General features: G+C 59.1%; 54 protein-coding genes and 2 pseudogenes (2 of these 56 only partly in view). 34 read left to right on the top strand and 22 right to left on the bottom strand.

Features of this window, described 5'->3' with window-relative positions:
* Together BMZ32_RS15545 and BMZ32_RS15540 are read right to left on the bottom strand one after the other, a co-directional pair.
* Positions 1–1,018, bottom strand: the 5' portion of a protein-coding gene (locus BMZ32_RS15545) for an NADP-dependent oxidoreductase (protein WP_090243591.1). 17 nt of this gene lie to the left of the window's left edge; 1,018 of the gene's 1,035 nt are visible here — the first part of the coding sequence; its start codon is at positions 1,016–1,018; its stop codon lies off the left edge, out of view.
* Positions 1,019–1,130: 112 nt separating this feature from the next.
* Positions 1,131–1,724: a TetR/AcrR family transcriptional regulator gene (locus BMZ32_RS15540; RefSeq protein ID WP_090243589.1), complete on the bottom strand. Its 594-nt coding sequence runs from the start codon at positions 1,722–1,724 to the stop codon at positions 1,131–1,133.
* Between the two features lie 272 nt (positions 1,725–1,996).
* Here BMZ32_RS15540 and BMZ32_RS15535 point away from each other — a divergent pair, with 272 nt between their 5' ends.
* Positions 1,997–2,617: a glutathione S-transferase family protein gene (locus tag BMZ32_RS15535; RefSeq protein ID WP_090243587.1), complete on the top strand. Its 621-nt coding sequence runs from the start codon at positions 1,997–1,999 to the stop codon at positions 2,615–2,617.
* 145 nt (positions 2,618–2,762) lie between these two features.
* Here BMZ32_RS15535 and mnmH read toward each other — a convergent pair whose 3' ends face one another.
* Together mnmH and selD are read right to left on the bottom strand one after the other, a co-directional pair.
* Positions 2,763–3,863 (bottom strand): tRNA 2-selenouridine(34) synthase MnmH, encoded by a 1,101-nt coding sequence (mnmH, locus tag BMZ32_RS15530; protein WP_090243585.1) that lies wholly within the window; start codon positions 3,861–3,863, stop codon positions 2,763–2,765.
* Positions 3,863–4,897 carry a selenide, water dikinase SelD gene (gene selD, locus BMZ32_RS15525; protein ID WP_090243583.1) on the bottom strand — a complete coding sequence of 345 codons (1,035 nt, stop codon included), beginning with the start codon at positions 4,895–4,897 and terminating at the stop codon, positions 3,863–3,865. The genes mnmH and selD overlap by 1 nt, the downstream gene beginning before the upstream one ends.
* A gap of 225 nt (positions 4,898–5,122) precedes the next feature.
* Here selD and BMZ32_RS15520 point away from each other — a divergent pair, with 225 nt between their 5' ends.
* The 5 genes from BMZ32_RS15520 (at position 5,123) to BMZ32_RS15500 (ending at position 9,100) form a co-directional block, all read left to right on the top strand.
* Positions 5,123–5,965: a putative selenate ABC transporter substrate-binding protein gene (locus BMZ32_RS15520; RefSeq protein WP_090243581.1), complete on the top strand. Its 843-nt coding sequence runs from the start codon at positions 5,123–5,125 to the stop codon at positions 5,963–5,965.
* Entirely contained in the window at positions 5,962–6,759 is a 798-nt protein-coding gene (locus BMZ32_RS15515) for a phosphonate ABC transporter ATP-binding protein (RefSeq protein ID WP_090243580.1), read from the top strand. The genes BMZ32_RS15520 and BMZ32_RS15515 overlap by 4 nt, the downstream gene beginning before the upstream one ends.
* On the top strand, positions 6,753–7,580 hold the full coding sequence (locus tag BMZ32_RS15510) for a PhnE/PtxC family ABC transporter permease (protein WP_090243578.1): 828 nt from the start codon (positions 6,753–6,755) through the stop codon (positions 7,578–7,580). Before BMZ32_RS15515 ends, BMZ32_RS15510 begins: the two co-directional genes overlap by 7 nt.
* Complete coding sequence (gene phnE, locus BMZ32_RS15505) at positions 7,577–8,344, top strand: phosphonate ABC transporter, permease protein PhnE (RefSeq protein WP_090243577.1); 768 nt, start codon at positions 7,577–7,579, stop codon at positions 8,342–8,344. The genes BMZ32_RS15510 and phnE overlap by 4 nt, the downstream gene beginning before the upstream one ends.
* A gap of 159 nt (positions 8,345–8,503) precedes the next feature.
* Positions 8,504–9,100: an eCIS core domain-containing protein gene (locus BMZ32_RS15500; protein WP_090243907.1), complete on the top strand. Its 597-nt coding sequence runs from the start codon at positions 8,504–8,506 to the stop codon at positions 9,098–9,100.
* Positions 9,101–9,157: 57 nt separating this feature from the next.
* Here the strand turns inward: BMZ32_RS15500 and BMZ32_RS15495 are convergent, their stop codons facing one another.
* Positions 9,158–10,105 (bottom strand): LysR family transcriptional regulator, encoded by a 948-nt coding sequence (locus BMZ32_RS15495; RefSeq protein WP_090243575.1) that lies wholly within the window; start codon positions 10,103–10,105, stop codon positions 9,158–9,160.
* 92 nt (positions 10,106–10,197) lie between these two features.
* On the opposite strand from BMZ32_RS15495, the gene BMZ32_RS15490 reads away from it, so the two are divergent.
* Positions 10,198–12,165: an alkyl/aryl-sulfatase gene (locus BMZ32_RS15490; RefSeq protein ID WP_090243573.1), complete on the top strand. Its 1,968-nt coding sequence runs from the start codon at positions 10,198–10,200 to the stop codon at positions 12,163–12,165.
* 454 nt (positions 12,166–12,619) lie between these two features.
* Here BMZ32_RS15490 and putA read toward each other — a convergent pair whose 3' ends face one another.
* Positions 12,620–16,561, bottom strand: a complete 3,942-nt coding sequence (gene putA, locus BMZ32_RS15485) for a trifunctional transcriptional regulator/proline dehydrogenase/L-glutamate gamma-semialdehyde dehydrogenase (RefSeq protein WP_090243571.1) — start codon at positions 16,559–16,561, stop codon at positions 12,620–12,622.
* A 488-nt stretch (positions 16,562–17,049) separates the two neighbouring features.
* On the opposite strand from putA, the gene BMZ32_RS15480 reads away from it, so the two are divergent.
* The 6 genes from BMZ32_RS15480 to BMZ32_RS15455 all read left to right on the top strand — a co-directional run bounded on the left by BMZ32_RS15480 (position 17,050) and on the right by BMZ32_RS15455 (position 20,555).
* Positions 17,050–17,331 (top strand): hypothetical protein, encoded by a 282-nt coding sequence (locus tag BMZ32_RS15480; RefSeq protein WP_090243569.1) that lies wholly within the window; start codon positions 17,050–17,052, stop codon positions 17,329–17,331.
* A 277-nt stretch (positions 17,332–17,608) separates the two neighbouring features.
* Positions 17,609–18,403 carry an outer membrane protein OmpK gene (locus tag BMZ32_RS15475; protein WP_090243905.1) on the top strand — a complete coding sequence of 265 codons (795 nt, stop codon included), beginning with the start codon at positions 17,609–17,611 and terminating at the stop codon, positions 18,401–18,403.
* Between the two features lie 150 nt (positions 18,404–18,553).
* Positions 18,554–19,048 carry an LEA/WHy family protein gene (locus tag BMZ32_RS15470; protein WP_090243568.1) on the top strand — a complete coding sequence of 165 codons (495 nt, stop codon included), beginning with the start codon at positions 18,554–18,556 and terminating at the stop codon, positions 19,046–19,048.
* A 68-nt stretch (positions 19,049–19,116) separates the two neighbouring features.
* Entirely contained in the window at positions 19,117–19,458 is a 342-nt protein-coding gene (locus tag BMZ32_RS15465) for a zinc ribbon domain-containing protein YjdM (RefSeq protein ID WP_090243566.1), read from the top strand.
* A gap of 152 nt (positions 19,459–19,610) precedes the next feature.
* On the top strand, positions 19,611–20,333 hold the full coding sequence (locus BMZ32_RS15460) for a substrate-binding periplasmic protein (RefSeq protein ID WP_090243564.1): 723 nt from the start codon (positions 19,611–19,613) through the stop codon (positions 20,331–20,333).
* A gap of 30 nt (positions 20,334–20,363) precedes the next feature.
* Positions 20,364–20,555: a hypothetical protein gene (locus tag BMZ32_RS15455; protein ID WP_090243563.1), complete on the top strand. Its 192-nt coding sequence runs from the start codon at positions 20,364–20,366 to the stop codon at positions 20,553–20,555.
* A gap of 33 nt (positions 20,556–20,588) precedes the next feature.
* On the opposite strand, the gene BMZ32_RS15450 is transcribed toward BMZ32_RS15455, so the two are convergent.
* Positions 20,589–21,332 carry a hypothetical protein gene (locus tag BMZ32_RS15450; protein WP_090243561.1) on the bottom strand — a complete coding sequence of 248 codons (744 nt, stop codon included), beginning with the start codon at positions 21,330–21,332 and terminating at the stop codon, positions 20,589–20,591.
* 296 nt (positions 21,333–21,628) lie between these two features.
* Here BMZ32_RS15450 and BMZ32_RS15445 point away from each other — a divergent pair, with 296 nt between their 5' ends.
* The 4 genes from BMZ32_RS15445 to BMZ32_RS15430 all read left to right on the top strand — a co-directional run bounded on the left by BMZ32_RS15445 (position 21,629) and on the right by BMZ32_RS15430 (position 24,291).
* Positions 21,629–22,354: an endonuclease gene (locus BMZ32_RS15445; RefSeq protein WP_090243903.1), complete on the top strand. Its 726-nt coding sequence runs from the start codon at positions 21,629–21,631 to the stop codon at positions 22,352–22,354.
* Positions 22,355–22,437: 83 nt separating this feature from the next.
* The gene (locus BMZ32_RS15440) at positions 22,438–23,019 is read left to right on the top strand and encodes a DUF1415 domain-containing protein (protein WP_090243559.1); all 582 of its coding nucleotides are present in this window, start codon (positions 22,438–22,440) and stop codon (positions 23,017–23,019) included.
* Between the two features lie 151 nt (positions 23,020–23,170).
* The gene (locus BMZ32_RS15435; RefSeq protein ID WP_208598731.1) at positions 23,171–23,527 is read left to right on the top strand and encodes a hypothetical protein; all 357 of its coding nucleotides are present in this window, start codon (positions 23,171–23,173) and stop codon (positions 23,525–23,527) included.
* A 185-nt stretch (positions 23,528–23,712) separates the two neighbouring features.
* Positions 23,713–24,291: an HD domain-containing protein gene (locus tag BMZ32_RS15430; RefSeq protein WP_090243557.1), complete on the top strand. Its 579-nt coding sequence runs from the start codon at positions 23,713–23,715 to the stop codon at positions 24,289–24,291.
* A gap of 145 nt (positions 24,292–24,436) precedes the next feature.
* Here the strand turns inward: BMZ32_RS15430 and BMZ32_RS15425 are convergent, their stop codons facing one another.
* Both BMZ32_RS15425 and BMZ32_RS15420 read right to left on the bottom strand, forming a co-directional pair.
* Complete coding sequence (locus BMZ32_RS15425) at positions 24,437–24,823, bottom strand: DUF6632 domain-containing protein (protein ID WP_090243555.1); 387 nt, start codon at positions 24,821–24,823, stop codon at positions 24,437–24,439.
* A gap of 276 nt (positions 24,824–25,099) precedes the next feature.
* A complete protein-coding gene (locus tag BMZ32_RS15420; protein ID WP_090243553.1) occupies positions 25,100–26,068 on the bottom strand; it encodes a mechanosensitive ion channel family protein in 969 nt (322 codons plus the stop codon).
* An 851-nt stretch (positions 26,069–26,919) separates the two neighbouring features.
* Between BMZ32_RS15420 and BMZ32_RS19870 the strand changes: the two are divergent.
* The 3 genes and pseudogenes from BMZ32_RS19870 to BMZ32_RS15410 form a co-directional block, all read left to right on the top strand.
* Positions 26,920–27,055 (top strand): annotated as a pseudogene (locus tag BMZ32_RS19870) (NYN domain-containing protein); the annotation flags it as partial.
* A 35-nt stretch (positions 27,056–27,090) separates the two neighbouring features.
* Positions 27,091–27,441: an REP-associated tyrosine transposase gene (locus tag BMZ32_RS15415; RefSeq protein ID WP_339904787.1), complete on the top strand. Its 351-nt coding sequence runs from the start codon at positions 27,091–27,093 to the stop codon at positions 27,439–27,441.
* Positions 27,442–27,522: 81 nt separating this feature from the next.
* Positions 27,523–28,605 carry a type I restriction endonuclease gene (locus BMZ32_RS15410; protein ID WP_090243551.1) on the top strand — a complete coding sequence of 361 codons (1,083 nt, stop codon included), beginning with the start codon at positions 27,523–27,525 and terminating at the stop codon, positions 28,603–28,605.
* A gap of 111 nt (positions 28,606–28,716) precedes the next feature.
* Here BMZ32_RS15410 and BMZ32_RS15405 read toward each other — a convergent pair whose 3' ends face one another.
* The 4 genes from BMZ32_RS15405 to aptA all read right to left on the bottom strand — a co-directional run bounded on the left by BMZ32_RS15405 (position 28,717) and on the right by aptA (position 33,114).
* Entirely contained in the window at positions 28,717–29,499 is a 783-nt protein-coding gene (locus tag BMZ32_RS15405; RefSeq protein WP_090243548.1) for a gamma-glutamyl-gamma-aminobutyrate hydrolase family protein, read from the bottom strand.
* A gap of 429 nt (positions 29,500–29,928) precedes the next feature.
* Positions 29,929–31,425, bottom strand: coding sequence for a CoA-acylating methylmalonate-semialdehyde dehydrogenase (locus tag BMZ32_RS15400; RefSeq protein ID WP_090243546.1), 1,497 nt, complete (start codon positions 31,423–31,425; stop codon positions 29,929–29,931).
* 55 nt (positions 31,426–31,480) lie between these two features.
* Positions 31,481–31,768 (bottom strand): cupin domain-containing protein, encoded by a 288-nt coding sequence (locus BMZ32_RS15395; protein WP_090243544.1) that lies wholly within the window; start codon positions 31,766–31,768, stop codon positions 31,481–31,483.
* Positions 31,768–33,114: an omega-aminotransferase AptA gene (gene aptA / locus BMZ32_RS15390; RefSeq protein ID WP_090243542.1), complete on the bottom strand. Its 1,347-nt coding sequence runs from the start codon at positions 33,112–33,114 to the stop codon at positions 31,768–31,770. Before aptA ends, BMZ32_RS15395 begins: the two co-directional genes overlap by 1 nt.
* 146 nt (positions 33,115–33,260) lie before the next feature.
* On the opposite strand from aptA, the gene BMZ32_RS15385 reads away from it, so the two are divergent.
* The 10 genes and pseudogenes from BMZ32_RS15385 (at position 33,261) to BMZ32_RS15340 (ending at position 43,768) form a co-directional block, all read left to right on the top strand.
* Positions 33,261–34,178 (top strand): LysR family transcriptional regulator, encoded by a 918-nt coding sequence (locus BMZ32_RS15385; RefSeq protein WP_090243540.1) that lies wholly within the window; start codon positions 33,261–33,263, stop codon positions 34,176–34,178.
* Between the two features lie 169 nt (positions 34,179–34,347).
* Positions 34,348–35,019 carry a TetR/AcrR family transcriptional regulator gene (locus BMZ32_RS15380; RefSeq protein WP_090243538.1) on the top strand — a complete coding sequence of 224 codons (672 nt, stop codon included), beginning with the start codon at positions 34,348–34,350 and terminating at the stop codon, positions 35,017–35,019.
* Positions 35,019–35,603: an IMPACT family protein gene (locus tag BMZ32_RS15375; RefSeq protein ID WP_090243536.1), complete on the top strand. Its 585-nt coding sequence runs from the start codon at positions 35,019–35,021 to the stop codon at positions 35,601–35,603. The genes BMZ32_RS15380 and BMZ32_RS15375 overlap by 1 nt, the downstream gene beginning before the upstream one ends.
* Before the next feature lie 177 nt (positions 35,604–35,780).
* A pseudogene (locus BMZ32_RS15370) lies at positions 35,781–36,238 on the top strand (REP-associated tyrosine transposase).
* A 271-nt stretch (positions 36,239–36,509) separates the two neighbouring features.
* Positions 36,510–38,084 carry an ABC transporter ATP-binding protein gene (locus BMZ32_RS15365; RefSeq protein WP_090243534.1) on the top strand — a complete coding sequence of 525 codons (1,575 nt, stop codon included), beginning with the start codon at positions 36,510–36,512 and terminating at the stop codon, positions 38,082–38,084.
* Between the two features lie 11 nt (positions 38,085–38,095).
* The gene (locus tag BMZ32_RS15360) at positions 38,096–39,199 is read left to right on the top strand and encodes an ABC transporter permease (protein WP_090243532.1); all 1,104 of its coding nucleotides are present in this window, start codon (positions 38,096–38,098) and stop codon (positions 39,197–39,199) included.
* A 61-nt stretch (positions 39,200–39,260) separates the two neighbouring features.
* On the top strand, positions 39,261–40,187 hold the full coding sequence (locus BMZ32_RS15355) for an ABC transporter permease (protein WP_090243530.1): 927 nt from the start codon (positions 39,261–39,263) through the stop codon (positions 40,185–40,187).
* A 196-nt stretch (positions 40,188–40,383) separates the two neighbouring features.
* On the top strand, positions 40,384–41,466 hold the full coding sequence (locus BMZ32_RS15350) for a BMP family ABC transporter substrate-binding protein (protein WP_090243528.1): 1,083 nt from the start codon (positions 40,384–40,386) through the stop codon (positions 41,464–41,466).
* Between the two features lie 208 nt (positions 41,467–41,674).
* Positions 41,675–42,640: a 2-oxoglutarate and iron-dependent oxygenase domain-containing protein gene (locus tag BMZ32_RS15345; RefSeq protein ID WP_090243526.1), complete on the top strand. Its 966-nt coding sequence runs from the start codon at positions 41,675–41,677 to the stop codon at positions 42,638–42,640.
* Positions 42,641–42,820: 180 nt separating this feature from the next.
* Complete coding sequence (locus tag BMZ32_RS15340) at positions 42,821–43,768, top strand: adenosine deaminase (RefSeq protein ID WP_090243524.1); 948 nt, start codon at positions 42,821–42,823, stop codon at positions 43,766–43,768.
* A 76-nt stretch (positions 43,769–43,844) separates the two neighbouring features.
* Here BMZ32_RS15340 and BMZ32_RS15335 read toward each other — a convergent pair whose 3' ends face one another.
* The 7 genes from BMZ32_RS15335 to BMZ32_RS15305 form a co-directional block, all read right to left on the bottom strand.
* Positions 43,845–44,378 (bottom strand): cytochrome b/b6 domain-containing protein, encoded by a 534-nt coding sequence (locus BMZ32_RS15335; protein WP_090243522.1) that lies wholly within the window; start codon positions 44,376–44,378, stop codon positions 43,845–43,847.
* A complete protein-coding gene (locus tag BMZ32_RS15330; RefSeq protein ID WP_090243520.1) occupies positions 44,378–44,644 on the bottom strand; it encodes a PepSY domain-containing protein in 267 nt (88 codons plus the stop codon). Before BMZ32_RS15330 ends, BMZ32_RS15335 begins: the two co-directional genes overlap by 1 nt.
* Before the next feature lie 200 nt (positions 44,645–44,844).
* Positions 44,845–46,941, bottom strand: a complete 2,097-nt coding sequence (locus tag BMZ32_RS15325; RefSeq protein ID WP_090243519.1) for a TonB-dependent copper receptor — start codon at positions 46,939–46,941, stop codon at positions 44,845–44,847.
* Between the two features lie 80 nt (positions 46,942–47,021).
* Positions 47,022–47,387: a DUF2946 domain-containing protein gene (locus tag BMZ32_RS15320; RefSeq protein WP_090243516.1), complete on the bottom strand. Its 366-nt coding sequence runs from the start codon at positions 47,385–47,387 to the stop codon at positions 47,022–47,024.
* 125 nt (positions 47,388–47,512) lie between these two features.
* Positions 47,513–47,995, bottom strand: coding sequence for a copper chaperone PCu(A)C (locus BMZ32_RS15315; protein ID WP_090243514.1), 483 nt, complete (start codon positions 47,993–47,995; stop codon positions 47,513–47,515).
* Between the two features lie 261 nt (positions 47,996–48,256).
* The gene (locus tag BMZ32_RS15310; protein ID WP_090243901.1) at positions 48,257–48,643 is read right to left on the bottom strand and encodes a DUF2946 domain-containing protein; all 387 of its coding nucleotides are present in this window, start codon (positions 48,641–48,643) and stop codon (positions 48,257–48,259) included.
* An 82-nt stretch (positions 48,644–48,725) separates the two neighbouring features.
* Positions 48,726–49,643, bottom strand: a complete 918-nt coding sequence (locus BMZ32_RS15305) for a LysR family transcriptional regulator (protein WP_090243512.1) — start codon at positions 49,641–49,643, stop codon at positions 48,726–48,728.
* Positions 49,644–49,748: 105 nt separating this feature from the next.
* On the opposite strand from BMZ32_RS15305, the gene BMZ32_RS15300 reads away from it, so the two are divergent.
* From BMZ32_RS15300 to BMZ32_RS15285, 4 genes are all read left to right on the top strand, one after another.
* A complete protein-coding gene (locus BMZ32_RS15300) occupies positions 49,749–50,042 on the top strand; it encodes a putative quinol monooxygenase (protein WP_090243510.1) in 294 nt (97 codons plus the stop codon).
* Between the two features lie 12 nt (positions 50,043–50,054).
* Positions 50,055–51,071 carry a zinc-binding alcohol dehydrogenase family protein gene (locus BMZ32_RS15295; RefSeq protein WP_090243508.1) on the top strand — a complete coding sequence of 339 codons (1,017 nt, stop codon included), beginning with the start codon at positions 50,055–50,057 and terminating at the stop codon, positions 51,069–51,071.
* 154 nt (positions 51,072–51,225) lie between these two features.
* Positions 51,226–53,067 carry a PAS domain S-box protein gene (locus BMZ32_RS15290; RefSeq protein WP_090243506.1) on the top strand — a complete coding sequence of 614 codons (1,842 nt, stop codon included), beginning with the start codon at positions 51,226–51,228 and terminating at the stop codon, positions 53,065–53,067.
* Between the two features lie 100 nt (positions 53,068–53,167).
* Positions 53,168–53,347 carry a hypothetical protein gene (locus BMZ32_RS15285; protein WP_090243504.1) on the top strand — a complete coding sequence of 60 codons (180 nt, stop codon included), beginning with the start codon at positions 53,168–53,170 and terminating at the stop codon, positions 53,345–53,347.
* Here the strand turns inward: BMZ32_RS15285 and BMZ32_RS15280 are convergent.
* Together BMZ32_RS15280 and BMZ32_RS15275 are read right to left on the bottom strand one after the other, a co-directional pair.
* A complete protein-coding gene (locus BMZ32_RS15280) occupies positions 53,344–54,534 on the bottom strand; it encodes a multidrug effflux MFS transporter (protein WP_090243502.1) in 1,191 nt (396 codons plus the stop codon). The two genes, BMZ32_RS15285 and BMZ32_RS15280, sit on opposite strands and share 4 nt — an antisense overlap.
* A 136-nt stretch (positions 54,535–54,670) precedes the next feature.
* On the bottom strand, positions 54,671–55,380 hold the 3' portion of the coding sequence (locus tag BMZ32_RS15275; RefSeq protein WP_090243500.1) for an efflux RND transporter permease subunit. 2,419 nt of this gene lie beyond the right edge of the window; only the last 710 of its 3,129 coding nucleotides appear in the window; its start codon lies off the right edge, out of view; it ends in the stop codon at positions 54,671–54,673.

Here is a 55,380-nt window from a genome sequence, read left to right as displayed (position 1 = left end):
GGACCACTAACTTGCCAAAATTACGCCCCTCTAACAGTCCGATAAAGGCATTAGGCGCCTCCTCCAAACCACTCACCAATTCCTCGCGATACTTGATCCGCCCCTCAGCAAACCAGCTCGACATTTCGTTAAAGAACTCGTCGTAGCGGTGTGCGTAATCATCAAAAATAATAAAGCCCTGCACAGTAAGGCGCTTACGCAGAATGGCGCCCATCAAAGACGGCAAGCGATCTGGCCCGCTGGGTAAGGCGGTGTCGTTGTAGTGCGCGACGATACCGCAGACAGGCACGCGGGCCTTGGTATTGAGCAGCGGCAGAACAGCATCGAAGACCTTGCCGCCGACATTCTCAAAGTAGACATCGATACCCGCCGGGCAGGCCTTGGCCAATTGCTCGGCGAAGTCCGCGGCACGGTGATCGAGGCAGGTATCAAAACCCAGCACCTCAACGGCATGCCGGCACTTTTGCGCCCCGCCGGCCACACCGACCACATGACAACCCTTGATCTTACCGATCTGCCCCACGGTCGCGCCGACTGGCCCGGTAGCGGCAGCAACCACTAGCGTTTCACCCGCCTGCGGTCGACCAATATCCAGCAAGCCCATGTAGGCGGTGAAGCCCGGCATGCCAAAGATACCCAAGGCATAAGAGGGCTGTGTCGGCGAATCACCCAGCGCAGTCAGATCACTGCCATCGGAAAGTGCATAGTCCTGCCAGCCATTAAAGGACAACACCCAGTCATCGACCTTGTAGGCCGGATTTTTCGAGGCCACCACACGGCATACCGTGCCACCCACCATCACCCCGCCGACTTCCACCGGCGGCGCATAGGACGGCGCATCACCCATGCGACCACGCATGTAGGGGTCGAGTGACAGGTAGACGGTGCGCAGTAGAACCTGCCCCTCTGCGGGCTGAGGAATTGGGCTTTGCTCAATACGGAAATTCGCGTCAACAGGTGCACCATGTGGGCGCGATGCCAGAACAACACGTCGATTGATTTGCTTTGACTGGGGCATGTTCAAACTCCTGAGTGGGTGTGAAAAGGCAGTTGTATCAAGGCTAATAATTAGACCAGTCGGCTATTAGGCAAGTAAAAATAGCCACCTGCTAGGGTGGGCAATCTCGCCATCAGGCTTTATCAGAGGCCAGCATGGTCTGGGTCGTGGCCATGGCGTTTTCCAACGACCGACTATTACGGTGCAGCTTGCTCAGCAGGCTGGCCCCGAGCCACAGTTGATAAAGGGCTGTGGCCGTGCGGTAAGCATCACCCTGCGGTAAGGACATGTCACGCTGCCCCTGCTCGATACAGGCTGCGATACGGTCAATAATTTGATCTGCGCCGTCGCGCAGCGTAAGGCGCATGGACTCGGAAAGATCCGCCACTTCAGCGCTCAACTTCACCACCAAGCACTTCTGCTCATCGCAGGGCTCACAATAGCTATCCAGCCACTTCTGCCAATAGCCCATGAGTCGTTCGCGGGCCGTATTGCCGGTCACCGCGAAACGCTCGTCCATGTTCGCCAAGTAATTGCGGAAGTAATCCTCGAGCAAGGACTGGCCGAATTGTTCTTTGGACTTGAAGTAATGGTAGAACGAGCCCTTAGGCACGCTGGCGGCCTGCAAAATCTCGTTAAGGCCCACGCCCGTAAAGCCCTTCACGACCATCATCCGATGGCCGGTGTCGAGTAAATGCTGGCGTGTATTATCGTAGTTTTGCTTCATGGGGGGCAGGTTACCAGTAAATTAGACCAGTCGTCTACAGAATATCTCAACGCTCTACTATATCAATACTCCCTCCACACCACCCACCTCAGACCTCAATTGAAGGCCCTACCCGGCAACAAAAGCATGACACATTGAGCCTGCCTCGGGCTGAGCCAGCCTATAGTAGACCGGTTGACTATTGTGCGCGTAGCATACGCGCTACGACAACCAAATTACCTGGCCAGCATCACCGCACATAAGTGTTCGGTACATCCCACGGAGCTAAACCGATGATAAAACTTCACCACCTCAATGCATCACGCTCCATTCGCATCCTTTGGCTACTGGAGGAAATAGGTGAGCCCTATGAGCTCATCAAATACACGCGCGATGAAAAAACTCATTTAGCCCCTGCCTCACTGAAAGCCATCCACCCCCTCGGCAAATCGCCTGTCATTGAGCTAGACGGACAGATAATTGCCGAGTCTGGCGCGATGGTGGAAGTGCTGATTAAGCGCTTTGCGCCTCACTTGGCGCCGGCTGAAGGTTCAGCTGAATACATTGATTACCTGACGTGGATTCATTTTTCAGAAAGCTCAGCCATGCTGCCTTTTCTACTGAAAATATTTAATCAGTTTGAAACCCAGTCAGGTACCGACCTGAAGTTTCTAAACAGCTACGCGGAGACTGAATTCAACAAGGTGTTTGCCCATATAAACAACCACCTTGAAGGTAGGAACTTCCTGGTGGAAGAGCGCCTGACCGGTGCAGACTTTATGCTGGGCTTCGTCGTACAGGGGGCACTGAACAGCCTAAAAGATGGACATGAATTCCCACACATCGAACGCTATATCCGCAACCTTGAAAAGGTCAGCAGCTACCAACGCGCCCTTGAAAAAGACAAGAGCTGAATCGCCTCCCCTGTAAGGCCGGCCGCAAGTCGACATCAGCCCATGCTTATTTTGCAGACAGCAACTCAGGCGTAACGAGCAAAACCGCGCTAACTTCGGTGTTTTAACCCCTGAGCCCACAACCTGGGCTCAGGTACTCATTTGTCTAGGCGTTAGCTTGTCGCTCTTTCAGGTAAGCGATGACCGCGGCCTGCTCGCCAGCAAACTCAATACGCGGGCTTTTACTTTCGCGCTGGAAGTCATACATAGGGTCGTAGTACTCACGCAACAGCCCTTCGATCCAGTCACGGTGAAGGTCAACATTGCCACTGCGCTGCTGCTCGTCCAGCGCCGCCTGCATTGTCGTCAGCAGCTGCTGATAGCGCTCGCCGCCCAGGCGCCGCTGGATATTGCTCAGGCTTTGCAGCAACCGTTCGGCGAACAGATGGAAGCCATCATCGACGCCATGCACCTCGACAAACTCGGCGCACAGCTGGGTCACGTAATCACCAAGAATGCGCTCGACGCGGCCAGCGAAGCTGTCTTCCAGCCACACCAGTGGATAATTTTGCATGCCCTGGTACAGCTCCAGCGGCAGCGAACAGGTGCCGACCAAGCGGCTCTCGTCCTCCAGCACAAATTGCTTGGTGCCGGCGGCGCGCTGCTTAAGGATATCGATGGCCAGGCGGTTCTCGAAATCGATCTGCCCCGGCTGGCCGGTGGCCCGCTTGCCGAAACTGGAACCGCGATGGTTGGCGTGGCCTTCCAGGTCCAGGCTGTTGCTCAGCGCGCTGATCACTTCGGTTTTGCCGGTGCCGGTCATGCCGCCGACGATGACGAACTTACATTCGGCCACCGCCTGCAGGGTGGTCTCCAGCAAGAAACTGCGCATGGCCTTGTAGCCGCCGATCACCCGCGGATATTCGATACCCGCCTCCTTGAGCCACTGCTGGGTGATCTGCGAGCGCAGGCCACCGCGAAAACAGTACAGGTAACCGTCTGGATTAGCCTTGGCGAAGGCACTCCAGGCCGCGACACGCTCCTCCTTGACCGCGCCACTGACCAGCTGATGGCCCAGCTCGATGGCCGCGTCCTGACCTTTTTGCTTGTAGCAGGTGCCAACCTTCTGCCGCTCGCTATCGTCCATCAGCGGCAGGTTGAGCACGCCAGGGAAGGCGCCCTTGAGGAATTCCACCGGAGCACGAGCATCCATCATCGGTCGGTCATTGAGAAAGATGTCGCGGTAGTCGCTGCTGTTGTCGCGCATCAGAGCACCTCTACCGCGTAAGTCTGTCGCGCAACCAGCTGACCAATGGATGCTAGGTTCAAGCCCAACTCGCTGGCCAACGCGAGGAACTCGGTCTCACCCTCTGCGGTGACGGCCACCAGCAGGCCGCCACTGGTCTGCGGGTCACAGAGTAGATTGCGTTGCGCCTCGCTGATGGGCGCGATTTTCTCGCCGTAACTCTCGAAATTACGCAGCGTGCCGCCGGGCACGCAGCCCTCGGCCAGGTAGTAGTCAACGCCTGGCAGACGCGGCACGGCAGCGTAATCAAGCTGCGCGGTGAGGCCGGCGCCATCAGCCATTTCCACCAAGTGGCCGAGCAGACCGAAGCCAGTGACATCCGTCATTGCGGTCACCCCGGCGAGCTTGCCAAAACGACTGCCGGGCTTGTTCAGCGTGCACATCCACTTGCATGCCAGACCGACATCTTCGGGCCGCAGCTTGGCTTTCTTCTCGGCGGTGGTGAGAATGCCGATACCCAGCGGCTTGCTCAGGTACAGCCGGCAACCGATCGTGGCAGTGTCGTTACGCTTCATGTGGCGCTTGCTCACCACACCCGTCACAGCCAGACCGAAGATCGGCTCCGGCGCGTCGATGGAGTGGCCACCAGCCAGCGGAATACCCGCTTCATCACAGACCGCGCGGCCACCACGAATCACTTCGCGGGCCACTTCCGGCGCCAGCACATTGACCGGCCAGCCGAGGATGGCAATAGCCATCAAGGGATCGCCGCCCATGGCATAAATGTCGCTGATCGCATTGGTGGCGGCGATGCGGCCGAAGTCGTAAGGGTCATCGACGATCGGCATAAAGAAGTCAGTAGTCGAGACCACGCCGCGCTCGTCGTCAATGGCATACACCGCCGCATCGTCACGCGAGGCGTTGCCAACCCATAGCTTGGGGTCGAGGTTCTGCGCACCGCTACCGGCGAGGATCACGTCCAGCACCTTGGGGGAAATCTTGCAGCCACAACCGGCTCCATGGCTGTACTGGGTCAGGCGGATCGGCTCGCTCATCGGTCAGGCTCTCGGCAAATCAGAAAACAGGTCGCGGATTCTAACAGGCCGGTGGAAACGCAGGATTGCCAACGCCGCTTGTTTTCCAACGGCCTGCTGGCAACGCTGGTCTTTAGCGCAGCGCTCCCTATAATCGCGCCACGTCGATTACCTGACGAAACGCGGCCAGCTGATCTGCTGAGCTGTCACTTAGAACCTTTTCCGCTATTGAACCGGAGAATCTTCATGCTTAAACGCTCCTTGGCGCTCGCCGCCCTGTGCCTGTCCGCCAGCCTGACCCACGCTGCCGAAACCCTACGCGTCAGCGCCATCCCGGACGAAGCGCCGACCGAACTGCTGCGTAAATTCAAACCGCTGGGCGCCTACCTGGAACAACAGCTGGGCATGAAAGTCGAGTTCACCCCAGTTGCCGACTACCCCGCCGTGGTCGAAGCGCTGGCCACCGACCGCCTGGACTTGGCCTGGCTTGGCGGTTTCACCTTCGTCCAAGTACGCCTAAAAACCGGCAACGCGATCCCGCTGGTACAGCGCGAGCAAGACGCCCAGTTCACCAGCAAGTTCATCACCGCTGACGCCAATGTGAATTCCTTGGCCGACCTCAAGGGTAAGACTTTCGCCTTTGGTTCGGTGTCGTCGACCTCCGGCAGCCTGATGCCTCGCTATTTCATGCTGCAGGACGGCATCAAGCCAGAAAGCTACTTCAGCCGTATTGGTTACTCCGGCGCACATGACGCCACCGCCGCCTGGGTGCAGGCCGGCAAGGTCGATGGCGGCGTGCTCAACGCCAGCGTCTGGGACAAGCTGGTTGCCAGCGGCAAGGTCGACACCAACAAGGTCAAAGTCTTCGCCACCACCCCGAGCTACTTCGACTACAACTGGACCGTGCGCGGCAGCCTCGATCCGGCACTGGTGGCCAAAATCAAAGCCGCCTTCCTCGCCCTCGACCCGGCTAACCCCGCGCACAAGGCGATCCTCGACCTGCAGGCCGCCAGCCGCTTTATCGAAACCAAGCCTGAGAACTACACAGGCATCGAGGAAGCCGCTCGCGCCGCCGACCTGCTGAAATGAGCCTACGCCTGACTCAGGCGGCGCTGCAGCACGGTAATGGCGTTCACGCCCTGCGCAATGTCGATCTGCACATTGCGCCCGGCGAGCGGGTAGCGATCATCGGCCCCTCCGGGGCCGGTAAATCGAGCCTGCTCAACCTACTGGCCACCGCCCTGCAACCGAGCAGCGGCGAATTGCACGTGCTCGGCGAACAGCCTTGGCAGCTCTCTGGCCGCCAACGTCAACGCCTGCGCGCACGTATCGGCCTGGTCCATCAGGCACCGCCGCTGCCCGCGCGCCAACGCGTGGTAACAGCGGTGCTGGCCGGCAAACTCGGCCAGTGGGGTTTGGCCAAGAGTCTGCTGAGCCTGCTGCACCCGTTGGATATACCCGGCGCACAGCGTGAGTTGGCCAAGCTGGACCTGGCTGACAAGCTGTTCGCCCAGTGCCAGCAACTCTCCGGCGGCCAGTTACAGCGCGTTGGCATTGCCCGCGCGCTGTACCAGGCGCCCGAGGTGCTGCTGGCCGACGAGCCGGTATCGGCCATGGACCCGGTGCTCGCCGCGCATACCCTGAGTGTGCTGTGTCGGCATGCCGAAGCCAGCGGCGTTACCCTGATCGCCAGCCTGCATGCGGTGGAGCTGGCCCTGGCGCACTTCCCGCGCGTGATCGGTTTGCGTGATGGGCAGATACTGTTCGACCGCCCGGCCGCTGAAGTCGACCAAGCACAGCTCGATGCGCTGTATGCCAACGAACAACTGCTCTCACCGCCCCTATCCGCCGTTAGTCTGAGCCTGCAGATTCCCCGATGCTAAGCCGCACCCAGCGCGACCCGGCTGCCCTGCCGCGACTGCTGCTCAGCCTGCTGGCACTGGCCCTGCTGTGGCCGGGCATTCAGCTCAGCGAGCTGGATCTGGGCGTGCTGCTGCAAGCCGATAGCCAAAGCGAGATGGGCCGCTTTGTCGCGGCGTTCTGGCCACCGGCGCATGACACGGCGTTTCTCGAGCTGTTGCTGCAGGCCACCTTGCAAACGCTGGCGATCGCCACTGCGGGGATGGCCCTGGCGCTGCTATTAGCAATCCCCGCGAGCCTATTGGCCAGCCGCGCCTTGTCGCTCTCCGCCGCCGCCCGTGGTGGCCGGCCTAAAGCCTTGGCGCAGTTGCTGCGTTGGCCGGTACGCGGGCTGCTGATCTTCTTGCGTAGCGTGCCGGAAATCGTCTGGGCGCTATTGTTCGTGCGCGCCGTCGGTCTTGGCCCCACCGCCGGGGTACTGGCTATCGCCATCACCTACAGCGGCATGCTCGGCAAGGTCTACGCAGAAATTTACGAGTCAGTCGACCAGCGCCCCATGCACGCCTTGCTGCAATCCGGCAGCGGCCGATTGACGGCATTTTTCTACGGCATCCTGCCGAATGCGGCGGCGGAGTTGACCTCTTACACGGTGTATCGCTGGGAATGCGCGATTCGCGCCTCGGTGGTGATGGGCTTCGTCGGCGCCGGCGGCCTCGGCCAGCAGATCGATCTGTCGCTGCGCATGTTTGCCGGCGGCGAGGTGGCCAGCATGCTGCTGACCTTCCTGCTATTGGTGCTACTGGCCGATCAGCTCAGCCGCCTGCTGCGCCGGAGGTTGGCATGAACCGGCTGATCAATCTGTTGCTGCTCTTGGCTATCGGCGTGGCGGTGTATGCCTCGTTCGTCTATCTAGGCATCGACCTCGCCGTGCTGGTCGGCGGCGACAGCCTGGCGCAGATGCTTGGCTATGTACGGCGCTTCCTTGCGCCCGACCTGAGCACCGAGCACCTCGCGGCCATCAGCCGGGGGGCGCTGGAAACTCTGGCCATGTCGGCCATCGGCACCTTGCTGGCGGCGGTGTTTGGCTTGCTCCTGGCGTTGCCCGCCGCCGGGCGTTTCGGCTGGCCGCTGCAGAGCGCAGCACGTTTGCTGCTGAATGCCCTACGGGCCATTCCCGAGCTGGTTTGGGCGGCGCTAATGGTGCTGGCTGCTGGCCTCGGCCCGAATGCCGGCACTCTGGCTCTGGCCCTGCACACCGCTGGCGTACTCGGTCGATTATTTGCCGAAGCCCTGGAAAACACCCCGACCGCACCGGCCGAGGCGATCCGCTTGCAAGGCGGCGGCCAGATCGCCGCGTTCTGCTACGGCACCCTGCCCAACCTCTGGCCACAGCTGTTGGCTTACTGCCTGTACCGCTGGGAAAACAATATCCGCATGGCCAGCGTGCTTGGCTTCGTTGGGGCCGGCGGTCTGGGGCAGATGCTCTACGTCAGCCTTAGCCTGTTCCAGGAAGCACAGGCCAGCACGGTGATCCTGGCGATGCTGCTGCTGGTGTTCGGCGTCGATGCCCTAAGCGGTTGGACCCGACAGCGCTGGGTGCGGGTATAGCCGCATACGTCGGGCAGATAACACGTCGTTGACGCGACGTTGCACCGCTGCAACCAAGCTCAATGGCCACTGTCCAACCCGACGCGGAATGCCCCATCCATCTGCGGTCGCTATTGTTTTAGGGAGACGTCCTTGCCTGCTGTGTTTTTGCGCCATCCTTTGCGCTGGGCCGCCTTATTGGTTGGTGGGCTCGGCCTTACTGCCTCGGTTCTCGCCTGCCCCAGCGGGCAGCAGCAGGTCTGTGCCGTGGTGTGCTTCTGCGCGCCGATCAGCCAAGCCGACATCGATGGGCTCTACGAAAACGCCACCCTGATAGCCGCCTCCGGTCTTGAACAAGGGTTACTGCAAGCGCGTGAGCACGCCGCGGCCGGCGGTACTGAGCCTGTTCCCTTGCATATCCGCGCGCAGCTGGAGGCCTATTTCGATATAGCGGTGCTCGACTCAGCGCGTTTCACGGTTGGGGCAGGCGAAACGCTGAACGCCGGCAATGCCTTGCTGCAAAATCCAGACGTGCAGGCGGTGACGCTGATCGACATCATCGTCTTCCGTAATGCCGAAGACGCGCAGCAGAATGTCGCGCTCTGGGCCCATGAGCTGTTGCATGTGCAGCAGTACCAGCAATGGGGCGTAGGCGAATTTACCCGACGCTATACCCGCGACCACGACGCCATCGAAGCGCCTGCTTACAAGCTACAGATTAAGGTCGACCGGGCGCTGCGCAATCAGCTGACGCAGAACGCAACGCCCCCTAACTGACGGTTGAGCATCTGTACCTGCCGTCGATAAAACCTCCGAGGTACGGCTACACGCAGCCTAGTGAGCCAGCCACGCAGCCTGCCGTTGACGCACGGCGACGTCATGCGCCAGCAACGTCTCGATAAAGCACTGCGCCGCCAGCGATAAGCGCCGGCCGTGCAGACGAGCAACCCCGAAGCGCCCACTCAGGCCAGGGGCGAGGCTGCGCAATGCCTGCAAGTCACCGCGTTGCAGTTCGTCTTCCACCATAAACCACGGCAACATCGCCAGTGCCTCACAGCCCAGTAAAAGCTGCTTGAGCATGGCTGAGCTGTCGCAGGTGATCGCCAATTTCCACTGCGCCCGCCAGGTGTTCTGTAACGCACTGGGCAGGCGTTTGAGCAGCTCCTCGCGAATAGCCTCAGGCAGGTTTGGCCCAGCCAGTGGGTACTGCAACAGCGCTTCAAAACCAGGCGCGGCCTGTTCTAGCAATGGATGGCCGGCGCGGCACACCGGCAACGTGTGGTGTTCACCAAGAGCTTGCACGGCATAGCAGGGGTCGTCTTCAATCTCGTGTAAGTCGACCACCATCAGGTCGATTTCGCGGCGTTGCAAGCGCGCTGGCAGTTCTTGCCAGGGCGCCAGTATCACCTCCAAATGCACGCCAGGATGGGCACGGCTCAAGATGGCCAGCACCGGGGCGACCAGGGCTGCGCCGGCAAACGGGCCCACCCCTATGCGTAACTCCCCTTGCTCCAAACCACGCGCTAATTGCAGGTCATGCTTGAGGTCTTGGGCGTGCAGCAGCAGTTTGCGGGCATGCTGCAACAGCAGTTCGCCCATCGCCGTGGGGGTCACTTCACGGTGACTACGATCAAACAGTTGCTCGCCAACTTGCGCTTCGAGTGCTTGTAAGCTGCGTGATAGCGCCGGCGGGGAGAGATGAAGCGCCTCTGCAGCGCGGGCAAAATTGCCATGTTCGGCGAGGGCAAGGGCATGACGCAAGTGACGGAGTTCTATATTCATGTCTTATACGCATTGAAAAGATGTTTTAGCTGCATTGGACGCATGGTAGGCCGCACCCCATGCTCTGACCAGTCATCCTGTGGAGAACGCCAATGAATCTGCCCTTGCGCTGGTTATTACCCAGCACCCTATTGTTACTCAGCGCCTGCAGCGACAGCCCCGCGCCCAGCACCAGCGCCGCTACACCCAGCACACAAGCAGCCCAGGCCAAGGTGGCTGAGCAATACGACCTGAACCAGACCAAGGGCCTGGCCCAGGCGCGCCGGGGATTAATTGCCGCACCAAAGGGCCAGGTGCGCGATGCCGACGGCCAGCTAATCTGGGACTTCGACAGCTTCGCCTTTATCCAGGACGAAGCGCCGGCGACCGTCAACCCGAGCCTATGGCGGCAGGCACTGCTAAATAACCAGATTGGCCTGTTCAAAGTCAGCGAAAAAATCTACCAACTGCGCGGCTTCGACCTGGCCAATATGACCCTGATTGAGGGCGACAGCGGCTGGATTGTTATCGACCCGCTGACCAGTCGAGAAACCGCCGCCTTCGCCATGGACTTTGTTGCTCAACATCTGGGCAAGCGTCCGATCAGCGCGATGATCTTCAGCCACAGCCATGTCGATCACTTTGGCGGCGCCCTCGGCGTGCTCAGCGCCGAAGAAGCCAAGGCTCGGCAAGTGCCGGTGATTGCCCCGCTCGGGTTTATGCAGGAAGCCACCAGCGAAAACCTGATGATGGGCGTTGCCATGGCTCGCCGCGCCACCTTTATGTACGGCAAGCGTCTGCCACGCACTGCCGAGGGCATGGTGGATAACGGCCTGGGCAAGGCGGTGGCGTTCGGTCATATGGGCATTCTGCCGCCGACCCAACTGATCAGCGCCAGCGAACAGACACTGAACGTCGATGGTGTGCGCTTTGTCTTCTACAACACACCCGGAGCCGAAGCGCCGGCAGAGATGACCTTCAGCCTGCCAGAACTGAAAGCCTTTGGCGGCGCAGAGCTGCTCTCGCAAACCCTGCACAACCTTTACACCCTGCGCGGGGCCAAGGTGCGCGATGCCCTGCAATGGGCCAACTACATCGACGCCAGCCGTGCGCACGCCGCCGAGGCGCAGATGCTCTTCAACCAGCACCACTGGCCGGTGTGGGGGCAGGACAACATTCAGGCATTCCTCACTGCGCAGCGTGATGTCTACCGTTACTTGCACGACCAAACCGTGCGCTTGATGAATGCTGGGCTCACCGCGCCAGAGATCGCTGAGCAGTTAAAGCTGCCGCCAAGCCTCGACCAACACCTGCACGTGCATGGCTACTACGGCACGCTTAAGCACAACGTGCGCGGCATCTATCAGTTCTACTTGGGCTGGTATGACGCCAACCCAGCCAACCTCGACCCGATACCACCGGTGGCTGCGGCAGCCAAGTACGTAGCACTGGCCGGGGGCAGCGAGCAGTTGCTGGCGAGCGCCGAACAGGCCTATGCAGAGGGTGACTACCGCTGGGCTGCCGAACTGGGTAAGCACCTGCTGTATGCCAACCCTGAGCATGCGGCTACCCGCGACCTGCAAGCCCGTAGCTTTGAGCAACTGGGTTATCAGGCCGAGTCAGCGTCCTGGCGTAACGTTTACCTGAGCGGAGCCTATGAGCTGCGCCACGGCCTGCCGGAAGACGGTTTCACCCCCGTGATGATGCTCGACATGCTCAAGCACACGGCGCCCGAGCGGTTCCTCGAGGTCATGGCGACCAAACTGGATGGCACGGCGGCAGCCGACAGTGCGCTGCGCATCAACCTCAACTTCACCGACAGCGGCGCGCGTTTTCACCTGTGGATCGAGAACGCCGTGCTGCATCACCGCCGCCTGGCGGACCAAGAGGTGGCCGAGGCCGATGTCAGCCTGAACCTGAGCCAGGATTTTTTCTTGCAGATGGTCAGCGGGCAGGCCGGTGCCGGTGCCTTACTCAGCTCCGATCAGGTGTCGATCGACGGCAGTACACTGGCACTGGGACGCTTCTTCAGTCTGCTGGATAAGCCAGACGGACGCTTCCCTATCGTCACCCGTCAGTAAGCAATCAGCGGCTTGCCCGCCAAATAGGCCGGCAGCGTAGCCAATACCGCTGCGCTGCTTAGTCTTTGTAGCCGATATGAGCCAGGCACAGCTGCAGACACTCACGCTTGCTATCACCGGAAATTAGCCAACAGGTATTTAAGAGACAGCGGCAGGCGATCGACTGGAACGGCGCGGGTAGCGCCGCTCCAGCACCAGCCGGGTAGGCCGGTGCATCGCATCGAAATGCCAGAGAGGAAGAAACACATCGTACGGGCGGGTAGCCCCCGTTACCGGGTGTACGAAGGGCGCTGCGTTACGGTAGGTGCCGCGTGCAGCATCAGGTGCTTGGGCAAAGTACCTGGGGGTGGCGGTAAGCCGGTGCTGCGTACTACCCCGGCAGGCGAACCTGCCGGGTGTCATGCTCGGTGCTGTGAGTAGCGGACAGCAGCCCGGTACTCACAGCGGCAACGGATTAACCGATGGTCATCAGGCTGGCGTTACCGCCGGCCGCTGCGGTGTTGATGCTCAAAGCGTGCTCGATCAACAGGCGCTCCAGTGGGATGTCAGTCTCACCTTTGTTCAAGCCATGCACACCGATGATCGCGCCAGGACGCTTAGCCGCCAACTGGCTGACTTCACGCAACTGGTCGGAGTCACCGTGGTGCAAGATGGCATCAAAACTGGTCTCACTGCTGCTCCACTGGCTGAGCAGGGTAATGCGTTGCTGCACCAGCTTGGGCAATGCCGCAAACATCGCCTGGGTCAGCTCGCTTTCCTGCCACAGCACCTGGCAACCCACGGCCAACGCCGCCGCCAGCTGTACCAGCAAATCGCTGCGCTCATCAGCCAAGCACAGCACATGCTCACGTGGTAGCAGGCTGTAACTGTTGCGCTCACCGGTCGGGCCAGCCAACAGCTGCACAGTGCCGCTTTGCGCCAGCTCGACATACTGTGCACTCAAGGCAGACAGACTCGGCTCATGCTCAACCGCCCACTCCTGCAGCGCCTGAATAACCTTAGCCTGCGCAGCCGGACGCTGAATCTCGCCCTCTTCCTGCTGCAGCTGCTTAGCCACTGCATCCTGCGGGCGGGTGGCCAGCAAGCGGTACATGTACAACGGGCCACCGGCTTTCGGGCCAGTACCCGACAGGCCTTCACCACCGAACGGCTGCACGCCAACGACTGCACCGACCATATTGCGGTTGACGTAGAGGTTGCCAACCTTGGCGCTGTTGACCACCTGGGCGATGGTTTCATCGATGCGCGTGTGCACACCCAGCGTCAAGCCATAGCCGCTGTCGTTGATCTGCTGCAGCAGCTTGGCAAGATCGGCACGGGCATAGCGCACCACGTGCAGTACCGGGCCGAAGATTTCACGCTGCAGTTCATCGTAGCTGTCCAGCTCGATCAGCGTCGGCGTGACAAAGGTACCGCGGCTCAGGTCATCGCCATTGCTGCGCGCCGCCTGGAAAATCGTGCGACCCTTCTCGCGCATTTTCGCGATGTGCTGATCGATATTGCCCTTGGCTTCGGCGTCGATCACCGGGCCGATATCCGTGCTCAAGCGCTCCGGGTTACCCAGGCTGTATTCAGCCATAGCGCCCTTAAGCATGTTGATCACCCGATCGGCCACATCTGCCTGCACGCAGAGTACGCGCAAGGCCGAGCAACGCTGACCCGCGCTGTCGAAGGCCGAGGCGACGACATCAACCACCACCTGCTCGGTGAGTGCCGAGGAGTCAACGATCATGCTGTTAAGGCCGCCGGTTTCAGCGATCAGGGGGATGGTGCGACCGTGGGCATCCAGGCGACCGGCGAGGTTGCGCTGGATAATCCCGGCCACTTCGGTGGAGCCGGTGAACATCACACCACGCACCCGCTCGTTGCCGATCAAGCCAGCACCGACGGTTTCACCGGTGCCCGGCAGCAGCTGCACGGCACCGGCTGGTACGCCGGCTTCGAGCAAGATGCGCACGGCCTGCGCGGCGATCAGCGGCGTTTGCTCTGCTGGTTTGGCTAGCACGGTGTTACCGGCGGCCAACGCGGCGGCCACTTGACCGCTGAAGATGGCCAGCGGGAAGTTCCACGGACTGATGCATACCACCGGACCCAGTGGGCGGTGACTGTCATTGCTGAAGTGGTTACGTGCCTGCGCTGCGTAGTAACGCAGGAAGTCCACGGCCTCACGTACTTCGGCAATCGCGTTGGCAAAGGTCTTGCCCGACTCACGCACCAGCAAGCCCATCAGCTGCTGGGTTTCTGCTTCCATCTGATCCGCGGCGCGGTCGAGCACGGCAGCGCGCTCGCCCGGCAGGGTCGACTGCCAGATTTGCCCACTGGACACCGCGCAGAGCACTGCATTTTGTACATCCTGCGCACTGGCTTCATGCACATGGCCGACGATATCGCGGTGATCCGCCGGGTTGCGCACCGGCTGCGCCTCGCCCAACTCTGGCGTGTCACAACCGAGCAGCGGCATGGCCTTATAGGCATTGTTGGTGCTGCTCAGCAGGGCCGAAGACAGCGAACCCAGGCGATGCTCGTTGGCCAGGTCGATGCCTTCGGAGTTTTTCCGGGTAGTGCCATACAAAGCGCACGGCAGCGCAATGCGCGGGTGCGGCAGACCGAGGCCACCTTCCTGCGCAGCCATCTGCTCGATTTGCTGCACCGGATCGAGCACCAGCTCTTTGATTGAGATGCTGTGGTCAGCAATACGGTTGACGAATGAGGTGTTCGCGCCGTTTTCCAACAGACGACGCACCAAGTAAGCCAGTAAGGTTTCATGGCTGCCCACTGGCGCATAGATGCGGCACGGACGATTCAGCTTGCCGTCGGCAATTTTGCCTACAACCTGCTCGTACAGCGGCTCACCCATGCCGTGCAGGCATTGAAACTCGTACTGGCCCGGGTAGTAGTTCTGCCCAGCCAGCTGGTAAATCGCCGACAACGAGTGAGCGTTGTGAGTGGCGAACTGTGGGTAGATGGCTTCCGGCACGCCCAGCAGCTTGCGTGCACAAGCGATGTAGGAAATATCGGTGTACGGCTTGCGGGTGAATACCGGATAGCCTTCCAGGCCTTCGACCTGGGCGCGTTTGATTTCACTGTCCCAGTACGCGCCTTTTACCAGGCGGATCATCAAGCGGTGACGGCTGCGCTTGGCCAGGTCGATGACGTAGTCGATCACGTACGGGCAGCGCTTCTGGTAAGCCTGAATCACAAAGCCGATGCCGTTCCAGCCGGCAAGGGCCGGATCGAAGCACAGACGCTCAAGCAGGTCGAGGGAGATTTCCAGGCGGTCTGCTTCTTCGGCGTCGATGTTCAGGCCGATGTCGTACTGCTTGGCCAGCTTGGTCAGGCTCAGCAAAATCGGGTACAGCTCGTCCATCACCCGCTCGTGCTGCGCGCGGCTGTAACGCGGGTGCAGCGCCGACAGCTTGATCGAGATGCCCGGGCCTTCGTAAATACCACGGCCATGGGACGCCTTACCGATGGCATGAATGGCCTGCTCATAGGACGCCAGGTAGCACTTGGCGTCTTCATCGGTCAGCGCCGCTTCGCCGAGCATGTCGTAGGAATAACGGAAACCCTTGGTTTCCATAGTGGTGGCATTAGCCAGGGCTTCGGCGATGGTTTCACCGGTAACAAACTGCTCGCCCATCAGGCGCATGGACATGTCCACGCCCTTACGGATCAGCGGCTCGCCGCCTTTGCCTATGATGCGATTGAGCGAGGTAATCATGCCCGCTTCGTTGTGCGTCGACACCAACTTACCGGTGATCAACAGCCCCCAGGAGGCGGCGTTGACGAACATAGACGGGCTGTTGCCCAGGTGCTGGCTCCAGTTGCCGTTGCTGATCTTGTCGCGGATCAGCGCGTCGCGCGTGGCCTTATCCGGGATACGCAGCAGCGCTTCGGCCAGGCACATCAGCGCGACACCTTCCTGCGAGGACAGCGAGAACTCCTGCAGCAAACCCTGCACCAGCCCTTGACGGCCGCTGGCATTCTTCTGGCTACGCAGCTTCTCGGCAATGCGCATGGCCAGTTTGTTGCTGGCCTCGGCCATGTCCTTGGGTAGACGCGCTTGCTCCAGCAGCATCGGTACCGCTTCGGTTTCCGGGCGACGATAAGCTCCGGTAATGGCCGCACGCAGTACCGACTGCGGGAGGATGCTTTCGGCGAAATCGAGGAACACCTGCAGACCTTGCTCGGTCAGAGTCTCAACCGACTCTTCACCAGCAACTGCGGCCAGGCCGGAATGCTCGGCCGGGGTCAAACCACCCTCGACCTGCTCCAAGTAATTGAAAATTGCCTGCTTGATCAACCAATGCGGCGTGCGGTCAATTGACTGCGCAGCCTGCTTGAGGCGATCACGGGTTGCATCATCGAGCTTTACGCCAAGGGTAGTGGTGGCCATTGGTTTGTCCTGTATGGGCTGGAGCACGGCAAAAAAACTGGCGCGAGATTAAACCTCTCAAGGCCAAAGGTGCAACTAGGCGCAACCTAATAAAAGCACACTATTTACAGCCCACCAGTCACCTTAAACACCGCCATAGCAAGGGCAAGCCTCAAACCTGCGGTTGCCTGCGGGAGAAACCCGCGCTGGCGAGGTAAAACGGCTGTTTTAAAAAAGCAGCAAGCTTCCGACGACAGGTACAACCTTAACACCGCGAAAGGTTGCACCTTTCTATCTAATCCAACTTATTTGAGCAAAGCACAGTTGCCCCACTCGCGCAGGTCAGCCGACGGAGTGCTTGCACTGATCAGCGTAACCACCCATAGAGGATAGACACTCAAAGTGCAGGGCCTCTATGAAGCCCTGCACTGCAATCTAGTTAATAGGGTGAATAGCCGGAGTCGCGGCTATCAGGCTAAGCTCAGGCAGCGATTAACAAGGAGATGTTTATGACTGCCAAGGAAGCGCAATTGACCGAGTTGCTCAGCCTGTCGACGCGCACCCTCACTCACCTGACGGCCGCCACCACCGCGATGTCGTTTGAGTTACTCAATGCAAAGGACAACGCCGTACGTGCCAGCGCACGCAAGATGATTGAGCGCATGCTGGCGATCAGCAGCGAGCTTGACCAGCAATGGCTATTGATCGGCCAGCTGGCGGGCACCCCAGTCGAATCCAGCAACAGCCCGGAGCAGGTCGAACTGCAAAGCCTGGAAACCCCCGAAAGCTAGACACCCTCCTATATACGCAGGCACCTGCAAAAGCTTCGCCAGTAGATGCACCAACATAAGGCCGAAACTGTCCACCTAGTCAGTTAATAGTGCATCTACGGCCTTTACATCCCCCGCAAACTCACTAAAGTGCGCGCCCGAGCTGCCGTCGACGGCTCAGGATAGCGAACATGCGAGCAAAAATAGTATTTGGCCTTGTTCTTGCTCTATGACCAGCTAGCCTGACCATTCAGACAGGTTTAAAACGATAATTCAGCACGTTGGGGAGCACCACATGATCAACCGTACTCTTTCCTCTTTGGTCCTGGCTGGCGGGCTGCTGGCGGGCGGCCAGGCCATAGCGGGTGACCTGCTGCAGTGGCAGAACAATAGCCTCAGCTATCTGTATGGTCAGGATTACAAGGTCGACCCGGAAATCCAGCAGACCATCACCTTCGAGCACGCCAGCGGCTGGAGCGCGGGTGATCTGTTCTTCTTTCTCGACACCATCAAGTACAACACCGACGCCACCAATGGCGCGGGCGATGGCCACACCTTTTACGGTGAATTCTCGCCGCGCCTGTCGTTCGGCAAGTTGTTCAATACCAAGCTGGAATTTGGCCCGATCAAGGATGTGCTGCTGGCCACTACCTATGAATTCGGTGAAGACGACGTCGAGTCCTACCTGATCGGCACAGGTTTTGATCTGGCGATCCCTGGCTTCGATTACTTCTCGCTGAACTTCTACCACCGTGAAACCGACGGTGGCCGCGATGGTAGCGGCGTGTGGCAAATCACCCCGGTGTGGAGCTACACCATCCCAGTGGGTAAATCCGACATCGTGATCGATGGCTTTATGGACTGGGTGGTGGATAACGACAAGAGCTATCACGCCAACCTGCACTTTAACCCGCAGATCAAATACGACCTGGGCAAGGCCATGAGCTGGGGCGAGAAGCAGCTGTACGTCGGTATCGAGTACGACTACTGGAAAGACAAGTACGGCATCCAAGACAGCGGTTTCGTCAGCGACAACTTCGTCGGCTCAACCGATCAGAACACCGCCAGCCTGCTGGTAAAAGCGCACTTCTGATACTCAGCCGCTACCCGCCAGCCTCTGCTGTTGCAGACTGGCGGGCATGGTTCGTAGAACACGGCATCACGCTTATTTCTACCACTGCGGCGTAATCGCCTCCGAATCAGGGTCTTCTACTCTGTGATTACTCAGCAGTGGAACCCCAGCATGCCAATCGCCCTTCCCCGCACCCTCATACGCACCCTGCTCGTTAGCCTGCTGGTCACGCTGAGCGCTTGCAGCACCCTGGCCCCTCGCGATCCACTGCAGATCCAGCTGGTTGGCATCGAACCCTTACCGGGTGAAGGCTTGGAAGTACGTTTTGCGATCAAGCTGCGTGTGCAAAACCCCAACAACAGCCCTATTGATTTTGACGGCGTCGCCCTGCAACTGAAAGTTAACCAACAACCGTTACTCAGCGGCGTCAGCGCCCAAAGCGGTCAGGTGCCACGTTTTGGCGAGCGCATTCTGCACATTCCGGTCAGTCTCTCCGCCTACGCTGCACTGCGCCAAGCCTGGGGCGTGGCCGGCTATCAAGACGGCAAAGGCCTGCCCTACGAGTTAAGCGGCAAGCTCGCCGGCGGCTTGTTCGGCAGTAGGCGCTTCAATGACCGCGGCATCCTTAATTGGCCACAGCTGCCAGCACCCGGCGGAGCCCTGTAAAACCAAGGCTGACAAAAACCCTATACACTATGCGGCCTTTTCTTATTGACCACGCAAGGACCCCCGCCGTGAGCACGTTGCCGCCCTGCCCAAAATGCAATTCCGAATACACCTACGAAGATGGCGTTCAGCTAATCTGCCCCGAGTGCGCTCACGAATGGTCGGCCAATGCCACGACCGACGCGGCAGATGACGCCAAGGTGGTCAAGGATTCGGTCGGCAACGTGCTGCAAGATGGCGACACCGTCAGCGTAATCAAGGACCTGAAAGTCAAAGGCTCTTCCTTGGTGGTCAAAGTCGGCACCAAGGTCAAAGGCATCCGCCTGTGCGACGGTGACCACGACATCGACTGCAAAATCGATGGCATTGGCGCGATGAAGCTGAAGTCCGAGTTCGTGCGCAAAGTCTGAGTCGCGCACTTGCTGCCTCGCCAAGCCCCGGCCTGCGTACCGGGGCTTTTTTATGCCACGATTACGCCCTGCCAACCGTGCAGCTCAGCACGCGATTAGCTAGCATCACTAGCGAGCACATCGCTCGATAAGGCCCAAGCCCGGAGGACGTCATGCGTAATGCGGCGCTGTGTCTGTTGCTGTTAATACCCTGCGCGTTACAGGCCGCCGACTGGAAGGTGGCCGGGGATGAGCAGTTCGCCCCTTACAGTTACGTCACCCTCGAAGATGACCAACCACGCGGGCTGGATGTTGAGTTGGTTAAAGCGGTGATGCAGGCCGCCAATATCACCTACAACCTGCGCCTGTATCCCTGGGAGCGGGTCAAGCGCATGCTCGACCGCAACGACGTGGCGATGGCTTTTCAATTCGCCGGCACCCCCGAGCGCATGCAGCAATACGAGCTAGTCGGACCGATCCGCACCGGCTCCACCGTGTTTATGACCTCGTACAAAACTAACCTTACCGACTGGGCCGATCTCGATGACCTCTCTCCCTACATCATTGGTCAGGTGCGCGGTTACGCCTACCAGTCGAACTTCGATAAGGCTGATCTGCGCCGCGATAGCAGCGCGCAGAACCCACGGCAATTGGTGTCGATGCTGCTGGCAGGGCGCATTGATGTGATAGTTGGGGATCGAGTGCAGCTGATGTACTTCGTGCGCGAACAGCGCGCCGAGCAAAGCGTACATATCCTAGCCAAACCACTGGTAGAAATGCCGCGTTATGTGGCTTTTGCCAAGGGTGATCGCGACCGTGCAGACCGGTTCGCAGCAGCGCTAGAGCGTTTAAGAGACGCTGGCACACTGGATGCCATTTACCAACGCTGGCAATAAACTGCCCGCCAATCAAACCCCGGAGTCTTTATGCGCTGCCTTACCGTCACCCTGCTATCGAGCACACTCCTGCTGAGCGCCTGCGGCCTCGGTGAAACAGCCGCCACCGCCAGCCTGCAAGCCAAACAGGCCGCGCAACTGCAACAGCAAACAGAACAACTTAAGCAGCAGATTGAAGCAGCCAACGCGCAGGGCCAGAAGCGCCTTGAAGAAAGCTATTAAAGAGGACGGTTATTAAAAGCGGGAAGGTGCGGCTTACTGGACCGGCAGGAAGTTCATAAACAGCAACCCCTGGGCGTAACTCACGCCCATGCGCCGGTAGCGCTCATCCAGCACATCGGTGAGCAGATCCAGACGCGCGACTATCTTGCCGAACTCCACCGCGTAACTGAGATTACGCCCTTCGGCAGAAATCTCGTTGGACAGCAGCCACGGCGTGCCGCCGGCATCCGTACGTTGCGCGAGCATCCAGCTAGCCTTCTCAACATTACGCGCAGCGTTGTGGATGAACTGCGGGTCCAGCGTATCGCTCATGTAGTACTCAGTGCGCCCGCCATGGGCAGTAATCAGCATGCTCGCCAGTGAGTAGATAAACGCCCCAACGCGATCACCCTGATACTCGGCGCTAAGGGCATAACCCAGCGCGGCGACATCGGTGCGTCCAGCCAACTGCGGCAGCGGCTGATCCAGCTCAATTGCGCGATGCACAGCACGCTTCACGGCTTGCACATCGGCCAAGCCGGTTTTGCGCCATTCGCGCGGGTTGCGCAGGTACAGCTTGTCCATCAAACGGTAAAGACTATTGAGGTTATTGCGCATGCCCAGGGTTGCCATGCGGTCAGCATGACTCTGGAAAAACTCGGAGGGTTTGATCGGGCTTTGGTTGCTGATGATGGTCTGATGGTCCTGCCGTGTGGAGCAACCACTCAGGACTAGTACGATGAAAAGCAGTAGCCCGGACACCCAGCTCCCCCGCCGCGACAGGCCCAGAAAGGGCATAGCATGGGCGCGTTTTTCCAGCCTTGGTAAACGCTGCACGTTACTCATCAGTGGAGGTCATCCGCTGCGGTGTGATGGAGTAACGCTAGCAACAAAATCCAGATTGATCAGCTTTTCTGCCCAAAGGCATGACTTACAGCACAATCAAACACCTAGCCTCACAAGTTCAGGTTACGTGCTAACAGACCCTAGCAGGCACTAAAGGTTGCTGACCGCTATGCGGTAAAGCGCCAAAAGCACCGTCGCAGAGCGTTTTAACCGGTATGATCCGCAGCTTTTTTGCTGCCGAGTCCCCCATGCCGCACCTGCTTGCCCTGCTCTGCCTATTAATTGCCCTGCCCACCTTCGCCGATGCGCCCAAAACCTTCAGCGCCGCCAAGAAAATTGCCTGGAAGCTCTACGCTGAGCGGCCCAACACTTTCTATTGCAACTGCGCGTACAACGGCAACCGCGTCGACCTCGACAGCTGCGGCTACAGCCCACGCAAACAGCTGCGCCGTGCCCTGCGACTGGAGTGGGAACACGTGGTGCCGGCCTGGGTGATTGGCCATCAGCGCCAATGCTGGCAGAACGGCGGGCGTAAAAACTGCGCACGTAACGACGCCACCTTCAAAGCCGCCGAGGCCGACCTGCACAACCTGGTACCGAGCATCGGTGAGGTCAATGGCGACCGCTCCAACTACGCCCTCGGCATGCTCAGCGACAAACCGCAGCAATACGGCGCCTGCCCCATGGTGGTCAATTTCAAAGCCAAAACCGCCATGCCGCCGGCCCATGCCCGTGGCGCATCGGCGCGCATCTACCTGTATATGGCTGACCACTACAAACTGCGCCTGTCGAAACTCGACCGACGCACCTACGAAGCCTGGAACCGCCAATACCCGATCAGCGAATGGGAGCGCTGGCGCAACCAGCAAGTGGGCTGCGTGATGGGCTATGGCAACCCCTATGTCGGTGCTATTGACCCGCGTAGCTGCAGCCCGCTGCGCCGCGCCGGTAACCCACAACGCAACAGCGGCTAAGCCGCAACGCACGCGCGCCGAAAACCCTCGGCGCGCTATTGCCGCTAAACTTAATGCCACCCTGCCAGCCCGAGTCGTCTTCTATGCCTAACCCCGTCACCCCGAGCGCCGCCCACGCCATCGCCGAAACCCGCGCCTGGGTCGACCGCGCTGTGATTGGTCTAAACCTCTGCCCCTTTGCCAAAGCGGTGCAAGTCAAAGGGCAAGTGCGCTATGTGGTGTGCGCCAGCGCCGAGCCGGCAGACCTGCTCAGCGCCTTGATTGACGAACTGCACGCTCTGGCGAATGTCGAGCCGAGCGAAACCGACACCACCCTGCTGATCCACCCGGCTGCGCTCAACGACTTTCTCGACTTCAACGACTTTCTCGCTGTGGTCGATGACACCGTAGAAGACCTCGGCTACAGCGGTATTCTGCAAGTGGCCAGCTTCCACCCGCAGTTCCAGTTTGCCGACACCCACGTCAACGATGTCAGCAACGCCACCAACCGCGCGCCCTACCCGACCCTGCACATCCTCCGCGAAGCCAGCATCGACCGGGCCGTCGCGGCCTTCCCCGAGCCCGAGGCGATCTTCGACGCCAACATCGACACCCTGGAACAACTCGGCAGCGACGGCTGGGCCGCCCTGCAGGCGCAGTGCCGCAAAGATGCGCAAGACAGCTAAGCCATAAGCGCCCGGGCAAACCTAAAGCCAATCCGCCAACGTCTGCCGTTGGCTCTTTTACACAAGCTTTACACTGCCGACTGCAATGCCAGCCACTCAGCAGTGTCGAAACAACATGCCGGGAAATCCGGTTTGCAGAGGAGTTTCGATCATGCTGTCACGTATCCCCTTGATCACAGGCCTGCTGGCCTGCCTGGCGCTCGTTGGCCAAGCACCCGCAAAGGCGTCCAACCGCGACGCCGCCATTGCGGGCGCAGTCGTCGGCGCCGTGATTGGCGGCGTTATCGTCAGCCAGAGCCGTCCAGTGCAGGCTTATAGCCCGCCGCCACCCGCCTACTACCCACCCCAACCGGCTTACTACCCGCCGCAACAGGTTTACTACGAGCGCCGCCCGGTCTACTACCAACCAGCGCCGGTGTATTACGTGCAGGAACGGCCGCACCACAAGCGTTGGCATCAGCCGCGCCGGGAGCACAGGAACGACCATCTCCACGGCTATCGCCGGTAAGCAAAAAGCCCCGCCAATGCGGGGCTTTTTTATACTCAGCGGCCAACAAACCTGGCCACCAAGGACAGCAAGCTGGCACTGCACGCCACTGCGTGTGAGCCGCGAGGCGCATAGAGTAGGAACGGCTGATTGCCGTCCACCAGGCCGGAGGTGATCGCGAAATCCCCCGCAGAGGAGACAACCTGATGAATGCTCACGCCCAGTTCGCCCATATGGAAGACGGCACCGCCGAAGACTGGCAAGTCATCGCCCAGGACTTTCTGGCCCATGCGGCCAAGCTACCCGAGCGCATCCTCACTCACCTCAAGCTGCTCGATGGTGATTTTGGCGGTTTCCCGATTGACCGCCTCAGCCACTCGCTGCAGACCGCCACCCTCGCCTACCGCGACGGCCGCGATGAGGAATACGTGGTCTGCGCCCTGCTCCACGACATCGGCGACACCCTCGGCAGCTATAACCACCCGGACATCGCCGCCGCCATGCTCAAGCCCTTCGTCAGTCCGGAGAACCACTGGATAGTGGAGAAACATGGCGTGTTCCAGGGCTACTACTTCTTCCATCATCTGGGCATGGATCGCCACCTGCGTGAGCAATTCAAAGACCACCCGCAATACCAAGCCACCATCGAATTCTGCGCCCGCTACGACGCCGCCGCATTCGACCCGCAAGGTGAAACTCTGCCGCTGGAGTTTTTTGCGCCGATGCTGAGAAGGGTGTTCGCCCAGCCGAAGCAGTCGCTTTATAAGGCCGTGGCGCTGGATTAAGCGGATTGATCGTTCCCGCGCGGCGCGCGGGAACGAGGCAAGAAGCGCGCAGGTACCTGGCCATATTTATCAAAGAATGCCTGTATGGGCCGCCTGCTAAAAAACCTCTGCGGCATTGCGCCGAGCATATCGGGTCGGATTATCCTTACTTAATAATGTTGCTCTTGGGCATTAAATACCACAGCACAAACGCAACTAAGAACAGGGCCGGTATATCACCAATTAAATTGGCATGCTCAGTGCTATCGACAAGCGCCTGTACAAGCATGATCGCCGCATGAACGATACTTGAGCAAATGGTGAACCAAATCAGGCTGGCATGGGCCATTGGGTCTTTTGCAGCGCGGAGCAAAAACACACCCAGGGTGATGTAAATACCCATAATCATCTGCTCATACTCAGGCTGCGCTGGGGACCAACTCCAGCCAGAGGGCCAGATAACCATCATCATCGCGGGTACGCCGACAATAAAAACCACCCCAAACACATACAACGCCACACTTAAATACTTGAGTTTATTCTGATTATTCATGACATATTCCTTATAGCTATCATCCCTATAGCACATTCAAATTAATAGAATAACTTTCAGAGTCACACCTATCAGCGTAGTGGTAATTTCAAGGTTGCGAATTTGCATGCTTAACTACATATGCATTCGATATAGCGCAGTATTATCAACAGTACATTCAGCCGAACGATTATTTACATTGATTAATCGCTGCGTCTACCGATGCTTACCACGCAGAGCCAAACTCGCCTGGCGATTTTCCGGCAGCACTTTCAAGTCTCCCGCCAGCCCTTCCCACTATTCATCGCCGCGCTCCTGCTGACGCGCCCGAGCGTCCAGCAGCCGCACAATCGCCGCGTCATCCAACTCTAAGCGCAAGCTGCCAGAGCGCAGATGCAGATCGCGCTGCGGGAAGGGAATGTCGATCTGCGCCGCACGCAACTGGTCATCAATTGCCCACAAAAACTTCGCCTGCGTGGCGCCGGGGGAGACCATCAGCGCATGTTCCACCCAAAGCACCAATTCAAAACTCAGGCTGCTATCCGCAAACCCGGTCAGCCACACATCCGGCGTGCGCCGAGGGTCATTGGTGATGCAGCCCGGCACTGCATCTACGGCTTTTAATACCGCCTGCTTGACCTTGTCTTTGTCACTGCCGTAAGCCACACAGAACGGCACATGAATACGCCGGTACTTTTCATTGAAACTCCAGTTGGTGACGCGGCCATTAATAAACTCCGAGTTCGGCACAATGATGTCGAGCAAATCATTGGTGGTGACGCGGGTATAACGCATCCCAATTTCAGTCACTCGGCCCATGACCCCGGACTGCAAATCGACGAAGTCACCGACCTTCAAGGTCTTCTCCAGCAACAAAATCAAGCCGGAGACAAAATTGCCAAAAATGCCCTGCAAGCCAAAGCCAATACCCACACCAATGGCACCACCGATCAAGGCAAAGTTACTGATATCGAGGCCCAAATAACGCAAGCCCACCAGCGTGCCGACTATCCACACGGTGTAACGAATGATCCGGTTGAAGGCGTAAACGCCGGCCGAATTCATGTGCGCATCTTTGCCGCGCGCCGCCAGATTGCGTAAACCACGCTCAAGCTGAATTGAAAACCACCAGGCAAAAAACAGGATGAATATCAAGCCCAGAACACGCGCCATGTGCACGTCCGTGGTGCCGATTTGGAACCACGGCGCCGTTGCCCATTGCAACAAGGTTTGCTGAATATTCTCGCTGAGGGTCTCTGCCGGCATGCGTGATGGCCTGATATACCACGTGGTAGGAAAGGCGCTGACCGCCTCCCCTAAGCCTAGCTCAGCGCTGCCATGGCGATTAAATCGACCGTCATGCACGCCATCCCTGGCACCTGGGCATCCATTCGCAGTAATAGTCGAGCCAGACCATTCAAGGACGAGTCAAGACCCCCGCCCCTCGCCAGCAAAAACACCTCGCCGTGCTGGCCGACGGTCAGCATGGTGGTCACAGCCAATACAGGAACGTAAACCGTAGCTGCTCTATTGACCGGAATTACGCTTTTCGCCCTTACGGCGAGTTACTTTCTCTTTGCTCGCGCGAAAGAGAAAGTAACCAAAGAGAAAGCGCGCCCGGCATCCGGGTTTCGCTGCGCTCAACTCCCCTCGCTCCGGCGCTGTTCCGAGGGTAGGCAAGACGGGCCATCCATGGCCCGGCATGCCTCGTTTGGCATCCATGCCAAACGCCCCTCTCCACAGCACTTACGCTCAGCCTTCTGACGGGACCTGAGGACCACGTTGTTTGGACGAGTTGTGGAGCGCTACTTCCAAGCACACAGCCCAGATAAACACCGCCCAAATGGTGGATGAAAAAAGCGTCATCCACCCTACGCAGAGTTGAGGTTTCGTAGGGTGGACAACGCGAAGCTTGTCCACCTTGATGGCCAAAACCATCAACAGCAGACAACCCGCAATACGCCTTTTGCTTTCGACCCGCAATCTCGCAGACGACACAAAGCGGCGGATACCCACAAACCCAAGAACAGACCCAAGACCACAAGCCAATGCACAAACTATGGCGCAGTGCCACCTATTCGCAGTAATGTCGAGCCAACCCCATTCAAGGAAGAAGCATGGCCGCCAAATCCAGCCCACCTCGGCAGCACAAGCACCTCGCCGTGCTGATCGACGCCGACAACGCCTCCGCTGCAATCGTTGAAGGCCTGTTCGAGGAAATGCGTCGCCAGCATTAAACGCATCTACGGCGAATCCAAAGCACACAGCCCAGATGAATACCGCACCAAATGGTGGATGAAAAAAGCGCCATCCACCCTACTCGCTTGATCAAAACCGGCTTTTCCCGCGCTCTGCCGCATGGCGAACACATATCCACCAGCCGACAACGCAAAGACGAACGCGGCATTTGGCAGCGTCGTTATTGGGATCACCGCATCCGCGACCAAACAGATTTCAACCGCCATGTCGATTACATCCACCACAACCCTCGCAAACACGGTCATGTGCAGCGAGTGGTCGATTGGCCGTGGTCGTCGTTTCACCGGTATGTGCGGGCGGGGTTATTGCCGGAGAATTGGGCGGGAGGCAAGGAAATCGATGAAGCCGTTGGCGAACGCAGCAGTGATGATTTGAGATAGCCATTATTGATGGGTATCGCTACGCTCAACCCATCCTACGGAATCAGGTAACAAGAACGCGTCAATAGCAAGGAGCTAAAAATGGAATTTCTCGAAAAACTGAATAGCCTTTCTGCAAAAATTCGCCAGCAAGCAAGTGCAATTAAAACTGAAGAAGCAACAAAAAACGCATTTGTCATGCCATTTATAAACACTATTCTTGGCTATGACGTATTTGACCCAAGGGAAGTAACTCCTGAATTTGTCTGCGACATCGGAACAAAGAAAGGTGAGAAAATTGACTACGCCATATTAAAAGATGGCGAAATTCAAATATTAATAGAATGTAAGAAAATTGGCGAACCATTGAACGTCAACCATGCATCACAACTATTCCGCTACTTCCACGTAACAAATGCTCGAATATCAATATTGACCAATGGTCAAATTTATAAATTCTTTACGGACCTTGACGCTCCAAATAAGATGGACCAGAAGCCCTTTCTTGAACTCGACCTATTGGATATAGATGAACACGCTGTGCCCGAGCTTGTAAAACTCACAAAATCGGCTTTCGATGTTGAGTCGATAGTAAGCGCAGCTGGCGAGCTGAAATATGTAAGTCAAATTAAGAAAGAAATTGCACTCCAATTCACCAAACCAGATGATGATTTCGTTAAATTTTTCGCATCTCGCGTTTATGAAGGGATGATCACGCAAAAAGTACGCGAGCAGTTTTCTGAACTAACCAGAAAGGCAGTCGCGCAGTTTTTGAATGATCAAATCAATGATCGACTTAAATCTGCGATGAGCGGAGCAATTCAACCGAGTTACGCTACTATAGCGACGAGTCTCACGGATGTGGACAACGAAAAGCCTGACGAGTCCGCAGAAGATAAAATCATAACGACTTTAGAAGAGCTGGAGGGGTATCACATAGTTAAAGCAATTGTGCGATCCGTTGTAGATGCGAAACGAATCATTCAGCGTGACACTCAGAGTTATTTCGGAGTTTTACTGGACGACAACAATCGCAAGCCAATTTGCCGCTTACATTTCAATCGACTGCAAAAATATATTGGTATATTCGATCAAGAAAAGAATGAGACTCGCCACCCAATCAGTACGCTTGACGAAATTTATGATTTTGCTGATCAGTTAAAGACAACAGTCAGTTTCTATTAACGATACGCAGGATGGGTTGAGCGCAGCGATACCCATCAACACCAAACACAATAAGGCCCGTCACTCGACGGGCCTTATTGTTTCAATCAACCATTCTGTACATCACCTGGATCAGGCCACCGCCGCCTCGCGGCAGTTTTCAACCTTCTTAGCCTGATACTCCCGCGCCGCCTGATGAAACGCCGCCAACAGCGCGTTGTAATCCGCCTTCTCCCAATAGCGATACTCGGGATGCCACTGCACGCCAACCGCAAACGCTTTGGCGCCAATCACGCTGACGGCCTCGATCTGCCCATCTTCGGCCACCGCCTCGACTTGCAAGCCCTCACCCAATCGATCAATCCCCTGACCATGCAGCGAGTTGACCTTGATCTGCCGCTCGCCGAGCAATGTGTGCAGCACGCCGCCTTCGCTCAGGGTGACGTTGTGCATCGGGCCGTAGGCCACGTCGTCCGGTACATCCTTCACCTCGCGGTGATCGAGACGGCCTTCGACGGCATGCACTTCACGGTGCAAGGTGCCGCCGTAGAGCACGTTCATTTCCTGCACGCCCCGGCAGATGCCGAGAAAGGGAATGCCGCGCTCAATGCAGGCGCGCATCAGCCGCAGCACGGTGGCGTCGCGCGGTTTGTCGGCAAGGCCCAAACCTGGGTGAGCGTCGCCGTAGGTGCTGGGGTGCACGTTGGAGAGTGAGCCGCCGAACATGATGCCGCTGACGCTATCGAGCACGGTGTCCATGTCCAGTTCATCACCAAAGGCCGGGATCATCAGCGGGAAGGCACCGTAGCCGGTGACGGCGCTGATGTACTTCTCGCCCACCAGATGAAACCAGCCGATATCACGGTCGGTCAGCTGCCAGCGGCACAGGGGTAGGCCAATAAAGGGTTTGTTCATAGGTAGTCCTCTTCATAGATAGTTGAAGTGGGCTGCCCTTGGGAGAGCGGGCTTACGGGTCACGCTAATCGTGAACCCGCTCACCCAAGGGGTGCCGTAACCGGCCAGGCCGGGCACTGCACCAACGCCGCGCCCGCGCGGCTGGTTTGTTGCGTAAAGCAGTTGTTGATGGGTATCGCGATGCTCAACCCATCCTACGGTGTGGCTTTTGTAGGAGCGGGCTTGCCCGCGATTCAGTGGTGGCTTTGATCGCGGCCAAGGCCGCTCCTACGGAATAATGCGCCTGTGGGTAAGGCCTTATTCAGGCCAATTTGCGGGGCATTGGTCGCGAAAAGCTCGCGGCTGAAACGGAACGCCGCCCGGCCCTCCCACAATGGATACAGATCAAAAAAAAGGGGCTGATCATCCGATCAACCCCTGGGGTGTTACTTAGTTATTACTCGGGAAGGCAAACTGCGCCGCCTCATGCGAGGCGCGCTGCGGCCAGCGCTGGGTCACGGCTTTTTTGCGGGTGTAGAAGCGCACACCGTCTGGGCCGTAGGCATGCAGGTCGCCGAACAGCGAGCGCTTCCAGCCGCCGAAGCTGTGGTAGCTAACCGGTACGGGCAGCGGCACGTTGACGCCGACCATGCCGACTTCGATTTCGTCGCAGAACAGGTGGGCCGCTTCGCCGTCGCGGGTGAAGATGCAGGTGCCGTTGCCGTATTCGTGGTCGTTGATCAGCTGCATGGCTTGTTCCAGGCTGCCGACGCGAACGATGCACAGCACTGGGCCGAAGATTTCATCGGTGTAGATGGTCATTTCCGGGGTGACTTTGTCGAACAGGGTGCCACCGACGAAGTAGCCGTTTTCGTTGCCAGAAACCACCAGATCACGGCCGTCGACCACCAGGCGTGCGCCTTGGGCGACACCGGCGTCGATATAGCCTTTGACCTTGTCCCGCGCCGCAGCGGTAACCAGTGGGCCCATGTCCAGGCCACAGTTGGTACCCGCACCGATTTTCAGGGCTTTGATCTGCGGCGTGAGCTTCTCGATCAGCGCATCGGCAATCTGGTCGCCCACGCAGACGGCGACCGAGATGGCCATGCAGCGCTCGCCGCAGGAACCGTAAGCGGCGCCCATCAGTGCGCTGACGGCGTTGTCCAGATCAGCATCAGGCATCAGCACGGCGTGGTTCTTCGCGCCGCCCAGGGCCTGTACGCGCTTACCGCGCTTGGTGCCTTCGCTATAGATGTATTCAGCAATTGGCGTGGAGCCGACAAAGCTCAGGGCTTTGACTTCCGGCGCTTCGATCAGCGCATCCACGGCTTCTTTATCGCCGTGCACCACGTTGAGTACGCCTTTTGGCAAGCCGGCCTCTTGCAGCAGTTGGGCGATGTACAGGGTGGAGCTTGGGTCACGCTCGGACGGCTTCAAGATAAAGCAGTTGCCGCAGACGATGGCCAGCGGGTACATCCACAGCGGCACCATGGCCGGGAAGTTGAACGGGGTAATGCCGGCGACCACGCCAATCGGCTGCAGGTCGCTCCAGGCGTCGATGTTAGGGCCGACGTTGCGGCTGTATTCACCCTTGAGGATTTGCGGGGCGCCACAGGCGAATTCGACGTTTTCGATGCCGCGCTTAAGTTCGCCGGCAGCGTCTTCCAAGGTTTTACCGTGTTCTTCACTGATCAGCTTGGAGATGGCCGCTTCGTGATCTTCGAGCAGCTGCTTGAAGCGAAACATCACCTGAGCGCGCTTGGCCGGCGGGGTTTTGCGCCAGGCTGGGAAGGCGCTCTTGGCCGAATCGATGGCCTGCTGCATGGTGGCGCGGTCGGCCAGGGCCACTTGCTTGCTAACCTCGCCAGTGGAGGGGTTGAACACGTCTGCGGTGCGACCGGTGCCGACGGTGAGTTCGCCGTGGATCAGGTGGTTAACGATGCTCATAAAAACTCCTCGTAATTGTTCTGTTGAGTAGTTGCGCGAAGGCAACTGCTACGAATTATTTGATTTCGGTTTCAACGAAGACCACTTCATGGTCACTGGCATTGATCACATTGTGCTCAATGCCAGCCTTGCGAAAGTAAGCCTGGCCGGCCACCAGCTGCGAGTGCTTCTCGCCTTCTGCGGTTTGCATTAACAGGGTGCCATCGGTCATCGGCACCACCACGTAGTCATACCGGTGATGGTGGTGACCGGTTTCAGTGCCAGGGGCAAAACGCCACTCAGTGACGATGACCTGCTCGTTATCCAATTGCACTGTGGACACGGCTTGGCTGCGCTGGCTCATCAGTCCAAACCGTTCAATACATCACCGACGGCATTGAACACGGAGTCCAATTGCTCGGGTGTGGTGTTGAAGGTTGGCCCGAACTGCAGGGTGTCGCCGCCGAAGCGCACGTAGAAACCAGCGTTCCACAGCTTCATCCCCGCCTCGAACGGACGGATCACCGCATCGCCGTCACGCGGGGTGATTTGCAGCGCGCCAGCCAAACCACAGTTGCGGATGTCGATAACGTGCTTGCTGCCTTTGAGGCTGTGCAGTTTTTCTTCAAAGATCGGTGCCAGGGCCGCCGATTGCTCGATCAGGTGGTTACGCTTGAGCAGTTCCAGGGTCGCCAGGCCAGCCGCGCAGGCCACCGGATGACCGGAATAGGTGTAGCCGTGGCCGAACTCGATCATGTGCTCGGGGATGGCCTGATTCATAAAGGTGTTGTAAATCTCGCTCGAGGCGATCACGGCGCCCAAAGGAATTGCGCCATTGGTGATCTGTTTGGCGGTGTTCATGATGTCCGGGGTGACGCCGAAGTATTCGGCTCCTGTCCACTTGCCCAAGCGGCCGTAAGCAGTAATCACTTCATCGAAAATCAGCAGGATGTTGTGCTGGGTGCAGATCTCGCGCAGACGTTGCAGGTAACCGACAGGCGGTACGATCACGCCAGCGGAGCCGGACATCGGCTCGACGATCACGGCGGCAATGTTCGAGGCATCGTGTAGTTCAATCAGTTTCAGCAGTTCATTGGCCAGCTCGACGCCGCCGGTCTCGGCCATGCCTTTGGTGTAGGTCAGGTGCGATTGCAGGGTGTGCGGCAGGTGGTCGGCGTCCATCATTTGGCCGAACATTTTGCGGTTACCGTTGATGCCGCCCAGTGAGGTGCCGGCGATATTCACGCCGTGGTAGCCACGAGCACGGCCGATAAATTTGGTCTTGCTTGGCTGGCCCTTCAAGCGCCAGTAGGCCTTGGCCATCTTCACTGAGGTGTCGGCGCACTCGGAGCCGGAGTCGGTGTAGAACACATGGTCGAGGCCGGCCGGGGTTAGCTCGGTGATTTTCTCAGCCAACTGATAGGACAGCGGATGGCCGTACTGGAAGCCCGGTGCGTAATCGAGGGTGCCCAGTTGCTTGGCCACGGCCTCTTGGATTTCTTTGCGGTTATGCCCAGCGCCGCAGGTCCACAGCCCGGACAGGCTGTCGAAGATGCGTCGACCCTTATCGTCGATAAAATGGTTACCGTCAGCACCCACGATCAGGCGTGGGTCACGCTTAAAGTTGCGGTTAGCCGAAAACGGCATCCAATGCGCATCCAGTTTTAGCTGACTGGCCAGGGACGGGACTTCGGTCTGCAACATGGTCATGGTGGCCTCGCGTATAGGCGGCTGAGCGATCTAGGAGCTGGGAAAAGCGAATCTGTTGCCAGCAAAGGTGCCACGGGCTTAGAGTCAGGAAAACACGACTCTTCTTATCTTTAGTTAACCATCCACTAAACAATGAGTAACCACCCATGAGCACCCGCCGCCCCGATCCGCTGGCCCAGGTCAGTGATTTTGATATTCGCCTGCTCAAGCTGTTTCGCAGCGTGGTGGAGTGCGGCGGTTTTTCCGCGGCGGAAAGCGCTTTGGGCATCGGCCGCTCGGCGATCAGCCAACAAATGAGCGACCTCGAACAGCGCCTGGGTTTGCGCCTGTGCCAACGCGGCCGCGCCGGCTTTGCCCTGACCGAGGAGGGCCGCGAGGTGTACCAGAGCACCCAGCAACTGCTGGCGGCGCTGGAAAGCTTTCGCACTGAGGTCAATGGCCTGCACCAGCACCTGCGCGGTGAGCTGAATATCGGCCTGACCGATAACTTGGTCACCGTGCCGCACATGCGCATCACCAATGCCCTGGCCCTATTGAAAACGCAGGGGCCGGATGTACGCATTCATATCCGCATGACCCCGCCCAGCGAGGTGGAACAAGGTGTGCTCGACGGTCGCCTGCACATTGGTGTGGTGCCGCAGGTGGGCGCGCTGTCCGGGCTGGAATACCAGACGTTGTATGACGAGCGCTCGCTGCTCTACTGCGCGGTTGGCCACCCGCTGTTTTATGTCGATGATCAGCAGCTTGAAGACACCCGGCTGAACGCTCAGGAAGCCATTGCACCCACCTTCCGCCTGCCGCCCGAAGTGCAAAATCACTATCAGGTGCTGAATTGCACCGCCAGCGCCTCGGACCGAGAAGGCATGGCCTTTTTGATTCTCACCGGGCGCTACATCGGCTACCTGCCCGACCATTATGCCCAAGCCTGGGTGCAGCAAGGACGCCTGCGCGTACTCAAGCCCGACAGCCGCTTCTATGACGTCAGCCTGGCCTCGGTGACCCGCAAAGGGCGGCGCCCGCACCTGGTGCTAGAAAGCTTTTTAGGGGCACTGGCCGAGGTTTAAGTGCGACGCCAAATAACCGTGCTGACGCCTGCACCACATGCACAAAGACAGTGCAAAACCACGCTAACACGCAACATACAGCGCTTTTTCCAGCCCTTGCGCTTGTCACCCTGGCAACGCTGGGGTATCAGTGCTGTCGTCCGACAACCTGACCACTGCGGAACCGCCCATGACCGTTGAAGTACTTGCGCACATTGCCGACCCGAACGCCAAGCCAGCCGGACGCATTCGTCAGAAAAATGAAGATGCCATCATCAAGGCCGCCGAAGAAGAGTTCGCGAAGCACGGCTTCAAAGGCACCAGCATGAACACCATCGCGCAGAATGTTGGGTTGCCAAAGGCCAACCTGCACTATTACTTCAGCAATAAGCTGGGGCTTTACCAAGCGGTATTGGTCAACATCCTCGAGCTGTGGGACAACACCTTCAACAACCTAAGCGTCGAAGATGACCCCGCCGCCGCCATTGCGCGCTATATCCGCGCCAAAATGGACTTCTCGCGCCGCCATCCCAAAGCCTCACGCATCTATGCGATGGAAGTGATCGGCGGCGGCGAGCATCTGTCGCAGATGCTCGACCAGGACTACCAGACCTGGTTTCGCGGCCGAGCTGCGGTATTCGCCGCCTGGAGCGCCGCCGGCAAGATGGACCCGGTCGACCCGGCGCACCTGATTTTCCTGATTTGGAGCAGCACCCAACACTACGCCGACTTTGCCTCGCAGATCTGCCGCGTGACTGGGCGTTCGCGCTTGGTTAAGGCGGATTATGAAGAGGCGAGCGAGCAGTTGATCAGCATCATCCTTAAGGGCGTTGGCCTGACGCCAGCCGCCAAAGACGCCTGATGTCCTTCAGCCTGCTCGGCCCTTGCGACTACCGCGAGGAGATTCGCAAAAGCCGCTTTCTTGCCCTCGCCGCGCCGGTTACCAGCACAACCGAGGCGCAGGCATTTCTCGCCGCGCACAGTGATGCCAGCGCCAGCCATAACTGCTGGGCCTGGAAGGTCGGCCAGCAGTATCGCTTCAGTGACGACGGCGAACCTGGCGGCACCGCCGGCCGGCCAATCCTCGCAGCGATCGAAGCGCAAGATATGGATCAGGTCGCGGTGCTGGTGATCCGCTGGTACGGCGGCATCCAGCTCGGCACCGGCGGCCTCGCCCGCGCCTACGGCGGCAGCGCCAACAAATGCCTACAAACGGCCCCGCGCCGTGAGCTGATCGCGCGCGAGCATTACCGCTGCCATTGCCTGTTCGCCGAACTGCCGCTGCTCAAGGCGCGCCTGAGCGAATTGGACTGCCTGCTGGAAAGCGAAACCTACGACGCCACAGGCGCCGAACTGCAACTGGCGGTGCCCGCCCCCAGGCTTGCTGAGTTGCAGCGGCTGCTGGCGGATATCAGCCGAGGGCGGGTTGAGTTACTACCGCTCTAGATCCCCTAAACTAAGCTTCTTCATTGTCGCCTTGAGCCTGCAGCCTACTCACGAAGTATCGCGGGCAAGCCCGCTCCTACAGGGGTTGCGGCGTTACCGGGATGGCAGTAGTTGCACTATTTTGTAGGAGCGGGCTTGCCCGCGATCAATATTGAATACACCACGAGAGGCAATGGAATGCCTACAAAATCCCATGGTTGCAACCTGCGGCGAGGCCGCTATTCAGAGCCGGACCGCGTTTACCTGCTGACCAGCACCTTACTGCAGCGCCGTCCGCTATTCAGCGACTTCAGACTGGCTCGCTTACTGATCACTGAACTACGCGCAGCCCATGAGCAACAACAGGTCACGTCTCTGGCATGGGTGGTAATGCCCGATCACCTGCACTGGCTTATCCAGCTGCAGACAGGCTCTCTGGATGAACTGATGCGCCGTATCAAAAGCAACAGCGCACGGCAGATCAATCAGCACCTCGGCACACACGGCCCAATTTGGCAGCCGGGTTACCACGACCGTGCACTGCGTCAGAATGAAGATCTGCAATCAGCGGCTCGCTATATCGTCGCCAATCCATTACGGCGGGCCTGGTAAAGCGCATTGGCGATTATCCGTTATGGGATGCAGTCTGGTTGTGAGTGTGCGATGAATTGAAGATGGTTCGCGGGCAAGCCCGCTCCTACAAGTTTGTGGCGTGACGCGGTGATCACAGGTGACCGTTTTTGTACGAGCAGCCTTGACCGCCATGCGCCAAAACGCACCACTACCCCACTCCATGCACCACGCTGGAGCCGCCCGCAGGATTTGTGTGGCGACGCGGATGGTGGACACTCCAAAAAGCGGCTTTTCTGACTCCATGGCCAGCTTTTTGCTTTAACCAGGGCAGTTGTCATTCCTGAGCCACTGCCCATGTCCAGTTCCCCCCCTGCTCCTCGCTTGCAGCTAAGCAGTATCAGCAAGCGCTACCCCGGCTGCCTGGCCAACGACCGCATCGACTTAACCATCGCCGCCGGCGAGATTCATGCGTTGCTCGGCGAAAACGGTGCCGGTAAAAGCACCCTGATGAAGATCATCTACGGCGTTACCCAACCTGACAGCGGCGAAATCTGCTGGCAAGGTGAAGCGCTGAAAATGCGTGACCCGGCCATGGCGCGCAGCCTGGGCGTGGGCATGGTGTTCCAGCATTTCTCGCTGTTTGAAACCCTGACCGTCGCGGAGAACATCGCCCTGGCCATGGGAGCCAGCGCCGGCACACCGAAGCAGCTGGAACCGAAGATTCGTGAGGTCTCGCTGCGTTACGGCATGGCCCTGGAACCGGGGCGTTTAGTCCACAGCCTGTCCATTGGCGAGCGCCAGCGGGTGGAGATCGTCCGCTGCCTGATGCAAGACATCAAACTGCTGATCCTTGACGAGCCAACCTCGGTACTCACCCCGCAGGAGGCCGACGAGCTGTTCGTCACCCTGCGCCGCCTGGCTGCCGAGGGCTGCAGCATTCTGTTTATTAGCCACAAGCTCGGCGAAGTGCGCGCGCTGTGCCAGAGCGCCACGGTGCTGCGCGGCGGCAAAGTGTCGGGCCATTGCGTGCCAGCAGAATGCAGCGACCTGGAACTGGCGCGACTGATGGTTGGCGACGCCGAAGGCCTGGAAAGCAGTTACCCAAAAGTTACTGGCGGCCTGCCGCGTTTGCGGGTGGATGACCTCAGCTGGCGCAATGCTGACCCCTTTGGTTGCACCCTCAGCCACATCCGCCTGGACGTGCGCAGCGGCGAGATCGTTGGCATCGCCGGGGTCGCGGGTAACGGTCAGGACGAACTGCTGGCCCTACTCAGTGGTGAAACCCGCCTGCCGCGCAACGAGCGTGAACGCATCAGCCTGGATACGCAGCCAATTGCCGATCTGTACCCGGACGCGCGGCGCAAACTGGGCCTGGCCTTTGTACCGGCCGAGCGCCTGGGCCATGGCGCCGTGCCGGACATGAGCCTGGCCGATAACGCGCTGCTCACCGCCTTTCAGCAAGGTTTGCTGAGCAACGGTTTGATTCAGCGCGGCAAGGTTCGCGCCCTGGCCGATGAGATCATTCAACGCTTCGCGGTGAAAACGCCGGATGCCGATACGGCCGCACGCAGCCTGTCCGGCGGCAATCTGCAGAAATTTATCCTCGGCCGCGAAATCCTACAGAACCCCAAACTGTTGATTGCAGCGCACCCCACCTGGGGCGTAGACGTCGGCGCAGCGGCGGCGATTCACCGCGCGCTGATTGCCTTGCGTGATGCCGGCGCAGCGATCCTGGTGATTTCCGAAGACCTCGACGAGCTGCTCCAGATCAGCGACCGCATCGGCGCGCTGTGCAGCGGCAAGCTCTCGCCCCTGGCCGCTACCGCAGAAACCGAAGCAGTAGAAGTCGGCCGCTGGATGGCCGGCGAATTTGCCGCGCTGCCCCCCATCACAAGCCCGCTCGCAGCGCCTGCTGCCAGCCTGAGCTGACGGAGTTTCACATGCTGTTATCCCTCGAACCACGCGGCCAGCAATCACGCGCCATGCTCTGGTTATCGCCACTGCTCGCCGCCGTGCTAACCCTGTGCAGCGGCGCGCTGCTGTTCACCCTGCTCGGCCACGACCCGTTGGCAACCCTGCACACCCTGCTGATCGCGCCGCTGGCCGATTGGTACGGCGTATCGGAACTGCTGGTCAAAGCCCTGCCGATTCTGCTCTGCGCCCTCGGCTTGGCCGTGGCCTACCAAGCGCGCATCTGGAATATCGGCGCCGAAGGCCAGTTGCTGCTTGGCGCACTGGCCGGCAGCGCCATGGCGATTCAGATCATCGACTGGGACAGTCGCTGGGCGCTGGTCTGGGTGGTGCTGGCGGGCATGGCGGCCGGCGCAGCCTGGGGCGGCCTGACCGCCTGGCTGCGCACGCAGTTCAATGCCAACGAAATCCTCACCAGCATCATGCTCAATTACATCGCGCTGAACCTGCTGCTGTTCTTCGTGCACGGCCCACTGAAGGACCCGGCAGGCTTCAACTTCCCGGAGTCAGCGATGTTCGGCGATGCCAGCCGCCTGCCGCTGCTCAGCGAGGATGGCCGCTTGCACGCAGGCTTGTACTTCGCCCTGCTGGCGCTGGTCGCGGTGTGGGTGCTGCTGCAGAAAAGCTTTCTCGGTTTTCAGATCAAGGTGCTTGGCCTCGACCGGCGCGCCGCCGGGTTTGTCGGCTTTCGCGAAAAGCGCCTGGTGTGGTTCGCCCTGCTGGTCAGCGGCGGGCTGGCCGGGCTGGCCGGAGTCGGCGAAGTGGCCGGGCCGATTGGCCAACTGGTGCCGCAGGTCTCACCGGGTTACGGCTATGCGGCGATTACTGTGGCCTTTCTCGGCCGCCTTAATCCGCTCGGTATCGTCTTCGCCAGCCTGCTGATGGCGCTGCTGTACCTGGGCGGCGAGAACGCGCAGATGACCATGAACCTGCCCCAAGCCATCACCCAGCTATTCCAGGGAATGATGCTGTTTTTCCTGCTCGCTTGCGACGTGCTGATTCTTTACCGGCCAAGGCTGAAATTGAAGTGGGCGCAGCGCAAAACTAAAGCCAACACCGAGGCCTTGGCCTGACAAACAACCGGTAGGGGCGAGCTTGCTCGCTCCTACACAAGGCATACACATAGGAACTCCCATGGATCTCGACCTGTTAAGCAATATCTTCTACGCCATGGTGCGCACCGGTACGCCGCTGTTGCTGGTGGCGCTGGGTGAACTGGTGTGCGAGAAGAGCGGCGTACTCAACCTCGGCCAGGAAGGCATGATGCTGTTTGGCGCGGTGATCGGCTTTATCGTCGCCCTGTCCACCGGCAACCTGTGGCTCGGCGTGCTGCTGGCGATGAGTGCCGGCATGTTGCTATCGATGCTGTTCGCCGCCGTCGCCTTGGGTTTTAACGCTAATCAGGTCGCCACCGGGCTGGCCTTGACTATTTTTGGCGTCGGCCTGTCGACCTTTGTTGGCGCGGCCTGGGTCGGCAAACCATTGGCCGGTTTCGAGCCAATCGCCATTCCGCTGCTTAGCGAGATTCCGCTGATCGGGCGCATGCTGTTCGACCAGGATGTGCTGGTGTACCTGTCCTTCGCCCTGTTCGGCCTAGTAGCCTGGGTGATACTGAAAAGCCGCATCGGCCTGATCATCCAGGCCGTTGGCGAAAACCCCGATGCGGCCAGTGCCATGGGCCTGCCGGTGCTGCGCGTACGCACCCTGGCCGTGCTGTTCGGCGGAGCGATGGCCGGTTTGGCGGGCGGCTATCTGTCGCTGGCTTACACACCGATGTGGGCAGAGAACATGACCGCCGGACGCGGCTGGATCGCCCTCGCCCTGGTGGTGTTCGCCAGCTGGCGGGTACTGCGTGTATTGCTCGGCGCCTACCTGTTCGGCCTGGCCAGCATCATCCATTTGGTCGCCCAGGGTATCGGCCTGTCGATCCCGTCCAACCTGCTGGCGATGCTGCCGTATGTCGCGACGATTCTGGTGCTGGTACTGCTCTCGCGCGACGCGATCAAAACCCGTCTGTTCGCCCCTGTCTCGCTAGGCAAGCCCTGGCAGCCTGGGCACTGATCCACGCCTACGCACCAGCAGGCAGCACGACCTGCACCTTACGCACCAGCACAGCACCACCGCAGAACCCCGCTCCGGCGGGGTTCTGCGTAATACCGCGGCATTACGCCCTAATTGTCCAGTTGGTCAGCTTTTTGCAATCCAACCTGTAGCTGTTTAACCGGCCATCCCAACACACACTGGAGTTTCATTGACCATGCAGAAGAAGAGCAAAAAACCGCTGCTGCGCGCCCTCGTTGCCGCCCTTGGTTTTAGCGCCACCTTGGGCGCATCCGCCGCTGACCCTTTGAAGGTTGGCTTTGTCTATATCGGCCCAATTGGCGACCATGGCTGGACTTACCAGCATGAGCAGGGTCGCCAAGCGGTGATCAAGGAACTCGGCGACAAGGTCGAAACCAGCTACGTGGAAAACGTGCCAGAAGGCGCAGACGCCGAGCGCGTTATCCGCAACATGGCCAAGGGTGGCTTTGATCTGATCTTCACCACCTCCTTCGGCTACATGAACCCAACGCTGAAAGTGGCCAAGCAGTTCCCCAACGTCACCTTCGAACACGCCACCGGCTACAAGCAGGACAAGAACACTGCCACCTACCTGTCGCGCTCTTATGAAGGCCGTTATGTTGGCGGCTTCCTCGCGGCGAAGATGACCAAAACCAAGAAAATCGGTTACGTCGCCTCCTTCCCGATCCCGGAAGTAATCCGCGACATCAACGCCATTCAGCTGGCACTGGACAAGTACAACCCAGGCAGCGAAATCAAAGTGGTGTGGGTCAACTCCTGGTTCGATCCGGGTAAAGAATCAGACGCGGCTAACGCGCTGATCGACCAAGGCGTGGACGTGGTGTTCCAGCACACCGACAGCCCAGCACCGATCCAGACGGCCGAGCGTCGCGGCGTCTACTCGGTGGGCTACGCCTCGGACATGGCGCACTTCGGGCCAAAAGCCGTGCTCACCTCGATCGTTAACGACTGGGGCCCGCACTACGTCAAATCAACTCAAGCGGTGATCGACGGCACCTGGAAGTCTCAGGATTTCTGGGGTGGTCTGGCTGAAGACACTATCCGCTTGCCGATCAGCGACCTGGTACCGGCTGACGTTAAAGCTGAGGCCGAGCAGATCATTGCGGACATCAAGAGCGGTGCCTTCCACCCGTTCACCGGGCCGATCAAGGATCAGAGCGGCGTAGAAAAGATTCCGGCTGGTGTTGCGGCGACCAACGCCGAGTTGGCTTCGATGAACTACTACGTGGAAAACGTAAAGGCTGAACTGCCGAAGTAAGCTGGAAATCGCGGCTAACGCCGCTCCCACCGTGTGGGAGCGGCCGGGCGGCGATCCGCTTTAGCGGCGATAGTTTTCAGCAATCACCGATGCCGTCCCTGCCTCGGAGTAGAACCGCATCAGAGGGGTGATGCCTTAACTGGGCATCGTCCTTTTTCGCTGCCCTGGGTACGAGAAGACTCGCAGCATGCCCCCACCCGGAGCCTCTATGCACAGCCTACCGATTATCGACATCGCTCCCCTCTACAATACCGACGAATCCGCTTGGCCTGCTGTGGCCGAACAGATCGACCGCGCTTGCCGCGAGTGGGGCTTCTTCTACATCACCGGGCACCCCATCAGCCCGGCACGTATCAACGAGCTGCTGACTGCCGCCAAAACCTTCTTCGCCCTGCCGGCCGCAGAAAAGCTCAAGATCGACATCACCCAGACCGCCCACCATCGCGGCTACGGGGCGATTGCCACTGAGCAACTGGACCCAAGCAAGCCGAGCGACCTGAAGGAAACCTTCGACATGGGTTTCCATATGCCCGCCGAGCACCCTGAGGTACTGGCCGGCAAACCGCTGCGCGGGTCTAACCGTCACCCACAGCTGCCCGGCTGGGAAGAACTGATGGAGCAGCACTACAGCGATATGCAAGCGCTGGCCAACACCCTGCTACGCGCCATGACCTTGGCCCTGAATATCGACCGCGACTTCTTTGACACGCGCTTTCATGAGCCCATCAGCGTGCTGCGCATGATTCACTACCCGCCGCGCCACACGGGCAGCAGCACTGAGCAGCAAGGCGCCGGGGAACACACTGATTACGGCTGTATTACCCTGCTCTATCAAGACGACGCCGGTGGTTTGCAGGTGCGCGCCCGCGACGGCGACTGGATTGATGCACCACCGATTGCCGGCAGCTTTGTGGTCAATATCGGCGACATGCTCGCGCGCTGGAGCAACGACCGTTATACCTCGACCCCGCACCGGGTGATCAGCCCGCTAGGCGTGGACCGCTACTCCATGCCATTTTTCGCCGAGCCCCACCCAGACACAGAAATCAGCTGCCTACCCAACTGCTCGGACGCCGCCAACCTGCCCAAGTATCCGTCCGTAACCAGCGCCGAGTACCTGCTGTCGCGCTTTGCCGACACCTATGCGTATCGACGGGAAGAACAGCAGGGTTGATAGCTGAGGCTTCCCGTAGCCTGTAGGGTGGATGACGCTTTTTCCATCCACCGACTGCGGTGCCACGCAGCCCGCTTGGTGGACATAAAAAGCGATGTCCACCCTACATAGGCCGATTCGGCGAAATCTGACCAAGCGGTTAAACTTGTCCGCGATTACGCCTGATAACGAGAACTGACCATGTACGACTGGCTCAACGCCCTGCCCAAAGCCGAATTGCATCTGCACTTGGAAGGTTCACTCGAACCCGAGCTGCTGTTTGCCCTGGCCGAGCGCAACAAAATCGCCCTGCCCTGGAACGACGTCGAAGCGCTGCGCAGTGCCTACGCGTTCAATAACCTGCAGGAGTTTCTCGACCTCTACTATGCGGGCGCCAACGTATTGCGTCACGAGCAGGACTTCTACGACCTGACCTGGGCCTACCTGCTCAAGTGCAAGGAACAGAACGTTATCCATACCGAGCCGTTCTTCGACCCACAGACCCACACCGACCGGGGCATACCCTTTGAAGTGGTGCTGCGCGGCATCAAGCAGGCGCTGGTGGATGGCGAGAAACAACTGGGCATCAGCCACGGCTTGATCTTGAGCTTTTTGCGGCATCTGTCCGAGGAAGAAGCGTTCAAAACCCTGGAGCAGGCCGTGCCATTCCGCGATGCGTTTATCGCCGTCGGCCTGGACAGCTCGGAGATGGGCCATCCGCCGAGCAAGTTCCAGCGGGTATTCGACAAAGCGCGCAGCGAGGGTTACCTGACCGTGGCTCACGCCGGCGAAGAAGGCCCACCCGAGTACATCTGGGAAGCCCTGGACCTGCTGAAAATTCAGCGCATCGACCACGGTGTACGCGCCATTGAGGATGAGCGGCTGATGCAGCGCATCATCGATGAGCAGATCCCGCTGACCGTGTGCCCGCTGTCCAACACCAAACTCTGCGTGTTCGACGACATGCGCCAACACAACATTCTGCAGATGCTCGAACGCGGGGTGAAGGTTACGGTGAACTCGGACGACCCGGCCTACTTCGGCGGCTACGTCACCGAGAACTTTGCTGCGCTGCATGCAAGCCTGGGCATGACTCAGGAACAGGCCAAGCGCCTGGCGCAGAACAGCCTGGATGCGCGCCTGGTTTAAGGCACGTATGGCAAAAAAATAGCCCGGCATTCGCCGGGCTATTTTTTATACGGTACTGCCGAGCATATTCGGTAACTTACGGATCAAGCTTGCAGCGCTTGCCCGTCACCATCGACAACGGCAGGTTTTCCTTCAGCCGATAGCTTTCAAACAGCGCCGCCGCGATATGCAGGCCCACCAGGGCCATCAGCGCATTGGCACAGAATTCATGAATTTCCAGCGGTAGATCGGCACCCCAGAAGTAATCGACCTCCTCCATCAGGAAGCCGGTCACGCCCAGGCCGAGCATCAACAGCATCATGCCAATCATGACCAGGCCACCGAGTGGGGAATGCCCCATGCGGTGGTAATCACGGCCACTAACGAGTGCCCGTATGTGCTCAGCCAACCGTGCACGGGTCGGCCAAAAGTCTGCCCAACGCGCTGCCGGTGACCCCACAAAACCCCACACCAGACGAATCGCTAGCCAGGCTACAGCGTAATAACCTAACCAGCGGTGCCAGTTTTCACCCTCTTCGGTGAAGAAGTAATTCGCCAGAAAAGCGCCCGCCAAGGACCAATGAAACAGCCTGACGACGGGGTCCCACAGGCGTAGGGTCGGTGTGTTCATTAGCCTTCAACGCCACCTTTGATGACCTTGCCGGTGACCGGATCGAAGTAGATTTCAACCTTCTGGCCGTCTTTGTTGAAGCCGTAGATTTCGTAGCAGTTGCCGCTGGTCACTTTGAACTTCTTGATCTCGTAACCTTGGGCCTTGAGGTCAGCCTGGAACGCGTCCTGATCCTGCCACTGCGCTTTATCAGCGGTGGTGCACTGGGTCGCAGCGAAGGTCAACGGGCTGGCAAGCACCAGGGACAGCAGGAGTAATTTGCGCATGAGATGTTCCTTTCGAGAGAGTGGATTAACGTCTGCGTACACACAGTGCTCGGCGAAGCTTAAAGACTGCTTAAGCCCTGCAAATCTTTTCCCTGGCCCAGAAAAAACCGCACGGGCCACGGCTGTACAGGACAGAGCGGCCCGTGCGGTTCGCACAACGAAGCGGCGCCGCCCGCTGCCGGGCGGCGCACACATCAAGATCAGAAGCTAAAGTCCACCTTGGTCCACAGCGTGCGGCCCGGTTCGTTAAAGGCTTGCGGGTCATCCGCGGAAAAGCCGAACCCGGCATTACCGGCCAGGTTCAGGTGCTCGCTGTAAGCCTTGTCGAACAGGTTATCCACGCCGGCGCTGAGCTTGACCTCGGGTGTCAGGCGGTAGGCGGCATTGAGCGAGAACACGGCAAAACCGCTGCTTGTATCGAAGTCTTTGCCGACCACGTTGCCCTTGCCCTCATCCACCCGGTTCTGCGCCGCGACCACACGCCATAGAGCGCCAGCGCTCCAATCACTGCGCTCATAAGCCAAGCCCAAACGTGCTTCCAGCGGCGGCGTTTGCCCCAGCGGGCGATCATCGGAGCTGTTCTTGCCCCAGGCATAGGCGAGGCTGGTATCGGTTTTCCAGTTGCTGTCCAGGCGATAACTCATGCCCAGCTCGCCCCCCATGATCCGCGCGTCGATATTGCTGGCTTGCGAACGCACATGCCCCGGCATCATCCCTGGTCCGTAGCTGAACAGGATGTAATCACGCACTTGCCCGGCATAGACCGAGGCCCAGGCTTCGAGTTTTGCGCGGCGGTAGTTGATACCGATATCCAGCTGGGTGGTTTTCTCGGGCTCTAGATTTTCCATCGGTTGCACGAAACCAATTGGCCCGGGGCTGGCGGAGAACAACTCCCAATAGTCGGGGAAGCGCTGGGTGTGGCCAAGGCCCGCATACCAGGTGGCCGGCAGACGTTGCAGGTCCTGCTCGTAACGCACAAAACCGCTGGGCAGCGTGTCACTGCGGGTTTCATCGGCCGTGGGGTTGGCACGCAAGGTCATGCCGCTGCCGAGGGTTTGCCGGTAATCCTTGACCGAGGCACGGTCCAGGCGTGCGCCGGTGACCCAGCGCTCACGCTCGCTGACCTGCCAGGTCAATTCACCGAACAGGCCGTAGTTGTGAAACTCAGCATCTTTATCCCAGTTGAATTGGTCGTAGTCGGTATAACGCCCCATCATAAATGTGGAGGCGCGCTTGCGGTGTTCGTTGCGTTGGGCATCAACGCCAGCCTTAAGCTCGACCGCCTGCCAGGTCCACGTGCCCACCAAACGACCGCCCAAGGTGCGACGATCAACATTACTGGCCATGGGGTTGCGCATCATGGCCATAACGTCCTGCGGATTTAGGCTGCGCAGGCTGAAGTTGTCCATCACGTGGTCGGCGTAGTTGTAATACACCTGCCCTTCGAGGCCTCGGAACACCTCGCCAAGATTTTCCAGCCGCACGCGCAGGCCGAGGTTTTCACGCAGGAACTGGCTGCCATCCATGCCGCGCCCGGCATAACGCGCTTCACCATCACCTCGGCCGGCGCTGAGTTCGATCAGGGTGTCGTCATTCGGCGTCCAACCGAGCAGTACATCACTGTTCCATTTCTGCCAACGCGAGGGCACGCTGTCGCCATTGCCGTCCTCATAATCATCGGCCTGTGCGCTGTTGCCGAGCACGCGGACATAGCCCTGACTGCCGCCCGCCGTCGCATCCAGACGACGATCAAAACGGCCATTGGAGCCGGCTAATACGCTGCCATCCACACGCCCACCGAGGGTTGCAAAACGCGGTGTGTCACGCTCAAAGAGAATCGTCGCCGCCGAGGCGCCCGGGCCCCAGAGCACCGATTGTGGCCCCTTGATCACCGTCAGACGGTCGAAGTTCTCCGGCGATAGGTAGGAGGTTGGCGCATCCATGCGATTGGGGCAGGCACCGAGCAGCACGCCGCCATCACTGAGGATATTCAGGCGCGAACCGAACATGCCGCGAAACAAAGGATCAGCGTTGGCACCACCGTTGCGGATGGTGTTAAACCCGGGAATGGTTTTCAAAAAATCCGCACCATCGGCAGCAGGCACCGGCTGACGCGGCTGTTTGGGATCTGTCACCACCATCACCGGAGAATGTTGGGCCACGCCCGTGACGACCATAAGCGGCAGTGGCAACACCGATGACGCGGTGGTTTGTGCAGCATGGGCCTGAGCGACCAGCAGTAAACCGGCACACAGCGGCGCCAAACGAAAGGGGGCAGACAGCGAGCGAGTAAGCATATTTATTCCAAAATCGAGACAAAACCAGCCAGATCAGCGCTATTCAACAGCGCAGGCAGGCATAACAAGGGCAATGGCGATCAGGAGTAAGCAGGCGGGGCGCGGCTGCGCGAACCGGGGAATATGGCCGCGCGGGCAACACCGCTGCGCACCGGTGCAAGATGCCTATCCGTCGGTGCGGGATTGGCAACCGCCAGCGACGGACTGGCGCAACCGGTGGCAGGACTGTGCAGCAGCAAGGTGCAATAGCCGCACTTGGCCCACAGCGCCTCATGATTCAGCGTGCTGTCACCACTGTGTTCGCCACAGGCTAGCTCAGTCAGCCAGGCCGGCTCGTCAGGCTGGCTGAGCTGTGACCACAACGGCCCGACACTGAGCAACAGCATGGCGAACAAGGCCAGGCACGCTGCCCAATGCTGGGCTGAACGGGGATTGTTACAGGGCATCACGGCGACTCTAGAATCCTGCGGCAATTATGCTTAAGTGCCTTAACTGCATGGCGGATACACATCAATACGCGAGAACATCACAAGGCAGTCCCACTGCAGCACAGCGGGGTTTGCGGCGGCGTTTAGTGCGCGTGCCCTTCACCCTGCACCGACTCACTGGCAGGCGCGTTCTTATGTACGGCTATCTCCACTTCTACCTGGCCGGCCTTCTCGAAAGTCAGGGTCAGCGGAAAGCGCTCACCCTCCTTGGCCTGCTGCTGCAGGTTAAACATCATCACGTGGTAGCCCATGGGCGCGAATTGCACTTCACCGCCGGCAGGAATCATCACGCTCTGTACCTGCTGCATTTTCATCACGCCATCGGCATGCAGGTGCTCATGCAGTTCGGCTTTGGCGGCGTGCGGCGTGCTCACGCTGAGCAAGCGGTCGGCTTCGCCGCCCTTGTTGTGCACCACGAAATAGGCCGCCGCCGTAGGCGCTACCGGTGGCATTTCACGCGACCAGGGGTGCTCGATGTGCAGTTCACCAACGCTGTACTCATGGGCGCTGACAAACAGGCTCGGGCTGAGCAAAGCAGCAATTAGTAGGGGCTTCTTTAGAAACATGGTGTTCCTCCTGGAATGGACTGAGTGTCCAAACGTACGTTGTTAGGCGATGACTTGGCGCGGGCTAATCCCGCCACCGTAAATTCACTGGCTAAACGTAATCACCAACAGCCGCGCATAGAAAGGCCGGCGCCATGCAGCGCTACAAAATGAAGAGGCGTGTTGGTTCATAAGTCGAATCCGATAGCTCAGCAATAACGTTGCTGCACGAAAGACCGTGCCGAACAACCATGCAAATACCCGGGGCGTAGCACCCGGTGGCTAACAGATCGAAGGGGATGCGCGGGGGTTGGCTGAAGGCCAGAGGTGGCGGACAGGCCGGGGAATGAAGAAGGTTACAAGTAACGGCGCACGGCTGGCCACCAGTAAGCCCAGTACGCCAAAGAAGGCCGCCAGAATAATCGCACTGAACAAACTGGCGAGGCTACAACCACTACCCGTAGCAGGATTAGGCGCCACCACAGAGGAACCGTCCAGGTCCGCGCCGGCACCGAAGTTACCCTCGAATGAACAGTACTGGCTGCTCAGACCACTGAGTTGCAAACCAGCCATTTTCCCGTGACCAATACTGCAGGCGAACGCACTGAACAGGACGCTGAAATACAGCATCCAAGCCAGCAAGCGACGATCAGTACGGGTCAATTTCATGGGCCGTGACTCTAGCATTGCTCTCACGCGCAGTTCGCGCTGCACCGCTGCGGTTGATTGCCGCAGTACGTTGATGAGAATACTAATGCGGCCATGGCGCATGCGCCAGCAACTCAGTGCAGCGTGTCTGGACAAACTCGCGCAGTAACAACACCGGCTTGCTCAGTTGCGCACGGTGCGCGCAAATCAGGTTGAGCGGTGCAGGTTCGCCGCGCCACTCAGGCAGCAATACCTTAAGCCGCCCGGCCCGCACATCACCGGCGACATCCAGCCAGGATTTATAAACCAATCCTGCACCACTCACGGCCCAGCGCCGCACCACGTCGGCATCGTCACTAACCCGATCACCCTTAACGCTGATGTGCTGTTCGCGTTTGCCATCACTGAAGCTCCAGCGGTCATGCCCCCGCCCAGCCAGCATATACAGCAGACAATTATGCTCAGCTAGGGCCTCTATCGTTTCTGGGGCGGTGTGGCGCTGCAGGTAGTCAGGCGCGGCACACAGCACACGCCGGTTTGCGGCGGCCACCGGCAAGGCAACTAGGCTGGAGTCCTCAGGGGCGCCATAGCGCAGGGCAATATCTACCGGCTCGCGAAACAGGTCTGCGACCCGATCGCCAAGCAAAAGGCGTAATTGCAACTGTGGATGCACCTGCTGAAACTCATCCAGCCAAGGCAATAGTGTGTTACGACCGAAATCCGAGGGCGCTGATAACTGCAGCAGGCCGCTGATACCGACCTTGCTACCCGCCAGTTGCTGGCGGCCATCCTCCAAGCTCTGCAAGGCCAAACGCGCGTGGCCGAGAAATAACTCCCCCTCAGGCGTCAGCCTTAGGCTGCGGGTCGAGCGGCTGAACAGGCGCACCTGCAGTTGCAGTTCAAGGCGCTTTAATCCAGCACTGGCCACCGCCGGGGAAATATCCAGGTGTCGCGCAGCCGCCGAGAGATTACCCAGCTCGGCCGTACGCACAAACAACTGCAGGTCATCAAAGCGCAGCATGGCAGCTCATTATCAAAATAATATTGAAAGAGACTCTAGTTGCAGGCTGTTTTTCTCGTCAATCAAATAACCGAGCATGGCCACTTCTTGAACCGGAGCCCACGTATGTCGAGCCCAATCACCCTTATTGCCACCCTCACCGCCCTGCCCGGCTACGCGGAGGCTGTTGAGTCCAGCCTGCGTCAGCTCGTACCACTCAGCCAGGCCGAAGCCGGTTGCCTGCAATACAACCTGCACAGCCATCAGGAGCAGGCCAACCGCTTCATCATGGTTGAACAGTGGCAGGACGCCGAAGCCCTTAGCGCTCACCAGCAGACCGCGCATTTCAAGCACTTCGTCGAAACCTGCGGCAGCTTGCTGGAATCGGTCGATCATCAACTTATGCACCGCATTATTTAAGGAGCCGTTCACATGAAAGCCGTCGCCTATTACCAGTCCCTGCCAATCGATCACGCCGATGCGCTGCAAGATGTGCAATTAGCCGAACCAACACCCGGTCCACGCGACCTGCTGGTCGAGGTGAGGGCCATTTCGGTCAACCCGGTGGATACTAAAATCCGCCGCAATGTAGCGCCCGAAGCTGGCGCCGCTAAGGTGCTCGGCTGGGATGCCAGCGGTATCGTCAAGGCCGTGGGCAGCGAGGTCACACTGTTCCAGCCGGGCGACCGGGTGTATTACGCCGGCGCGATTAACCGTGCTGGCGCCAACAGTGAGCTGCATGTGGTGGATGAACGCATCGTTGGTCATATGCCAGAGAAGCTGGCGTTTGCCGAAGCAGCCGCCATGCCGCTGACGGCAATTACTGCGTGGGAGTTGCTGTTCGAGCGCCTGCAGATCAGTCAAGGCAGTGCCGACCAAGGCCAAAGCCTGCTGATAGTCGGCGCGGCCGGGGGTGTGGGTTCGATCTTGGTACAACTGGCGCGTCAGCTCACCGGGCTGACCGTGATCGGCACCGCTTCACGCCCCGAAACCCAAGCTTGGGTGCGCGAGCTGGGCGCTCACCATGTCATCGACCACCGTCAGCCACTGAGCGAAGAACTCCAGCGCATCGGCATCGACCAGGTTACCCACGTTGCCAGCCTGACCCAGACCGATAAACACTTCGAACAACTGGTCAAAGCATTGGCACCACAAGGCCGCTTAGCGCTGATCGATGACCCAGAAACCCCTCTGGACATCATGCAACTTAAGGGCAAAAGTCTGTCGTTGCACTGGGAGCTGATGTTCACCCGCTCATTGTTCGAAACAGCAGACATGATCGAGCAGCACCGACTGCTGGAGCGCGTAGCCGAACTGGTCGATGCCGGCACCCTGAAAACCACCCTCGGCGAGCACTTTGGCAGTATCAATGCCGCCAATCTGCGCCGCGCCCACGGCCTGCTGGAAAGCGGCACCGCCAAGGGTAAGATCGTCCTCGAAGGGTTCTAAGAAGAGCCCGGCTCGCCATCCGTGCGAGCTGGGCAGGCTTTTATTGCACCCTGCATTTCACTGAGTCTCGGCTAGAATCAGGTCATTACCTTGTGCTGTATCACTGGCAACAACCCATACGATTTTTGACCTAGCCAACCATTGGCGGTAAGGGATGCGACCCAACCTTGAAGGCCCGCTGCGAATAGCCGGGATATATCTACTGTTCAGTAGCCTGTGGATTTTCGGCAGCGACTACCTGCTGCACAAACTGATTAGCAGCAGCGAACTGGCGTACGCACTGCAAACAGGCAAAGCCCTGCTGTTTGTTCTGCTCAGTACAGGGCTGATTTTATTGGTCAGCTGGCGTGACCGCCGGGCACAACGCCAACTGCTCGATGAGCTCACCCATAACAGCAAAGTGTTGCAACAAACCCAACGCAATGCCGCCCTTGGTAGCTGGGAGTACAGCCGTGGCTTCCATTGGAGCGAGGAGGCACTGAGCCTATTAGGCTGTGATTATGACGGCCAACCCTCGACCCTTGAACAGTTGCTCAGTTGGTTTCATCCCGCCGAACGGGCGAGCGTACAGCGCGCACTGTTGGCCTTGATCGAGGACAATACAACGCTCTTAGTCAGCACCCGCCTGCTTCAACCTCAACAGCAGAAAGCTACTTGGCTGATGCTGCGCGGAGAACTCAATGAAGACGGCAAAATTCTCGGCACCGTGCAGGACATCAGCCTGCAGAAACGCGACGAAAGCGCCCTGCGCGAGAGTGAGCAACGCTTTCGCCAATTGTTCGAGCAAACGCCGCGTATTGCAGTACAGGGCTACGACCGCGAACGCCGGGTCATTTACTGGAATAAGGCCAGCACCCAGCTCTATGGCTATGCCGTGCATGAGGCGATGGGGCGTCGCTTAGAAGAGCTGATCGTACCGCCGCAGGCGCGCGGTTCAGTGGTTAGCGCGATCAACTTATGGCAGATCGGCGGCCCGCCGATCCCCGCCGCAGAAGTTCAGCTACAACACCAAGACGGCAGCCTGGTATGGGTCTATTCCAGCCACTTAATGCTGCGCAACAGCCTTGACCAACTCGAACTGTATTGCGTCGACATCGACCTCACTGAGCATAAGAAAACCGACGGCGAACTGCAGGTCAGCGAGTACCGCTACCGCTCGCTGGTCGAACATTTGGGTGATGCGGTCTTTATCACCAATGCCACCGGTCAACTGACCTTTCTCAATCCAGCCTGGGAGCAGATCAGTGGTTACCCTATTCACCAAAGCCTGGGCAGCCCGTTACAGCGTTTTATGCCCGAACTGGGCCAGCCCCCGCTGAGCCAAAAGCTGCAAGAGTTGCTCAGCGGCAATCTGGATAATTTGCGCCTGGAATGTCAGCTACTGACCCGCAGCGGTCTGGCTCGCCGGGTTGAGTTGCAGTTCAATTTCAGTGCGCTGGAACAAGGCCTAAGCGGCAGCCTGCGTGATGTCCATGAGCGCCATCAGACCCAACAACTGCAACAGGCGCGTAATGCGGTACTCGATGAACTGCTGGGGCTGCACCCGCTGCGCAGCATTCTCGCTGGCATCACCCAGCGCCTGGAAAATCTGCAACCACAAATGCGTGTATCGATCATGCTGCTCGATGAGCATCAGCGTCTGCATATTGGCGCAGCACCCAGCCTGCCGAAAGCGTATTGCCAAGCCATCGATGGGATTCAGGCGGAGCTGGAAGTTGGCTCATGCGGACATGCCGCCGTGAGTGGCGAACTGGTAATCGCCGAAGACCTCAGCCAGCACCCCTATTGGCGTGATTACCAGGCCGTCGCTCTGGCTGCAGGCCTGCATGCCTGCTGGTCACTGCCATTCAAGGATGATAGCGGCCAGGTGCTGGGCACCTTCGGTATCTACTACTTGCAGTCCGCCCGGCCGAGCACTGCCGATATTGCCCTGGTGACCGAGTTCACTCGCCTGGCGGGACTGGCGGTGCAGTTAAGCGCCACCACGATGGACTGATCTGACCGACGGTGTGTCAGTCATACTCGAATTTGTTTCAAGTCAATGAATGTTCATATCTAGCAACTAGACTGCGTGCTCTTGCAGAGGAGATACGTCCATGAACGTCATGATCCAACCCGTAAACACCGCCGCAGGTCGCGGCTGGCAAGTGCGCCTGGGTAAGCAGACTGTCACCTTCCGCAGCGAGCCAGAAGCCCGCCAGTTTGTCATGACCCTGCAAGCCCGCCTAAACGCACCGCATGCCTTACCCGCAGAGCAACAGCGCGTCGCAAGTTAACCCTGTACGTGGCTCGGACTGCGCTCGGCCCAGCGGGTAAACAGGGAAAACCCTACGGCCAATAGCCCGCAGGCAAAAATCACCACCGCAACCGGCCATGCACTGCCGTCATGCAGCACGCCCACCATGGCAGCGGCACTGGCGGCGATAACAAACTGCAGACTACCGAGCAACGCCGAGGCGCTGCCAGCATGCCGGCCTTGCCCGGCCATGGCACAGGCCGAAGCGTTGGGCAGCAAAATACCTAAGCAGGCAATGCAGCCAAACAGTGGAATCAGCAATGGCCACAAGGCCTGCGGTTCTGCCAGCGCCACCATTAACAGAGCCAGGCCGCAAGCCAGGTAGAACCATACCGTTTTACCTAGCCAATAAGCCGGCCCATGCCGCGCCACCAACCAGGCATTTAGCTGCGCCACCGCAATAAAGCCGAGGGCATTGCTGCCGAACAACAAGCCGTAGTGCTCGACAGGTATGCCATACAGCTCGATAAACACGAACGGCGAACCGGCGATGTAGGCAAACATTCCGGCAACAGCAAAACCGCCCGTCAGCGCATAACCGAGAAACGGCAAGTTGGCGAACAGTCGCTTGTACTCACCTATCGCGCCGCGCAGAGGCGCTGGTGGAACGTCCTTGGTCAGGGTTTCCGGCAACCACTTAGCCACTGCCAGCAGGCAGATAAAGCTAAACAGCGTCAGGCAGATAAAGATCGACGGCCAACCCAGCGTGCTGAGCAGCAGGCCACCGGCCAGCGGCGCGAGAATCGGCGCCAAGCCCATCACCAACATCAACTGGGAAAACACCTTGGCCGAGTTAATTGGATCGCACAAATCCCGCACCACCGCCCGCGATACCACCATCCCGGCACAGCCGCCCAATGCCTGGACAAAGCGCGCGGCAATTAGCCACTCCAAACTCGGCGCCAGCGCACACGCCAGCGACGCCACGCTGAACAGCGCCACCCCGACCAATAACGGTTTACGCCTACCGAAACGGTCAGCCAGCGGGCCGTACGCCAGCTGACCCATGGCCAGGCCGACAAAATAGGCGGCGAGCGATAACTGCACATGCTCAACGTCGGTAGCAAAGACGCGTGCCAGGGTCGGGAAACTCGGCAAATAGAAGTCAATGGCCAGCGGCCCGAATGCGCTAAGCGCCCCGAGAATCAACAAAAGACGTAACGGCATGGGTATCCACAGGAAAGTAAGGGCAGATAGGGCAGTCGTGAATGGCCCAGAGCACGTCTAGACCATTCACATCCTTACAGACCGCTCCCGGATTGCATCCGGGCTAAGGTCTGCCGCCCTTTCTCGGCGCGTAGGATTAAACCGGCGTTTCGGCCTTTTTCCGGCCTTTGCCGATTTTCTCCGCCAGCGACTCCACCAGCAGGTAGAACATCGGGATCAGGAAGATCGCCAGGAAGGTGGCTGCCAGCATGCCGCCAATCACCCCGGTACCGATCGAGTGACGGCTGGCCGAGCCTGCGCCGGAGCTGATTGCCAGCGGTACAACGCCGAGGATAAAGGCCAGCGACGTCATGATGATCGGACGGAAACGCAGGCGCGAAGCCTCCAGCGCCGATTCGAAGATGCCCATGCCATTGTGTCGGTTGAGCACGGCGAACTCGACGATCAGGATGGCGTTCTTCGCCGCCAAGCCGATCAGGGTGAGCAGGCCGACCTGGAAGTACAGATCGTTCTCAATACCGCGCAACCATACCGCGAGGATCGCGCCGAACACCGCAAACGGCACCGCCGTGACCACCGCCAGCGGCAAGGTCCAGCGCTCGTACTGCGCCGCGAGGATCAGGAATACCATGATCAGACCGAATATAAAGGCACTGCTACCGGAACCCTGGGACGCGACCTCTTGGAAAGCCGAACCGGTCCAGCCGATGCTGTAATCGCTGCCCAGGACTTCGTCCGCCACTTCCTGGATTACACTCAGGGCCTGGCCAGAGCTGTAGCCAGGGGCTGGCCCACCAAGAATCTTCGCTGCCGGGTAAACATTGAAGCGCGCATAGGTATCCGGGC

The sequence above is a fragment of the Pseudomonas guineae genome (assembly GCF_900113745.1).
GTDB classification, from domain to species: Bacteria; Pseudomonadota; Gammaproteobacteria; order Pseudomonadales; family Pseudomonadaceae; genus Aquipseudomonas; species Aquipseudomonas guineae.
Note: the sequence above shows the minus strand (reverse complement) of the source record. Positions and strands in the feature narration are given on the sequence as shown.

What these genes read in the sequence shown, in the direction of transcription:
- BMZ32_RS15395 (WP_090243544.1), bottom strand. Translation starts at nt 31,768, where the DNA reads ATGAGCCAGCGCAGCCAAGCCGTGTCCACAGTGCAATTGGATAACGAG.
- BMZ32_RS15295 (WP_090243508.1), top strand. Translation starts at nt 50,055, where the DNA reads ATGAAAGCCGTCGCCTATTACCAGTCCCTGCCAATCGATCACGCCGAT.
- BMZ32_RS15420 (WP_090243553.1), bottom strand. Translation starts at nt 26,068, where the DNA reads ATGCCGGCAGAGACCCTCAGCGAGAATATTCAGCAAACCTTGTTGCAA.
- BMZ32_RS15300 (WP_090243510.1), top strand. Translation starts at nt 49,749, where the DNA reads ATGTCGAGCCCAATCACCCTTATTGCCACCCTCACCGCCCTGCCCGGC.
- BMZ32_RS15380 (WP_090243538.1), top strand. Translation starts at nt 34,348, where the DNA reads ATGACCGTTGAAGTACTTGCGCACATTGCCGACCCGAACGCCAAGCCA.
- BMZ32_RS15480 (WP_090243569.1), top strand. Translation starts at nt 17,050, where the DNA reads ATGACTGCCAAGGAAGCGCAATTGACCGAGTTGCTCAGCCTGTCGACG.
- BMZ32_RS15445 (WP_090243903.1), top strand. Translation starts at nt 21,629, where the DNA reads ATGCCGCACCTGCTTGCCCTGCTCTGCCTATTAATTGCCCTGCCCACC.
- phnE (WP_090243577.1), top strand. Translation starts at nt 7,577, where the DNA reads ATGAACCGGCTGATCAATCTGTTGCTGCTCTTGGCTATCGGCGTGGCG.
- BMZ32_RS15455 (WP_090243563.1), top strand. Translation starts at nt 20,364, where the DNA reads ATGCGCTGCCTTACCGTCACCCTGCTATCGAGCACACTCCTGCTGAGC.
- BMZ32_RS15315 (WP_090243514.1), bottom strand. Translation starts at nt 47,995, where the DNA reads ATGTTTCTAAAGAAGCCCCTACTAATTGCTGCTTTGCTCAGCCCGAGC.
- BMZ32_RS15430 (WP_090243557.1), top strand. Translation starts at nt 23,713, where the DNA reads ATGAATGCTCACGCCCAGTTCGCCCATATGGAAGACGGCACCGCCGAA.
- BMZ32_RS15360 (WP_090243532.1), top strand. Translation starts at nt 38,096, where the DNA reads ATGCTGTTATCCCTCGAACCACGCGGCCAGCAATCACGCGCCATGCTC.
- BMZ32_RS15305 (WP_090243512.1), bottom strand. Translation starts at nt 49,643, where the DNA reads ATGCTGCGCTTTGATGACCTGCAGTTGTTTGTGCGTACGGCCGAGCTG.
- BMZ32_RS15440 (WP_090243559.1), top strand. Translation starts at nt 22,438, where the DNA reads ATGCCTAACCCCGTCACCCCGAGCGCCGCCCACGCCATCGCCGAAACC.
- BMZ32_RS15535 (WP_090243587.1), top strand. Translation starts at nt 1,997, where the DNA reads ATGATAAAACTTCACCACCTCAATGCATCACGCTCCATTCGCATCCTT.
- BMZ32_RS15415 (WP_339904787.1), top strand. Translation starts at nt 27,091, where the DNA reads ATGGTGGATGAAAAAAGCGCCATCCACCCTACTCGCTTGATCAAAACC.
- BMZ32_RS15470 (WP_090243568.1), top strand. Translation starts at nt 18,554, where the DNA reads ATGCCAATCGCCCTTCCCCGCACCCTCATACGCACCCTGCTCGTTAGC.
- BMZ32_RS15400 (WP_090243546.1), bottom strand. Translation starts at nt 31,425, where the DNA reads ATGAGCATCGTTAACCACCTGATCCACGGCGAACTCACCGTCGGCACC.
- BMZ32_RS15410 (WP_090243551.1), top strand. Translation starts at nt 27,523, where the DNA reads ATGGAATTTCTCGAAAAACTGAATAGCCTTTCTGCAAAAATTCGCCAG.
- BMZ32_RS15350 (WP_090243528.1), top strand. Translation starts at nt 40,384, where the DNA reads ATGCAGAAGAAGAGCAAAAAACCGCTGCTGCGCGCCCTCGTTGCCGCC.
- BMZ32_RS15450 (WP_090243561.1), bottom strand. Translation starts at nt 21,332, where the DNA reads ATGCCCTTTCTGGGCCTGTCGCGGCGGGGGAGCTGGGTGTCCGGGCTA.
- BMZ32_RS15340 (WP_090243524.1), top strand. Translation starts at nt 42,821, where the DNA reads ATGTACGACTGGCTCAACGCCCTGCCCAAAGCCGAATTGCATCTGCAC.
- mnmH (WP_090243585.1), bottom strand. Translation starts at nt 3,863, where the DNA reads ATGCGCGACAACAGCAGCGACTACCGCGACATCTTTCTCAATGACCGA.
- BMZ32_RS15310 (WP_090243901.1), bottom strand. Translation starts at nt 48,643, where the DNA reads ATGAAATTGACCCGTACTGATCGTCGCTTGCTGGCTTGGATGCTGTAT.
- BMZ32_RS15435 (WP_208598731.1), top strand. Translation starts at nt 23,171, where the DNA reads ATGCTGTCACGTATCCCCTTGATCACAGGCCTGCTGGCCTGCCTGGCG.
- BMZ32_RS15325 (WP_090243519.1), bottom strand. Translation starts at nt 46,941, where the DNA reads ATGCTTACTCGCTCGCTGTCTGCCCCCTTTCGTTTGGCGCCGCTGTGT.
- BMZ32_RS15330 (WP_090243520.1), bottom strand. Translation starts at nt 44,644, where the DNA reads ATGCGCAAATTACTCCTGCTGTCCCTGGTGCTTGCCAGCCCGTTGACC.
- BMZ32_RS15365 (WP_090243534.1), top strand. Translation starts at nt 36,510, where the DNA reads ATGTCCAGTTCCCCCCCTGCTCCTCGCTTGCAGCTAAGCAGTATCAGC.
- aptA (WP_090243542.1), bottom strand. Translation starts at nt 33,114, where the DNA reads ATGACCATGTTGCAGACCGAAGTCCCGTCCCTGGCCAGTCAGCTAAAA.
- BMZ32_RS15375 (WP_090243536.1), top strand. Translation starts at nt 35,019, where the DNA reads ATGTCCTTCAGCCTGCTCGGCCCTTGCGACTACCGCGAGGAGATTCGC.
- BMZ32_RS15280 (WP_090243502.1), bottom strand. Translation starts at nt 54,534, where the DNA reads ATGCCGTTACGTCTTTTGTTGATTCTCGGGGCGCTTAGCGCATTCGGG.
- BMZ32_RS15385 (WP_090243540.1), top strand. Translation starts at nt 33,261, where the DNA reads ATGAGCACCCGCCGCCCCGATCCGCTGGCCCAGGTCAGTGATTTTGAT.
- BMZ32_RS15495 (WP_090243575.1), bottom strand. Translation starts at nt 10,105, where the DNA reads ATGAATATAGAACTCCGTCACTTGCGTCATGCCCTTGCCCTCGCCGAA.
- BMZ32_RS15355 (WP_090243530.1), top strand. Translation starts at nt 39,261, where the DNA reads ATGGATCTCGACCTGTTAAGCAATATCTTCTACGCCATGGTGCGCACC.
- BMZ32_RS15285 (WP_090243504.1), top strand. Translation starts at nt 53,168, where the DNA reads ATGAACGTCATGATCCAACCCGTAAACACCGCCGCAGGTCGCGGCTGG.
- BMZ32_RS15425 (WP_090243555.1), bottom strand. Translation starts at nt 24,823, where the DNA reads ATGAATAATCAGAATAAACTCAAGTATTTAAGTGTGGCGTTGTATGTG.
- BMZ32_RS15345 (WP_090243526.1), top strand. Translation starts at nt 41,675, where the DNA reads ATGCACAGCCTACCGATTATCGACATCGCTCCCCTCTACAATACCGAC.
- BMZ32_RS15320 (WP_090243516.1), bottom strand. Translation starts at nt 47,387, where the DNA reads ATGCCCTGTAACAATCCCCGTTCAGCCCAGCATTGGGCAGCGTGCCTG.
- BMZ32_RS15490 (WP_090243573.1), top strand. Translation starts at nt 10,198, where the DNA reads ATGAATCTGCCCTTGCGCTGGTTATTACCCAGCACCCTATTGTTACTC.
- selD (WP_090243583.1), bottom strand. Translation starts at nt 4,897, where the DNA reads ATGAGCGAGCCGATCCGCCTGACCCAGTACAGCCATGGAGCCGGTTGT.
- BMZ32_RS15515 (WP_090243580.1), top strand. Translation starts at nt 5,962, where the DNA reads ATGAGCCTACGCCTGACTCAGGCGGCGCTGCAGCACGGTAATGGCGTT.
- BMZ32_RS15460 (WP_090243564.1), top strand. Translation starts at nt 19,611, where the DNA reads ATGCGTAATGCGGCGCTGTGTCTGTTGCTGTTAATACCCTGCGCGTTA.
- BMZ32_RS15405 (WP_090243548.1), bottom strand. Translation starts at nt 29,499, where the DNA reads ATGAACAAACCCTTTATTGGCCTACCCCTGTGCCGCTGGCAGCTGACC.
- BMZ32_RS15290 (WP_090243506.1), top strand. Translation starts at nt 51,226, where the DNA reads ATGCGACCCAACCTTGAAGGCCCGCTGCGAATAGCCGGGATATATCTA.
- BMZ32_RS15510 (WP_090243578.1), top strand. Translation starts at nt 6,753, where the DNA reads ATGCTAAGCCGCACCCAGCGCGACCCGGCTGCCCTGCCGCGACTGCTG.
- putA (WP_090243571.1), bottom strand. Translation starts at nt 16,561, where the DNA reads ATGGCCACCACTACCCTTGGCGTAAAGCTCGATGATGCAACCCGTGAT.
- BMZ32_RS15540 (WP_090243589.1), bottom strand. Translation starts at nt 1,724, where the DNA reads ATGAAGCAAAACTACGATAATACACGCCAGCATTTACTCGACACCGGC.
- BMZ32_RS15520 (WP_090243581.1), top strand. Translation starts at nt 5,123, where the DNA reads ATGCTTAAACGCTCCTTGGCGCTCGCCGCCCTGTGCCTGTCCGCCAGC.
- BMZ32_RS15335 (WP_090243522.1), bottom strand. Translation starts at nt 44,378, where the DNA reads ATGAACACACCGACCCTACGCCTGTGGGACCCCGTCGTCAGGCTGTTT.